This window comes from Sulfurimonas sp. hsl 1-7, assembly GCF_030577135.1.
In the GTDB taxonomy this organism is placed as follows: Bacteria; Campylobacterota; Campylobacteria; order Campylobacterales; family Sulfurimonadaceae; genus Sulfurimonas; species Sulfurimonas microaerophilus.
Genome location: NZ_JAUIRR010000002.1, coordinates 454,940 through 512,220, shown reverse-complemented (window position 1 = coordinate 512,220; position 57,281 = coordinate 454,940). Strand labels below are relative to the sequence as shown.

The 57,281-nt window shown below is 37.7% G+C and carries 63 protein-coding genes and 1 tRNA gene (2 of these 64 running past the window's edge); 47 read left to right on the top strand and 17 right to left on the bottom strand.

What is annotated here, in order from left to right:
- The 4 genes in view from QWY88_RS06350 to trxC are tightly spaced (at most 11 nt apart) and all read left to right on the top strand, a layout consistent with a single transcriptional unit that may run on beyond the window.
- Positions 1-890: the end of a ribonucleoside-diphosphate reductase subunit alpha gene (locus QWY88_RS06350; protein ID WP_304545231.1), read on the top strand. 1,477 nt of this gene lie to the left of the window's left edge; 890 of the gene's 2,367 nt are visible here — the last part of the coding sequence; its start codon lies off the left edge, out of view; it ends in the stop codon at positions 888-890.
- 1 nt (position 891) lies between these two features.
- Positions 892-1,257, top strand: a complete 366-nt coding sequence (locus QWY88_RS06345; RefSeq protein WP_304545229.1) for a hypothetical protein — start codon at positions 892-894, stop codon at positions 1,255-1,257.
- Between the two features lie 9 nt (positions 1,258-1,266).
- Complete coding sequence (gene fliW / locus QWY88_RS06340) at positions 1,267-1,650, top strand: flagellar assembly protein FliW (RefSeq protein ID WP_304545227.1); 384 nt, start codon at positions 1,267-1,269, stop codon at positions 1,648-1,650.
- 11 nt (positions 1,651-1,661) lie between these two features.
- Positions 1,662-2,087, top strand: a complete 426-nt coding sequence (gene trxC / locus QWY88_RS06335; protein ID WP_304545225.1) for a thioredoxin TrxC — start codon at positions 1,662-1,664, stop codon at positions 2,085-2,087.
- On the opposite strand, the gene ppnP is transcribed toward trxC, so the two are convergent.
- From ppnP to ruvC, 3 genes are read right to left on the bottom strand one after another with little or no spacing between them, the layout of a single operon-like run.
- Positions 2,088-2,402, bottom strand: coding sequence for a pyrimidine/purine nucleoside phosphorylase (gene ppnP, locus QWY88_RS06330; protein WP_304545223.1), 315 nt, complete (start codon positions 2,400-2,402; stop codon positions 2,088-2,090).
- Positions 2,403-2,433: 31 nt separating this feature from the next.
- Positions 2,434-3,726 carry an APC family permease gene (locus tag QWY88_RS06325; protein ID WP_304545221.1) on the bottom strand — a complete coding sequence of 431 codons (1,293 nt, stop codon included), beginning with the start codon at positions 3,724-3,726 and terminating at the stop codon, positions 2,434-2,436.
- Complete coding sequence (gene ruvC, locus QWY88_RS06320; protein WP_304545316.1) at positions 3,726-4,208, bottom strand: crossover junction endodeoxyribonuclease RuvC; 483 nt, start codon at positions 4,206-4,208, stop codon at positions 3,726-3,728. Before ruvC ends, QWY88_RS06325 begins: the two co-directional genes overlap by 1 nt.
- Positions 4,209-4,336: 128 nt before the next feature.
- Between ruvC and dnaA the strand changes: the two genes are divergently transcribed.
- From dnaA to QWY88_RS06305, 3 genes are all read left to right on the top strand, one after another.
- Positions 4,337-5,647, top strand: a complete 1,311-nt coding sequence (gene dnaA, locus QWY88_RS06315; RefSeq protein WP_304545314.1) for a chromosomal replication initiator protein DnaA — start codon at positions 4,337-4,339, stop codon at positions 5,645-5,647.
- A 168-nt stretch (positions 5,648-5,815) separates the two neighbouring features.
- Entirely contained in the window at positions 5,816-6,883 is a 1,068-nt protein-coding gene (gene dnaN, locus QWY88_RS06310) for a DNA polymerase III subunit beta (protein WP_304545219.1), read from the top strand.
- 9 nt (positions 6,884-6,892) lie between these two features.
- On the top strand, positions 6,893-7,753 hold the full coding sequence (locus QWY88_RS06305) for a DUF3943 domain-containing protein (RefSeq protein ID WP_304545217.1): 861 nt from the start codon (positions 6,893-6,895) through the stop codon (positions 7,751-7,753).
- On the opposite strand, the gene QWY88_RS06300 is transcribed toward QWY88_RS06305, so the two are convergent.
- Positions 7,750-8,709 (bottom strand): lipid A deacylase LpxR family protein, encoded by a 960-nt coding sequence (locus tag QWY88_RS06300; protein WP_304545215.1) that lies wholly within the window; start codon positions 8,707-8,709, stop codon positions 7,750-7,752. The two genes, QWY88_RS06305 and QWY88_RS06300, sit on opposite strands and share 4 nt — an antisense overlap.
- Positions 8,710-8,819: 110 nt before the next feature.
- Between QWY88_RS06300 and gyrB the strand changes: the two genes are divergently transcribed.
- Genes gyrB through QWY88_RS06280 form a run of 4 tightly spaced genes read left to right on the top strand, consistent with a single transcriptional unit; the run spans position 8,820 to position 13,402 of the window.
- On the top strand, positions 8,820-11,138 hold the full coding sequence (gene gyrB / locus QWY88_RS06295) for a DNA topoisomerase (ATP-hydrolyzing) subunit B (RefSeq protein ID WP_304545213.1): 2,319 nt from the start codon (positions 8,820-8,822) through the stop codon (positions 11,136-11,138).
- Entirely contained in the window at positions 11,138-12,532 is a 1,395-nt protein-coding gene (locus QWY88_RS06290; protein WP_304545211.1) for an EAL domain-containing protein, read from the top strand. The genes gyrB and QWY88_RS06290 overlap by 1 nt, the downstream gene beginning before the upstream one ends.
- Positions 12,533-12,541: 9 nt before the next feature.
- A complete protein-coding gene (gene queF, locus QWY88_RS06285) occupies positions 12,542-12,928 on the top strand; it encodes a preQ(1) synthase (RefSeq protein WP_304545209.1) in 387 nt (128 codons plus the stop codon).
- Positions 12,929-12,931: 3 nt separating this feature from the next.
- Positions 12,932-13,402 carry a hypothetical protein gene (locus tag QWY88_RS06280; protein WP_304545208.1) on the top strand — a complete coding sequence of 157 codons (471 nt, stop codon included), beginning with the start codon at positions 12,932-12,934 and terminating at the stop codon, positions 13,400-13,402.
- On the opposite strand, the gene QWY88_RS06275 is transcribed toward QWY88_RS06280, so the two are convergent.
- The gene (locus QWY88_RS06275) at positions 13,394-14,539 is read right to left on the bottom strand and encodes a CCA tRNA nucleotidyltransferase (protein WP_304545206.1); all 1,146 of its coding nucleotides are present in this window, start codon (positions 14,537-14,539) and stop codon (positions 13,394-13,396) included. The genes QWY88_RS06280 and QWY88_RS06275 overlap by 9 nt on opposite strands.
- Before the next feature lie 184 nt (positions 14,540-14,723).
- Between QWY88_RS06275 and typA the strand changes: the two genes are divergently transcribed.
- From typA to QWY88_RS06215, 12 genes are all read left to right on the top strand, one after another.
- A complete protein-coding gene (gene typA / locus QWY88_RS06270; protein ID WP_304545204.1) occupies positions 14,724-16,532 on the top strand; it encodes a translational GTPase TypA in 1,809 nt (602 codons plus the stop codon).
- Between the two features lie 88 nt (positions 16,533-16,620).
- The gene (locus QWY88_RS06265; RefSeq protein WP_304545202.1) at positions 16,621-16,872 is read left to right on the top strand and encodes a hypothetical protein; all 252 of its coding nucleotides are present in this window, start codon (positions 16,621-16,623) and stop codon (positions 16,870-16,872) included.
- Positions 16,873-17,033: 161 nt separating this feature from the next.
- Positions 17,034-18,056: a ribonucleotide-diphosphate reductase subunit beta gene (locus QWY88_RS06260; protein WP_304545200.1), complete on the top strand. Its 1,023-nt coding sequence runs from the start codon at positions 17,034-17,036 to the stop codon at positions 18,054-18,056.
- 3 nt (positions 18,057-18,059) lie between these two features.
- The gene (locus tag QWY88_RS06255; RefSeq protein ID WP_304545198.1) at positions 18,060-18,788 is read left to right on the top strand and encodes a nitrilase-related carbon-nitrogen hydrolase; all 729 of its coding nucleotides are present in this window, start codon (positions 18,060-18,062) and stop codon (positions 18,786-18,788) included.
- Positions 18,781-19,425, top strand: coding sequence for a protein-L-isoaspartate(D-aspartate) O-methyltransferase (locus tag QWY88_RS06250; protein ID WP_304545196.1), 645 nt, complete (start codon positions 18,781-18,783; stop codon positions 19,423-19,425). Before QWY88_RS06255 ends, QWY88_RS06250 begins: the two co-directional genes overlap by 8 nt.
- Positions 19,426-19,467: 42 nt before the next feature.
- Positions 19,468-21,075 carry an HDOD domain-containing protein gene (locus tag QWY88_RS06245; RefSeq protein ID WP_304545194.1) on the top strand — a complete coding sequence of 536 codons (1,608 nt, stop codon included), beginning with the start codon at positions 19,468-19,470 and terminating at the stop codon, positions 21,073-21,075.
- A gap of 50 nt (positions 21,076-21,125) precedes the next feature.
- On the top strand, positions 21,126-21,959 hold the full coding sequence (locus QWY88_RS06240; protein WP_304545192.1) for an FAD-dependent thymidylate synthase: 834 nt from the start codon (positions 21,126-21,128) through the stop codon (positions 21,957-21,959).
- Between the two features lie 8 nt (positions 21,960-21,967).
- Positions 21,968-22,186, top strand: a complete 219-nt coding sequence (locus QWY88_RS06235; protein WP_304545190.1) for a hypothetical protein — start codon at positions 21,968-21,970, stop codon at positions 22,184-22,186.
- A gap of 2 nt (positions 22,187-22,188) precedes the next feature.
- Positions 22,189-22,719 (top strand): PhnA domain-containing protein, encoded by a 531-nt coding sequence (locus QWY88_RS06230; RefSeq protein ID WP_304545188.1) that lies wholly within the window; start codon positions 22,189-22,191, stop codon positions 22,717-22,719.
- An 82-nt stretch (positions 22,720-22,801) separates the two neighbouring features.
- Entirely contained in the window at positions 22,802-23,869 is a 1,068-nt protein-coding gene (locus tag QWY88_RS06225) for a deoxyguanosinetriphosphate triphosphohydrolase family protein (protein ID WP_304545186.1), read from the top strand.
- A gap of 90 nt (positions 23,870-23,959) precedes the next feature.
- Complete coding sequence (locus QWY88_RS06220) at positions 23,960-24,250, top strand: hypothetical protein (protein ID WP_304545184.1); 291 nt, start codon at positions 23,960-23,962, stop codon at positions 24,248-24,250.
- 1 nt (position 24,251) lies between these two features.
- Positions 24,252-24,464, top strand: a complete 213-nt coding sequence (locus QWY88_RS06215; protein ID WP_304545181.1) for a hypothetical protein — start codon at positions 24,252-24,254, stop codon at positions 24,462-24,464.
- Here the strand turns inward: QWY88_RS06215 and QWY88_RS06210 are convergent.
- Complete coding sequence (locus QWY88_RS06210) at positions 24,454-25,242, bottom strand: transporter (RefSeq protein WP_304545179.1); 789 nt, start codon at positions 25,240-25,242, stop codon at positions 24,454-24,456. The two genes, QWY88_RS06215 and QWY88_RS06210, sit on opposite strands and share 11 nt — an antisense overlap.
- Positions 25,243-25,247: 5 nt before the next feature.
- Positions 25,248-26,336: a linear amide C-N hydrolase gene (locus QWY88_RS06205; RefSeq protein ID WP_304545177.1), complete on the bottom strand. Its 1,089-nt coding sequence runs from the start codon at positions 26,334-26,336 to the stop codon at positions 25,248-25,250.
- A gap of 120 nt (positions 26,337-26,456) precedes the next feature.
- Between QWY88_RS06205 and QWY88_RS06200 the strand changes: the two genes are divergently transcribed.
- Positions 26,457-27,065, top strand: a complete 609-nt coding sequence (locus QWY88_RS06200; protein ID WP_304545176.1) for a DJ-1/PfpI family protein — start codon at positions 26,457-26,459, stop codon at positions 27,063-27,065.
- Between the two features lie 54 nt (positions 27,066-27,119).
- Here QWY88_RS06200 and rpsU read toward each other — a convergent pair whose 3' ends face one another.
- Both rpsU and QWY88_RS06190 read right to left on the bottom strand, forming a co-directional pair.
- Entirely contained in the window at positions 27,120-27,332 is a 213-nt protein-coding gene (rpsU, locus tag QWY88_RS06195; protein ID WP_152183121.1) for a 30S ribosomal protein S21, read from the bottom strand.
- Between the two features lie 68 nt (positions 27,333-27,400).
- Positions 27,401-27,799, bottom strand: coding sequence for a Crp/Fnr family transcriptional regulator (locus tag QWY88_RS06190; protein WP_304545170.1), 399 nt, complete (start codon positions 27,797-27,799; stop codon positions 27,401-27,403).
- Positions 27,800-27,902: 103 nt separating this feature from the next.
- On the opposite strand from QWY88_RS06190, the gene QWY88_RS06185 reads away from it, so the two are divergent.
- The gene (locus tag QWY88_RS06185; protein WP_304545169.1) at positions 27,903-28,952 is read left to right on the top strand and encodes an SO_0444 family Cu/Zn efflux transporter; all 1,050 of its coding nucleotides are present in this window, start codon (positions 27,903-27,905) and stop codon (positions 28,950-28,952) included.
- On the opposite strand, the gene QWY88_RS06180 is transcribed toward QWY88_RS06185, so the two are convergent.
- Positions 28,945-29,826 (bottom strand): hypothetical protein, encoded by an 882-nt coding sequence (locus QWY88_RS06180; RefSeq protein WP_304545167.1) that lies wholly within the window; start codon positions 29,824-29,826, stop codon positions 28,945-28,947. The genes QWY88_RS06185 and QWY88_RS06180 overlap by 8 nt on opposite strands.
- Positions 29,827-29,985: 159 nt before the next feature.
- On the opposite strand from QWY88_RS06180, the gene dnaG reads away from it, so the two are divergent.
- From dnaG to QWY88_RS06165, 3 genes are all read left to right on the top strand, one after another.
- Positions 29,986-31,650, top strand: coding sequence for a DNA primase (gene dnaG, locus QWY88_RS06175; protein ID WP_304545165.1), 1,665 nt, complete (start codon positions 29,986-29,988; stop codon positions 31,648-31,650).
- Between the two features lie 109 nt (positions 31,651-31,759).
- Entirely contained in the window at positions 31,760-32,737 is a 978-nt protein-coding gene (locus QWY88_RS06170) for an argininosuccinate synthase domain-containing protein (RefSeq protein WP_304545163.1), read from the top strand.
- Between the two features lie 43 nt (positions 32,738-32,780).
- Positions 32,781-33,179, top strand: coding sequence for a hypothetical protein (locus tag QWY88_RS06165; protein ID WP_304545162.1), 399 nt, complete (start codon positions 32,781-32,783; stop codon positions 33,177-33,179).
- A 1-nt stretch (position 33,180) separates the two neighbouring features.
- Here QWY88_RS06165 and QWY88_RS06160 read toward each other — a convergent pair whose 3' ends face one another.
- Entirely contained in the window at positions 33,181-33,408 is a 228-nt protein-coding gene (locus QWY88_RS06160) for a hypothetical protein (RefSeq protein ID WP_304545160.1), read from the bottom strand.
- 92 nt (positions 33,409-33,500) lie between these two features.
- Between QWY88_RS06160 and fliK the strand changes: the two genes are divergently transcribed.
- From fliK to QWY88_RS06115, 9 genes are all read left to right on the top strand, one after another.
- A complete protein-coding gene (fliK, locus tag QWY88_RS06155; RefSeq protein ID WP_304545158.1) occupies positions 33,501-34,961 on the top strand; it encodes a flagellar hook-length control protein FliK in 1,461 nt (486 codons plus the stop codon).
- 11 nt (positions 34,962-34,972) lie between these two features.
- Positions 34,973-35,674, top strand: a complete 702-nt coding sequence (locus tag QWY88_RS06150; protein ID WP_304545156.1) for a flagellar hook capping FlgD N-terminal domain-containing protein — start codon at positions 34,973-34,975, stop codon at positions 35,672-35,674.
- 13 nt (positions 35,675-35,687) lie between these two features.
- Positions 35,688-36,950: a flagellar hook protein FlgE gene (locus tag QWY88_RS06145; protein ID WP_304545154.1), complete on the top strand. Its 1,263-nt coding sequence runs from the start codon at positions 35,688-35,690 to the stop codon at positions 36,948-36,950.
- An 85-nt stretch (positions 36,951-37,035) separates the two neighbouring features.
- Positions 37,036-39,153 (top strand): flagellar hook protein FlgE, encoded by a 2,118-nt coding sequence (flgE, locus tag QWY88_RS06140; protein WP_304545151.1) that lies wholly within the window; start codon positions 37,036-37,038, stop codon positions 39,151-39,153.
- 54 nt (positions 39,154-39,207) lie between these two features.
- The gene (gene purT / locus QWY88_RS06135; protein ID WP_304545149.1) at positions 39,208-40,371 is read left to right on the top strand and encodes a formate-dependent phosphoribosylglycinamide formyltransferase; all 1,164 of its coding nucleotides are present in this window, start codon (positions 39,208-39,210) and stop codon (positions 40,369-40,371) included.
- On the top strand, positions 40,371-41,294 hold the full coding sequence (locus tag QWY88_RS06130) for a D-2-hydroxyacid dehydrogenase (protein ID WP_304545147.1): 924 nt from the start codon (positions 40,371-40,373) through the stop codon (positions 41,292-41,294). The genes purT and QWY88_RS06130 overlap by 1 nt, the downstream gene beginning before the upstream one ends.
- Before the next feature lie 8 nt (positions 41,295-41,302).
- Entirely contained in the window at positions 41,303-41,707 is a 405-nt protein-coding gene (locus QWY88_RS06125; protein WP_304545145.1) for a YqaA family protein, read from the top strand.
- A gap of 111 nt (positions 41,708-41,818) precedes the next feature.
- Positions 41,819-43,327, top strand: a complete 1,509-nt coding sequence (locus QWY88_RS06120) for an FAD-dependent oxidoreductase (RefSeq protein ID WP_304545143.1) — start codon at positions 41,819-41,821, stop codon at positions 43,325-43,327.
- The gene (locus tag QWY88_RS06115) at positions 43,327-44,043 is read left to right on the top strand and encodes a succinate dehydrogenase/fumarate reductase iron-sulfur subunit (RefSeq protein ID WP_304545141.1); all 717 of its coding nucleotides are present in this window, start codon (positions 43,327-43,329) and stop codon (positions 44,041-44,043) included. The genes QWY88_RS06120 and QWY88_RS06115 overlap by 1 nt, the downstream gene beginning before the upstream one ends.
- 11 nt (positions 44,044-44,054) lie before the next feature.
- On the opposite strand, the gene QWY88_RS06110 is transcribed toward QWY88_RS06115, so the two are convergent.
- Entirely contained in the window at positions 44,055-44,483 is a 429-nt protein-coding gene (locus QWY88_RS06110; protein WP_304545139.1) for a DUF805 domain-containing protein, read from the bottom strand.
- A 182-nt stretch (positions 44,484-44,665) separates the two neighbouring features.
- Between QWY88_RS06110 and QWY88_RS06105 the strand changes: the two genes are divergently transcribed.
- On the top strand, positions 44,666-45,163 hold the full coding sequence (locus tag QWY88_RS06105) for a YajQ family cyclic di-GMP-binding protein (protein WP_304545137.1): 498 nt from the start codon (positions 44,666-44,668) through the stop codon (positions 45,161-45,163).
- A 9-nt stretch (positions 45,164-45,172) separates the two neighbouring features.
- Complete coding sequence (locus QWY88_RS06100; protein WP_304545135.1) at positions 45,173-45,808, top strand: DNA-binding protein; 636 nt, start codon at positions 45,173-45,175, stop codon at positions 45,806-45,808.
- 27 nt (positions 45,809-45,835) lie between these two features.
- Here QWY88_RS06100 and QWY88_RS06095 read toward each other — a convergent pair whose 3' ends face one another.
- Positions 45,836-47,770 (bottom strand): DUF1538 domain-containing protein, encoded by a 1,935-nt coding sequence (locus tag QWY88_RS06095; protein ID WP_304545133.1) that lies wholly within the window; start codon positions 47,768-47,770, stop codon positions 45,836-45,838.
- A gap of 148 nt (positions 47,771-47,918) precedes the next feature.
- Between QWY88_RS06095 and QWY88_RS06090 the strand changes: the two genes are divergently transcribed.
- The 3 genes from QWY88_RS06090 to QWY88_RS06080 all read left to right on the top strand — a co-directional run bounded on the left by QWY88_RS06090 (position 47,919) and on the right by QWY88_RS06080 (position 49,780).
- Complete coding sequence (locus QWY88_RS06090; RefSeq protein ID WP_304545131.1) at positions 47,919-48,230, top strand: hypothetical protein; 312 nt, start codon at positions 47,919-47,921, stop codon at positions 48,228-48,230.
- Positions 48,231-48,301: 71 nt separating this feature from the next.
- A tRNA-Ser gene (locus tag QWY88_RS06085) sits at positions 48,302-48,389 on the top strand.
- A gap of 191 nt (positions 48,390-48,580) precedes the next feature.
- A complete protein-coding gene (locus QWY88_RS06080) occupies positions 48,581-49,780 on the top strand; it encodes a hypothetical protein (RefSeq protein ID WP_304545129.1) in 1,200 nt (399 codons plus the stop codon).
- On the opposite strand, the gene QWY88_RS06075 is transcribed toward QWY88_RS06080, so the two are convergent.
- Complete coding sequence (locus QWY88_RS06075) at positions 49,781-50,038, bottom strand: hypothetical protein (protein ID WP_304545127.1); 258 nt, start codon at positions 50,036-50,038, stop codon at positions 49,781-49,783.
- A gap of 184 nt (positions 50,039-50,222) precedes the next feature.
- Between QWY88_RS06075 and QWY88_RS06070 the strand changes: the two genes are divergently transcribed.
- On the top strand, positions 50,223-52,136 hold the full coding sequence (locus tag QWY88_RS06070; protein WP_304545125.1) for an alkaline phosphatase PhoX: 1,914 nt from the start codon (positions 50,223-50,225) through the stop codon (positions 52,134-52,136).
- Positions 52,137-52,205: 69 nt separating this feature from the next.
- Positions 52,206-53,975 (top strand): hypothetical protein, encoded by a 1,770-nt coding sequence (locus QWY88_RS06065; RefSeq protein WP_304545123.1) that lies wholly within the window; start codon positions 52,206-52,208, stop codon positions 53,973-53,975.
- A gap of 4 nt (positions 53,976-53,979) precedes the next feature.
- Here QWY88_RS06065 and QWY88_RS06060 read toward each other — a convergent pair whose 3' ends face one another.
- The gene (locus QWY88_RS06060; protein WP_304545121.1) at positions 53,980-54,618 is read right to left on the bottom strand and encodes a Crp/Fnr family transcriptional regulator; all 639 of its coding nucleotides are present in this window, start codon (positions 54,616-54,618) and stop codon (positions 53,980-53,982) included.
- A gap of 91 nt (positions 54,619-54,709) precedes the next feature.
- On the opposite strand from QWY88_RS06060, the gene QWY88_RS06055 reads away from it, so the two are divergent.
- Both QWY88_RS06055 and QWY88_RS06050 read left to right on the top strand, forming a co-directional pair.
- Complete coding sequence (locus tag QWY88_RS06055; RefSeq protein ID WP_304545119.1) at positions 54,710-55,150, top strand: bacteriohemerythrin; 441 nt, start codon at positions 54,710-54,712, stop codon at positions 55,148-55,150.
- A complete protein-coding gene (locus QWY88_RS06050; RefSeq protein WP_304545117.1) occupies positions 55,135-55,758 on the top strand; it encodes an FmdE family protein in 624 nt (207 codons plus the stop codon). The genes QWY88_RS06055 and QWY88_RS06050 overlap by 16 nt, the downstream gene beginning before the upstream one ends.
- Here QWY88_RS06050 and QWY88_RS06045 read toward each other — a convergent pair.
- Complete coding sequence (locus QWY88_RS06045; protein ID WP_304545115.1) at positions 55,745-56,458, bottom strand: SIR2 family NAD-dependent protein deacylase; 714 nt, start codon at positions 56,456-56,458, stop codon at positions 55,745-55,747. The two genes, QWY88_RS06050 and QWY88_RS06045, sit on opposite strands and share 14 nt — an antisense overlap.
- Before the next feature lie 65 nt (positions 56,459-56,523).
- Here QWY88_RS06045 and QWY88_RS06040 point away from each other — a divergent pair, with 65 nt between their 5' ends.
- Positions 56,524-56,970 carry a hypothetical protein gene (locus QWY88_RS06040; RefSeq protein WP_304545113.1) on the top strand — a complete coding sequence of 149 codons (447 nt, stop codon included), beginning with the start codon at positions 56,524-56,526 and terminating at the stop codon, positions 56,968-56,970.
- Position 56,971: 1 nt separating this feature from the next.
- On the opposite strand, the gene QWY88_RS06035 is transcribed toward QWY88_RS06040, so the two are convergent.
- Positions 56,972-57,281, bottom strand: partial view of a B12-binding domain-containing radical SAM protein gene (locus QWY88_RS06035; protein WP_304545111.1) — the end only. 1,187 nt of this gene lie beyond the right edge of the window; the window shows 310 of its 1,497 coding nt (coding positions 1,188-1,497); its start codon lies beyond the right edge, outside the window — the gene reads right to left on this strand; it ends in the stop codon at positions 56,972-56,974.

Sequence of the window (57,281 nt, the reverse complement as noted above, 5' to 3'; positions counted from 1 at the left end):
CAACAGCTGTTTGTAACTTGGCATCGATCAACCTTTCACGTATCCATACAAAAGAGGATATTGATCGTATAGTACCGATTGCTATCCGTGCGCTTGATAACGTTATTGATCTTAACTTCTATCCTGTTGAAAAAGTAAAACGTACTAACATGAGAAGCCGTTCAATCGGTCTTGGTGTTATGGGTGAAGCACAAATGTTAGCAGAAGCCGGAATTGAGTGGGGAAGCCAACAACACTTTGACAAGGTTGATGAAGTTATGGAAGCTGTTTGTTATAACGCTATCTCTGCTTCATCTGATCTTGCAGTTGAAAAAGGTTCATATCCTGAGTTTGAAGGAAGTAAATGGAGCCAAGGTATTTTCCCTCAAGATCATGCAAACGCTGAAGTACTTAACCTAGTTGACCGCGGTGGCTTATTTGCATCTGCATATGAGTGGGATGAGCTTCGTACTAAAGTAAAAGCACAAGGGATGAGAAACGGTTACCTTATGGCTGTAGCACCAACAAGTTCGATCTCTATTCTTACAGGTACTACTCAAGCTATTGAGCCTGTATTTAAACGTAAATGGTTTGAAGAGAACTTAAGTGGACTTATCCCTGTTGTTGTACCAAAACTCTCACCTGAGACTTGGGCATACTATACACCGGCATACGATCTGAATCAAACAGTTTTAATTAAAGCTGCAGCGATCAGACAAAAATGGATCGATCAAGGGCAATCGCTGAATATCTTTATCACTCTAGATAAAGCAAGCGGTAAATACCTAAACGAAATCTATATGTTAGCATGGAAGTTAGGTCTAAAATCAACTTACTACCTAAGAAGTCAATCGCCTGAGGTGAAAAACGATGTTGAAGACCGTTCTATGGAATGTGTAGGGTGTCAATAAAATGAAACCGCTAACACAAACAGGACTCACAGAATTTCTTTCAAGATTTGATAACTTTAAAGGTGCAGAGTTACGTTCAGTAGACGTAATAAACCCTTTTGAGATCAAAGTAGTTCTAGCTACACAAGATAAAGCTAGAGCGTTTGACTGGATCACTATTGAGCTACTGTTTAGTGAAGTGGAAGCTGCAAATCTTGTAGAAGATAATCAGTTAAACTTTATAGATATGGAAGATGGCATAAGCATCATATACGAAGAAAATAAATTTGCTTTTGGTATTGGAGAGTGCTATAATATTTCAACTATAAAGAGTTCATCTCTCTATTTAATTTCCAATACTCTCAAATATCAAGAGGGACAATTTTAAAGGATACAAATGAGTTATCAAGTCACAGGTACTTTATACGGTTTCGACAATATACGTAACGTAGAGATAAAAGAGATAGACGAGTTGTTTTCAACAATGGTAGATGTTAATGATGAAAATCTCTCTTTTACACTTGTGAAACCAAACCTCCTTAGAGAGTATGCCTTTGATGTTCCTACAGATGTAAAAGCGCTGTTAGATATAAATGAAAACTCTACTGTTAGTGTTTATAACATCTTGATTATTCAAAAACCGCTTGAAAAATCAACGATCAACTTTTTGGCACCTCTTATTATTAATCACGATAACAACTACTTAGCACAAGCTATATTAGATCCTAAAAAATATCCAGACTATGGAATAGCTGAAAGTATAGAATCATTTAAAAGCTAAAGGAGAATATTATGAAAGTAGTATGTCCTCACTGTTTAAGTGTGAACAATGTTCCAAAGAAAGATTCTTATAAAAAAGCAAATTGCGGGAGATGTAAAAACTCTCTCTTAGATACAAAACCTGTCGATCTAAGCACTACAAACTTTGATGAGCTGATCGTAAACAGTGAACTTCCGATAATAGTAGACTTCTGGGCTCCATGGTGCGGACCGTGTAAAATGATGGCTCCAAACTTCAGCGCAGCTGCTGAGCATTTTCCTCTTAAAGCGGTATTTGCAAAAGTAAATACAGAAAATGAACAAAATCTGGGAGCTAGATTTGGAATCAGAAGTATTCCGACACTCATAGTATTTAAAAACGGTGTAGAAAAAGAGAGGGTATCAGGTGCACTCCCAAAAGAGAGTTTAATGCAACTGATAAGTAAATATACGGATTAATTACTCTGCGATATAAGAGCAGCAGTAGTCTGTTACAGTTTTGATCTTAAGATCAAATGCTGAATTTGCTGGAACATTGAAAGTTTCCGGTGTGTTTAATGTTTTCCAATCTTCACCTGGAAGTTTAACTTCTAATTCACCGCTCATCATTTCCATAATCTCTGCTTCTGCAGTATTGAAAGTATATTCACCTGGAAGCATAATACCAAGAGTTTTTCTAGTACCGTCAGCAAACTCAACAGTTCTGCTTGATACTTTTCCTCCATCATATATATTTGCCTCTTTTACGATTGTTACATTTTCAAATTTTGACATAGTAATCCTTTTTTGAAATGATATCAAAATTTTAATATTTTCGATGAAAAATATGACCCCTTACAAACTTTCCGTAAAAATATTCAAACACTATTGAGGTCAGAATAAAGATCACAAAAATTACAAATGAACGCACATCAGACTCATACGTGTGAAACAGCAGTACACAAAGCGCTAAGAAGGTAAAGATGATAGAGCCCAGTAAAATGTACCTATTAGCACCTATCTTATCCCTTACCCTGTAAGCACTCAGATTTACTATGAAAAATATCAATAAAAAGCTTGCACTTCCTATGATTGCTATTTCACCCAAATCGATCGTATTTGCCAAAAACAAACTCAAACCCAGTATCGCTATAACACCCATAAAAGGGATCTCGTTTTTCTCTTTTGTAAAGAAGTTCGGTAGTTCGCCATCCATCGCAACAATGTAACTCAAACGAGCATTACCGTAGATTGTTGCATTGATGGCAGAGAAAGTTGCTAAGAGTGCAGCGATAGCAACTAGGGTAAAACCGACATGCCCAAGAGCCGGTTTTGCAGCAATGGCAAGCGCATAGTCTTTAGCTTCCAATAACTTGGCTTCAGGGACAGTCCCTACACTGATTATGGCTATTAAAACATATAACACTATCACTAACAATACCGAACTGTAAAAAGCCCGCGGCAAATTTTTCTTTGGATCTTTGATCTCCTTTGCAGCGTTAGCGATCAACTCAAACCCTTCATACGCCACAAATATAATCATCCCTGATACAGCGATCTCCATAAGGTTTGCACTTGAAGTGATCTCTGGCGTAATATCTAGTCGTGAAGTTTCAATGTAAGGGATTCCGCTTATGATGATAAGCACTAACAACGCTATCTTGATTCCGACAATCATAGTCTCAGACTTGCTAACAAAAGATCCGCTCACAAGATTGATAAGGGCTGGAAGGATAATCGCAGTGCTTATAAGGATATGTCGCAGATATTCACTATGGTGTGAAAAAAAAGTTTCCCCGTACGATCCAAAAGCAACGGCATAGAGTGAGATAGTGATCAGGTAAGAGAACCATAACATCAAGTTAGTTGAGCCAGAGAGCAGGTTATGACCAAAGGAGTTATCTATAAAACTTACAGTCCCCCCTTCGCTTTGAAAATAAACTGAAAGTTTTGCATAGGAATACGCTGTAAGCAGTGCAACTATCCCCGCAAATAAAAAGGCCAACATTGTTGCACTGTGCGCTAAAGAAACCGCTTCGCCTAAAACGGCAAAAATACCGCCGCCGACCATCCCGCCGATTCCGATTGATATAGCACCGAGTACACCAATACTCCTCATCATCTCTCCTTATTAAATCGCACCCTCTGTGAATGTGTTATAGCTACTGCCATTGCATCTGAGATATCGAGCGGTTTGATCTCTTTTTTTATCCCTAAAAGACGTTTCACCATAAAAGATACTTGTTCCTTAGAAGCCTTCCCTTTACCGGTAAGCGCTTTTTTCACCTGCAATGCAGTATACTCGTGAAACTGTCCAAACTCTTGAAGCAGCTTTAACATGATAGCGCCGCGGAACTGTGCAAGTTTGATCGTAGTTGAGGGATTATGTGCGTAAAAGATATCCTCCATCGCAACTTCATCGATCGTATATTTTGCAAAGAGCTGTTCAACCCCTTCAACCATCTGCGGGATCTGAAACTGCAGATCTTCAGCTTTCATCTTAATAAGTCCCGCTTCAACTAAAGATATTTTATGATTTTCAAGTGAAATTATCGCATATCCCATGTTTCTTGTCCCGGGATCTATGCCAAGTATATTTATTTTGTTCATAAAATGAATTATACCCTAATAATCACATAGAACTTTTTTACTTATTCACATCAATTTAACCCTATTTTATGGATCAAAAAGATACTATTCACATCTATATAGAAAAAAGCGAGTTAAATGTGAATATTGGTCAAGAGGTCTTAGAAGAGCTCAAAAATGAGATAACTGAACTAGAATATAACAGATATATTAGACATCTGGATTATGATCTGAAGAAATCTTCAAGTGATCTGGCGGTGTATTATGCACAAAATGCACTTGTAGTAAATTGGATCAAAAATAAATATACTGATAAGTTGGCCCATCTCTTTGAAATTAAAACCGGAAATAAAGTTACGGTAAGCATTACGCTCAAGTCTGCTAAAACGACAACAAAGACAAAAACAACGGCAAAAGAGGTAACTAAAACAAGTTCACTACTTAACCCCTCTTACTCGTTTGACAACTTTATGGTCGGCGGATCTAATCAGTTTGCCTATGCAGCTATTAAAAGTGTAAGTGAAAATCCTGGAAGGGTGTACAATCCGGTATTTATTTACGGTGGCGTTGGACTTGGAAAAACACACCTTATGCAAGCAGCCGGAAATGTTTTTCAAAATACGGGGAAAGTTGTTATCTACGCTACGGTTGAACAGTTTTTAAATGACTTCATCAGACATGTGAAAAACAAAACTATGGACAGATTTCAAGAGAAGTACCGTAAGTGTGATGTTCTTTTGATTGATGATATTCAGTTTCTCTCAAACAAAGAGGGAATCCAAGAGGAGTTCTTCCACACATTTGAAGCACTTAAAGGAACAGGGAAACAGATCATCCTTACAGCTGATAAACACCCTAAAAAGATAGGTGGTCTAGAAGCACGTCTACAAAGTAGATTTGAGTGGGGGCTAGTTGCAGATATTCAACCGCCTGAACTAGAGACGAAAATAGCGATCATCAAGAAAAAATGTGAAATCAATAAAGTAAAACTCTCAGATGAGATCATTAACTATATTGCAACCGTGATCGAGAGTAATGTGCGTGAGATCGAGGGTATCCTCTCAAAACTCCATGCCTATTCACAACTGATGCATGTTGATATCGACATTGAGTTTACTAAAAACGTCCTCAAAGATCAGGTTAAAGAGAATCGTCAAAACCTTACTATGGATACGATTACAAACGTTGTTGCTAAAGATCTTAACATCAAACCGAGTGAGATCCGCAGCAAGGGGCGTAGTAAAAACATCGTATACGCTAGACGTATCAGTATCTATATCTGTCGTGAACTTACGCAAAGTACGATGCCTCAACTTGCTCAATACTTCGGTATGAAGGATCACACAGCTATTTCACATACGATCAAAAAGATCAACGACTTAATAGAAAAAGATGAAGATTTTAAAGTAAAAATAGATGAACTTACAAATAAACTTTCATCTTCTTCGTAGTTTTGAGAAAAAAAAGATATAATTGTAAAAGTGAATAGATGTGAATGAATAAAAAAATCTCATCACATCTTAAAAGTACTAGTATTTAGCAGTTTGAAGTGTGTTTTCACATATTCACTGCCACCTACTACTAGCTACTAAAAATTATAAAATATATAGGGAATTCATATGAAAATTACTATATCAAAATCTATACTTGAAAATATACTTATTCATGCTGGACCGTTCTTAGAGAAAAAAGATACTTCACAGATAACTTCTCATGTATTTTTAAATGCTAGTAATAATCAGCTTACTCTAAAAGCAACAGACTATGAGATAGGTTTTTTAGTAACTGTAAATGATATAAATATTGAACAAGAGGGAAGCGTAACTTCTAACGGTAAAAAGTTTTTAGATATCGTTAGAATTTTAAAAGAGGGCAATATCGATCTTGAAGTAAGAAACGGTATGCTTCATATTGAACAAGGAAGTTCTAAATTCAAACTACCTACTTTTTCACATGAAGATTTTCCAGAGTTTCCGTCATATGAAAATAAATCACGTATCTCTATTGAATCACATACGTTAATTGAATCACTAAAAAAGATCACACCTGCCATTGATACAAACAATCCTAAGTTTGAACTAAACGGTGCTCTTATAGATATTCAAAACGATGCTATTAACTTTGCATCTACGGATACTAGAAGATTAGCAGTTGTAAATATAGCAAACAGCAGTGATCACCAACTCTCGATCATTATCCCTAAAAAAGCGATTGTAGAGATCCAAAAACTGTTCTTTGATAACATAGAACTTTATTACGATCAAACAAATCTTATCATCCACTCTAATCAATACACATTCTTTACAAAACTGATCAACGGAAAGTTTCCTGAGTACTCAAGAATTATCCCGAAAGAGACTAAATACAATCTTCTATTGCCAAAAGCAAATATGATTGACTCGATCAAACAGATCACAACTATCTCTACAGATGTGAAAATAACATTCGCTAGCGATACTATCACTTTCGAATCTTTAAGTGATGACAACATTGAAGCTAAAACAGAGATCTCGATCTCTACAGGTTTCACTGAACCATTCTCAGTAGCGATCAACTCAAGATATCTACTTGATTTTTTAAATTCTATCAACTCTTCAGAATTTACAATGAAATTAAACGAAGGTAATCTACCGTTTATTTTAAGTGATGAAAATTTTATAACAGTAGTAATGCCGATCGTTATATAAACAGTTTCAATGACAAAAATTTTTCTGCTTACGCTTTTACTCCATATAGCTCTATATGGAAGTAAGCAGATAGACCTTAACAATACAAATTTACACGAAGAGATCAATCTCTACAAAAATAGATCTTTACTCAACATAAACTATCAACCTCTCTATTTACAAACCGATTACGATCCGAAAAATATTAATGTGAATAATCTGCTGACACAACCTCAAAGAGATTTAGTTGAAGGTACTTTATATACTCAAATACTAATGATCGGTACGGTCGGTTTTCTTTATGTTATGCCTGAATCAGTCTCTAAATGGGATAAAAATGCACTTGAAGAAAAGTCTCTTGGAGATCGATGGAAAGATCATGTAAAATCGGGTCCTGTATGGGACAAAGACGATTTTGCAATTAATTACATAGGACATCCCGTTTCTGGTGCCTGGTACTATACAATGGCTAGAGGTTACGGCATCTCACCTAAGGGATCTTTTTTATACTCCGTATTTTTATCAACGGTAGTATGGGAATACGGTTATGAAGCGTTTGCAGAGATCCCTTCATGGCAAGATCTAGTTTCCACTCCTCTTATCGGATCGCTTATGGGGGAAGGTTTTTACTATATGGAAAAAATAATAGATAAAAATGATGGAAAAGTACTTAACTCTGAAACTTTGGGAGATATAAGTTATTTTCTTTTAAACCCTATAGGAAACATCTCTAACGGTTTAAGTGATTTTTTTGATCTTCATACAACTTTGAGATTTGAAACATATCAACAAAGATACTCCATAGAGCAGCAATATATCTACATCTATCAAGAGAAACCGACACTTACAAGGGATCAAGATTTTTCTTTGATACTGACTATAGAGTTTTAAAAGTTATAAGAGAGAACTAATGAACCGTAATTAGGAATTCTATTTTGACCTTTAAATTCATATGAGATATGTTTTCTTAAATAATCTACGCTAAATTGACCGTAGTTTACAGATACTCCATAGCCCACTTCAGCAACAAATATATTTTTATCAACACTGTGTGAATCTAAAAAGGTGTTTCCGTCTAGAAAGATATCCCTTGCAATTAAATTTGCTTTGAATGAAAAATTTAAACAATAGCTCCAAGAGTTTTTATATTCTCTGTTTGGATCAAGAGGTATTTTGTTGTAGTTGATATTATCAAGTAAGGTAGAACCGTAATCTTTAGGGATCTCATCTCCCCATCTAAATAAACCCGCTACATAAGCTTTCGTAGAAGCGTTACCCAGCTCAAATCCGTATTCAGGTATAAAAACAGTTTTGTTTGAGAGTTCCATATACTCCTTATGCCCGTAATTAACTTGAACAATAAGTTCATTTTTAAGTTGATTTTCCCAACCTGAAGGGGTGTCGGAACCTATATTTGCATGAATCACCTCTTGGACTCTGTCCATATTTGTAGAAGGCCCTATCATCCCCAACTGAAAAACTAGAGAATGCAGATTTTTATTAGAAGATTGGTAAAGACCTGATTTTAAATACATATAACCTGCATAGGGTCTGTCGTATACGACTAAACCTTCATTCTTTAGATCGTTGGGTGTATATATTTTTTGGGCATATGAAAATGAGATATAGTTATCTTGATGTTTGTAATCGGTAAAAGGGATATGCAGAAATGTATTATTGCAATCTTTTCTGTAAAAAAGGAGTGCAATTTCAGAACCGTAAGTATAATCATTGTCACTTCTAATATCTGCATCGTTTTCAGTTGTAAAAGTAAAATTTTTGATCTCTAATGTTTCACAAGAGAGGGAAGAGATCAAAAAAATCAATAACATTATCTTATTTAACATCCTAAGAGTATAAGTTTATTTTACTTATAAATAGCTATAAATCTAACTTTTATATTTTTTTAGATAAAATATCTACAATTATGCTAAATTAGCTATTTTGGAGTGTATAAATGGAACAAAATTACGGTGCTAGTAATATTAAAGTCCTCAAAGGTTTAGAAGCTGTTCGTAAACGTCCCGGTATGTATATCGGTGATACGGGACATCGTGGTCTTCACCATCTCGTTTACGAAGTTATAGACAACTCGATAGATGAGGCAATGGCCGGACATTGTGATACTATCACAGTAACCCTGACAAAAGATGGAAAATGTCGCGTACAAGATAACGGTCGCGGTATTCCTACAGATATGCACCCGACAGAGGGTATGAGTGCGGCAACTGTTGTTCTTACGGTTCTTCATGCCGGTGGTAAGTTTGACAAAGATACATATAAAGTTTCCGGTGGTCTTCACGGGGTTGGTGTATCTGTTGTAAATGCATTATCATCAGATCTTCATATGACTATTCATCGTAACGGTGAAATACATGAACAAACATTTAAAAAAGGTATACCTCAAGAAGCATTAGCAGTTACAGGTACTACAAAGAAAACGGGAACTTCAATTGAATTTAGTGCCGATCCGTCTATTTTTACTGAAACAGTAACTTTTGAATATGAATATTTAGCAAAAAGATTTAAAGAATTAGCATACTTAAATCCATTTATCACTATCAAGTTTAACGACGAAAGAACTGGACAAAAAGAGGTGTACCATTTTGAAGGCGGTATCTCTCAATATGTTCAGGATATGAACAAAAAACAAACTGTTGCAAACGTTTATTTTTATACTGGAAAAGCTGAAGATATCGAGTACGATATTGCATTCATGTACAATGACGCTTATGATGAAAAATTTGCATCGTTTGTAAATAATATCCGCACGCCAAACGGCGGTACGCACGAAGCAGGTTTTAGAGCGGGTTTAACACGTGTTATCTCAAACTACAATGCGAAAAACGGTGCAGCGAAAGAGAAAGATGTTAAGATCTCCGGAGATGATGTAAAAGAGGGTCTGATCGCTATCGTTTCTGTTCGTGTACCTGAGCCACAATTTGAAGGTCAAACAAAAGGGAAACTAGGAAATACTTACGTGCGTCCGCTTGTACAAAAAGCAACGGGTGATGCACTAAGCAAATATTTCGAAGAGAATCCGATCGAAGCTAAAGCTATTGTACAAAAAGCTTTAATGGCTGCTCGCGGTCGTGAAGCTGCAAAAAAAGCAAGAGAGCTTACTCGTCGTAAAGATGTTATGAGTGTCGGAACGCTTCCTGGTAAACTGGCTGACTGTCAAAGCAAAGATGCTTCTATCTGTGAGCTATACCTGGTGGAAGGGGACTCTGCGGGCGGTTCTGCAAAAATGGGACGTGACAGAGTATTTCAAGCGATTTTACCGCTTAAAGGTAAGATCTTAAATGTTGAAAAAGCACGTTTAGATAAGATCTTAAAATCTGACGAGATCACTAACATGATCACGGCTATGGGTTGTGGGATCGGTGAAGAGTATAACGAAGAGAAACTTCGTTACCACAAAATCATCATCATGACCGATGCCGATGTCGATGGTAGTCACATCCAAACACTTCTGCTAACGTTCTTCTTCCGTTATTTTAGAAATATCGTTGAAAACGGCTATCTGTACCTTGCTCAGCCACCTCTTTACCGTTATAAAAAAGGGAAAAAAGAGATCTATTTTAAAGATGACAGCGTAATGAACGAGTATCTTATCGATAACGGTATTGAAGCACTGGATATTGAGGGAATAGGTCATAATGACCTTGTAGCATTCTTTAAAATGGTTGATCACTATGCGGGATCACTAGAAGCGTTAGAGCGTCGTTATGCTTTAGTAAAACTGATTCGTCACTTTATTGAAAATCCGGATATCATTGCAAAACCGGCGAAAGAGATGTTTGAAGATATTAAGACTTTCTTAGAGTCTATCAATAACAACATCCTAACTCACACAATCAATGAAGAGACAAACGAGATCCACCTGTTTGTACAAACTGATGGCGGTATGGAAGAGCTCTTAGTAAACGACGAGCTTTTTGCAGCACCACACTTTAGTGAAGCTGATTATGTATTTAGAAAGATCAGCGACTGGGATATCTCTTTTGACAAGGATATCTTAGAGGTTCTAGAAGACATCAAAGATTATGCGAAGAAGGGTGCGTATATTCAACGTTATAAAGGTCTTGGTGAGATGAACCCTGATCAGTTATGGGAAACTACAATGACACCTGAAAACCGTGTACTTCTTCAAGTAACTATTGATGATGCTGAAGCTGCTTCAGATGCGTTTACTCTATTTATGGGTGACGAAGTTGAACCTCGTAGAAACTACATAGAAACACATGCAAAAGATGTTAAACATCTAGACGTTTAATGCTATTACCACGAACAAAAGAGAGGGAATACCGTTTTAAGTTAGCGCTGAGAATGGGATTACCTATCTTTGCGCTTATTGTTGCTTTTATTTCACACACACTTGTTACTAACTATCGTACTTTAGAATCTACATTTTATATAGAAGCTGTTTTACTCTTAGCCTTTAGTGTATATTTTATTTTTTATCTCATATATAACGGTTTTAACGTAAAAATTACAGATGATGTAACGGGTACATTTACACGTGAATATCTCTATAAATACCTAAAATCTCAAATAAATTCGAAAAAAGATTACACCTTAATATTGATCAGTATTGATAATCTTAATGATATTAACAGTGTATACGGGATCAAAAATGGGGATAAAGTTCTTAACGAAGTAGCAGAGTGGATTGTTAGCTACTTGAGAGATGAAAAGATAGAAGGGTACCCTATAGGGCATCTTAAAGGTGGTGATTTTATCATTGGCCTTGATGGATATAAAGAAAACTATACGACAGTATTGGATCTGATGTGTTTAAAAGCGAGTGAGTTTAAGGTGGGTGACATCGAGGTGAAGATCTCGGGAGCTATCAGCGATACTACTTACTCAAAAAAACTCGATTATTTAATTGATAATCTTTTTGAAATACAAGAGAGTATCAGAGGTTCTAAAGGTCGTTCAAAAGATGAAAACATCGATCCAAATGAGTTGGAGTTATCGGTAATTGAGGCAATTACAAACTGTGAACTCATTATAAGTGCTCAAGATGTAATCGGTAAAGATGAGCGTTTTAAAGAGTGTTTTGTAAAACTAAAAGGGTTAAATCAAAAACTCATTTTTCCAAAAACATATATAAAGATTATCAACAAGCTGGGACTTGGTGTTGAGTTTGATCTTATGGTTTTTGAACATCTGGTTTCCGTGTATGATCAAGAGGAAAAAATAGCAATCAATATTTTTCCGACATCGCTGAGAAACGAGAATTTTTTACGTAAAGTCAAAGATCTTATGCGGGATAGAAAAAATTTAAAGGTTATATTTGTTTTATATGAGATGGAGTATTATTCACATACAAACAGATATAACGCAATCATTCAATCGTTAAAAGAGTATAATATCTCCATAGGGATCGACAGAATTGGTTCTATCCACACTAGTTTTTTATATTTGCGGGAACTTGATATTGACTACATACGGTTTGACACCTACTATTCACGTCAAGATAAGTTGGAAAAAAGTAGAAACATCATAGAGGGTTTTAATGCAATGGCTCATGATCGAGGGATTAAAACTTGGATAAAAAATATTGAAGTCAAAGATGGATATAATTTAGCTAAAGAATTAAATATAGATTTTATTCAAGGTAGATATCTATCTGAAGTTGAAAAATTTTATGAAAAAGATTAGGAGAGTTTTATGAAGTACGGTGAAAAAGAGATACGTGAGTTTGATGTAGAAAAAGATATGGAGATCTGGCCAAACGAAAATAAAAAAGAGTATCTTATAAAAGTTACTTTACCTGAGTTTATGGCACTTTGTCCAAGAAGCGGATATCCGGATTTCGCAACAATTTACATTGAATATACACCTGATGAGTATGTGGTTGAGTTAAAAGCGTTAAAACTCTACATAAACTCGTTTATGGGACGATATATCTCACACGAAAATTCTGCAAATGAGATCTATGATGTTATCTATAACAAGATCAAGCCAAAATACCTCAAACTGACTGCAGACTTTAAGCCTAGAGGGAATGTCCATACGGTCATTGAGATAGACAGCTCTAAAATAACAAAGGAGTGAGTTATGTTCGGTAAGATTCTTGGAAATAAATCTGACAACAAAGAGGAACAAACGGAAGTTGATTCAAATATTGTTGAAAGGGTTTCCAAAATGAATCTTAGCGATATGAGACTTTATGTTAACAATAAAATTACAGGATTTGAAATTAGTGTTGAGGGACTGCATGAAGTCCTCAAACGACTGATAGAACCTATCAACGATAAAGGTGAGTATTATCTCAAACAAGATGATATGGATTCTAAAAAGAAGAAAGCTTTTGAGTTGATTTTACTCATTTCAAAATCTAAAAAGATCTCTTTGGAGAGTCTTGAACTTATTGAGAAGTTTATAGAGGTTTATAAAGAGATAATTGATGAATATGACGGAAAATATAAAGAGATATACCATTCACGCTTTAGAAAAGCGATAGAAGTAGCAATTATCAATATTCAAACCATCTCACAAGTGAATAAGAAACTCGATGTTTTAAAATAAAAACCGACCAATTTGTTGTTGGTATTTTTCTTCCAAAATTTTTGCAAACTCTACAGAAGGCTGCAAACCTTGCGCTATTAAATCTTTCCCTTTTATTCTCGGTTCTATATTGTCTATGAGATCTTTAAAGTTTTTCATCTCTATGGTTTGGAGATAATCACTTAATAATTCTCTATCCAGCCTCATAGCCAAAGTATAACTCGGTGATTGTAAAAAGTTGTGAACATTAAATATCTTATGCAGTATCTCTTTGTCGTTTGTAAGACGATCTAAAAAAGAGCTGCGATCATCAGAGCTAAACTTTGATGTCAGCAGCGTTAGCATTGTTATAAAAGCCTCTTTTTTTCTAACTTGATGCTCGAGTATTTTATATCTGTCCAATAAAGAGAGAGTGTTATGAAAATCATCCTCTGAAAGATTGTGAAACTCTTGAAAAATTTGAAATAACCCCATCTCTTTCATTAAAAGAAAACCGCTGGAGGGTTTTGTAGATTTTAAAAGCAGTTTTTCTATCTCTGCAACGATCCGCTCTTTTGAGAGATAGAGAAGCTGATCGTTTCGGATCATTTTTTGACACAGAAGCAGTAGTTCCTGATCTATGGCCAGATCAAAACGTGAAGCAAACTGTATAGCTCGAAGTACACGCAGCGGATCCTCTCCAAATTTATCTAGATCGACGGCTCTTAGTTGTTTGTTTTGCAGATCTTCTATCCCTCCAAATGGATCAAGCAGTTTGTTTGTTATAACATCGTAACCGATCGCATTGATCGTAAAATCACGTCTGCTTGTTGCTGTTTTAAAATCTAGATGGGAGTCTGTAGTTATTTTAAAGCCCTTATGACCTTTAGCTATCTTGCTGTCAATTCTAGGGAGAGAGAAATCTAGATCAAGTTCGTCTATGTTGAGTTTTATAACGCTAAACGATTTCCCGACCTCATTTATATTTCCAAAAGGTGAGAGGATCATCTCTAAATGGTCAATATTATCTACGTCATAAAGTTCGATATCTATATCTTTGGAATCGATTTGCAGTAAAGAATCCCGTATAAAACCACCGATGATGACAGGTTTAATACCGTAACTGCTCAGTTTTTCAAAGATTTGATCTAAAATTGTAGGATATTGAACTTTTTTCATAGGTCACTTTCGATCTGTTTTTCTGCTTTGATTTTTAAAAGAAAGAGTAAAAATCTTTTTACTTCTGTGGTTCGTTAAGAAATTATGAGTTCATTTTCTGAACAATTGTAACATATTTTTACGAGTATATAACCTAAATTTAGGTATAATCGCGGAAAATTTTTCCAAAACGAGGAAACCCCTAATGCAAAAGATTAGAAATATTGCAGTTATTGCACACGTTGACCACGGTAAAACTACTTTGGTTGATGGTTTACTAGAGCAATCTGGTACATTCGGTACTCATGAACAACATGATGAAAGAGCGATGGATAGCAACGCTTTAGAAAAAGAGCGTGGTATTACGATTCTTTCTAAAAATACAGCTATCAGATATAAAGACCATAAAATTAACATTATCGATACTCCGGGCCACGCCGACTTTGGTGGTGAGGTTGAGCGTGTACTTAAAATGGTTGATGGTGTTTTAGTACTTGTTGATGCATACGAAGGTGTTATGCCGCAAACAAAATTCGTTGTTAAGAAAATGTTAGCACTTGGTAAAAAACCAATTGTTGTAATTAACAAAATTGACAAACCTTCAGCTGAGCCTGAGCGTGTTGTTGATGAGATGTTTGACCTTTTCTCAGATATGGATGCAACTGATGATCAATTAGATTTCCCAATTATCTATGCTGCAGCTCGTGATGGAATTGCTAAACTTGATATGGAAGAGCCAGATGGTAACTTCGAGTGTGTTTTTGAAACTATCGTAAAAGAAATCCCTGAGCCAGAAGGTAGTGCAGAAAACCCTTTCCAAGCACAAGTATTTACACTTGACTATGATAACTATGTTGGTAAGATCGGTATCAGCCGTATCTTCAACGGTACAGTTAACAAAGGTGATCAAGTAGCTCTTGCAAAAGCTGACGGTGAGATCGTAAAAGGAAGAATTACTAAACTTATCGGTTTCCACGGACTTAACCGTATGGAGATTGAACAAGCTGAAGCTGGTGATATCGTAGCATTCGCTGGTATGGAAACAGTTGACGTTGGTGATACTGTTTGTGACCCTGTTAATCCGGTAGCACTTGATCCTATGCACATCGAAGAGCCGACACTTACTGTTGTATTTGCAGTAAATGATTCTCCGCTTGCAGGTCAAGAAGGTAAACACGTTACTTCAAACAAGATCAAAGACAGACTAGAAGCTGAGATGCGTACAAACGTTGCTATGAAGCTTGAAGTTGTTGGTGAGGGTAAATTTAAAGTAAGTGGACGTGGTGAGCTACAGATTACTGTTCTTGCTGAAAACATGAGACGTGAAGGTTATGAGTTTAGTATCTCTCGTCCGGAAGTTATCGTTAAAGAGATCGAAGGTGTTAAATGTGAGCCGTTTGAGCACCTAGTAATCGACGTTCCTGAAGATCTTTCTGGTACTGTAATTGAAAGACTTGGTAAACGTAAAGCTGAGATGAAATCTATGGTTCCAATGGGACAAGGTTTCCAAAGAATCGAGTTTGAAATTCCTGCTCGTGCACTAATCGGTTTCCGTGGACAATTCTTAACAGATACAAAAGGTGAGGGTGTAATGAACCACTCTTTCTTAGAGTTCCGTCCATATTCTGGAAGCGTTGAGTCTCGTTCATACGGTGCACTTATCTCTATGGAAAACGGTGAAGCGTTAGCGTATTCATTATTCAATCTACAAGATAGAGGTGTTCTATTTATCGGGCCACAAACAAAAGTATATGAAGGTATGATTGTTGGAGAGCATGCAAGAAACAACGACTTAGTTGTTAATGCGATCAAAGGTAAAGCACAATCAAACGTTCGTTCATCTGGTGCTGATGAAGCTATTAAACTTGTTCCACCACGTGATATGTCACTAGAGCGTGCATTAGAGTGGATCGAAGATGATGAACTACTTGAAGTAACTCCGGAGAATCTCCGTATCCGTAAAAGATTCTTAACAGAAGCGGAACGTCGTAGAGAGTCTAGAAAGACTAAATAAATCTCCCTAGTATCTCCTCCTATTTTATTAGAGGAGATACTAAATCTATGATATACTTTATCCCATAAAATGTTTTAAGGGGGAATGTATGGATACTCTATTCTATCTAGGTACGCTTTTAATATTAGCTCTACTCGCATTTATTCTCAATCAACATAATCATTCTAAATTAGCACTTTTAGTCGTTTTCATTGGTGTTTATATTGTATATTCTCACGAAACAGGCCATACTGCAACAGAATTTAGAGATGAAGTAATGAAATCCGTTGAGGAAGATGCCGATGATATTGCAAAAAACTACAGGTTTGATGAGGAAAAAATAAATAAATCAATCAAATAAACTTTTTCTAAATATAATTCCTCTTTGATCTCGAAATATTAAAAGTGATATTTCGAGATAATCTTCTCTTATAAATCCACAAATTTTTTCCTTTTTTAAAAGCTGTATTTTAAACTTACAAAGCTATAATTTTAAACTTTATAAAGTTGGAGTAAGTAATTATGGACAGAAAAAAGATATATAATCCAGAATCAAAAGAGAATGTCAACGATAGAAAAATCTTTGGCGGTAATCCAACAGGAATTTTTGAGCTAAATAACATTAAATATCAATGGGCATATAACCTTTGGGAGATGATGTTAAACAACACATGGTTCCCTAAAGAAGTGGATATGACTAAAGATGTGAATGATTATAAAAATCTTACATCCTCAGAAAAAACTGCATACGACAGAGCGCTTTCACAGCTTATTTTTATGGATTCATTACAAACAAATAACCTTATTGATAATATCAATCCATATGTAACATCACCTGAGATCAACCTCATTTTAGTACGTCAATCTTTTGAAGAGGCTCTGCACTCACAAAGTTATGCCGTTATGGTTGATTCTATCTCTACAAACTCTGTTGAGATCTATGAACTATGGCGTAGAGATATGATGTTAAAACATAAAAATGATGCAATTGCGAGTGTATACCAAGAGCTTGCAAAAAATCCTAGCGAGACAAACTTTGTAAAAGCGTGTTTTGCAAACCAGATCTTAGAGGGTATCTATTTCTATAGCGGATTTACATATATCTATACGTTAGCACGTTCAGGAAAGATGTTAGGTTCAGCGCAGATGATCCGTTTTATTCAACGTGACGAAGTGACACACCTGGTACTTTTCCAAAACCTTATCAACACTCTTAGAAAAGAGCGTCCCGATCTTTTTACAGAGCAGTTAAAAGCGGAAGTTATCAATATGTTTAAACAAGCCGTAGAGCTCGAAGTACAATGGGGTCAGTATATTACTCAAGGACAGATTCTTGGTCTTACGGATGCTATTGTTGAGCAATATATCAAATATCTTGCTGATGACAGATTAACATCGGTTGGATTTGAAAAAATTTATAATGTTGAAAACCCGATCAAATGGGTAAATGACTTTGCAAAATTTAACGATCAAAAAACAAACTTCTTTGAAGGTAATGTGACAAACTATTCAAAAGGTAGTTTGACATTTGACGACGACTTTTAAAAAGTGAAAATAGAAAAACTTGTTACCCTTTCATTAAAAACTACTTCAGATTACGAAAAGAATCTTGAAGAGTTTTTAACTACTATTGATGGAGTTGAAGAAAACTCTATCATCATAGCTCCTGAAGTTTGTTTAAGTGGTTTTGATTATGAAAACCTGGATAAACTGACAGAGCTCTCATCACACTTTAGCACACAGATCCAAAAACACTCACAAAACAAGGTTGTTATACTAACAATGTTAGAGCGTATAGATGGAAAAGTTTACAATACGGCTAAAGTTTTTGCAGATGGAGAACTGATCCATCAAAGAGCCAAAGCAAGACTTTTCAAACTGGGTGATGAGCACAAGTATATGCAAGAGGGTGATGACAGTGATCTTGAAATCTTTGAGATCGCGGGTGTGAAGATCGCAGTACTTATTTGTTTTGAGCTTCGTTTTAAAGAGCTGTGGCAAAAAACTGAGGGTGCCGACATTATAGCGATCCCCGCTTGGTGGGGAAAATCTCGCGGCGAGCATTTTAGAGCACTGACACAAACATTGGCAATCATCAATCAGTGTTATGTTTGTGCGAGTGACTCAGCTAATGATGATTGCAGTGTTTTAAGCGGGATCATTACACCCCAGGGTGTAGAGAAGAGAAACGGGAATAACCCTTGCTTAGAGCAGGAGTATAAGAAAAAAGAGATCTCGGTAATGAGAAGATATTTGGATGTAGGGATAAATGGATAGGATAAAAGCGACAAAAACGGCAAAGTTAGCTCAAGATTGTGAAGCAAAAATGGGTGGTTTAGATGAGTATGTGAAAAAAGCGATAGCATTAACGGATCGAGAGGCTTTTGTTCCTATGGGCTTTAGACATAATGCTTATAAGTTAGATGCTTTGCCGATAGGCTCAAACCAATATATAAGTTCTCCGCTAACAGTTGCAAAAATGACTGAGTACCTGATCCCAAGAGGGGCAGACAGAGTATTGGAAGTTGGTTGCGGCAGCGGATATCAAGCAGCTGTACTTTCCCACCTTTTCCGCGGTGTTTTTACGATCGAGAGAATTGAGAGTTTGATCCTTGAAGCGAAAAAAAGGTTTCGTGATCTAGGGCTAAATAACATCCATACACGTACCGATGACGGGCAAAACGGCTGGATCCAGTATGCTCCGTACGATCGTATCCTCTTCTCGGCAACTGCAAAAGAGATCCCTGCAAAACTCTTTGAACAGCTTGCTGATGACGGGATCTTGGTAGCTCCTATAGAACAAGCAGATGGTAAGCAGGTGATTACACGTTTTATGAAGCGAGGTGATCGCATTATAGAAGAGGAACTCGAAGATTGTGACTTTGTCCCTATTTTGGATGGTGTTGTAAAATAGCCAAAACTAAAAGTTTGTAGTTGTATTGTAAAAGGAACTGTGTTGCCCGAAAAGCATAACTTTAGTCAAGAGATTTATGATGTATTTTTAGATCAGCTTAGCGATGAGGCTGTAGATATCCAAAACTGCATCGATCTACTAGATGAAGAGAAAGAGTATGTAGATTCTATTAACAGGCTATTTAGAATTTTTCACAGTCTCAAAGCGAACAGCGGTTATTTTCATCTTCATGAACTTGAAAAGCTAGCGGCTAAAGTAGAGAGTGTATTAAATGGATTGCGAGATGTCGCACCACCGCTTTCTAAAAGTGTTCACAACTGGTTTAAAGACATTTTTGTACAGTATCTTAAATGGGAAGATGAGTTACAAAGCGGTGTAGAAACGCTCAGTACAATCGATCAAGAGCTTTTAGACGAGGTACAGATCTGTGAGGCGATCGATGTAGATCCGCTCCTACTTTTAAAAAGCTACAGACTTTACTATTTTCACGATAAAAAGCAGACTCCTGAGAAACTTATCTCTTTTTTACAACACTACACAAAAGAGGTTGTAGTGAGTAGTGACATGGAGGAGTTTCATGAACTTATTAAAAACAAACCCGGAGAACTTTGTGTTATAGACACGAAAAGTCAATCTGCCGAGATTGTCAGATTCCTCTATAAGTATGCCCCTAGAACTGCTTTGATAGTATTGTTAAACAAAATGGATACAACTACCCGTAAAAAGTTGATGATTAAAGGTATTCATCATATTTTGAGTTATCCTATCCGCCCTAATGAATTAAAGCGTGAATTGATTACGGTAACAGAGTCTCATTTTGGTGAAAGAAAGTTTGTTATAGCTAACAAAGAGATTGAAAACTTTGTTCTTGAGCTTCAGGCCTTTCCAAACTCTATTCGTCGTATACGAGATATTTGCAATAGCGATGAAGCCTCGATCAAAGATCTTGTACAGGCTGTGAAGCAAGACCCCGTGATCGCAGCTATGGTGATGCAGGAGGTTAAAAATCCTCTCTACAATCTGCCAGAGATTAAAACCATAGATAAAGCGGTCTCTCTGCTTGGAAAAAAATATCTCAATGCTATTGTTTTAAAACAGGTGCATAAAAACTTTGACTTTAGTGATTTGGAGATATACAACTTTTCATTTAAACAGTTTTCGGATGTAGCGACAAAACGTTACCTTTTGATGTTGAAATGGTATTCTAAAGTTTCAATAGCAGCTTTAGAAACACTCTCAACAGCTGCAATTCTTGGTAATTTAGGGCAATTATTGATTGCTAAAGAGGTGAAGAGAAGCGGGAAAGAAAAAGGTTTTAAAACACTCTTGGAAAACTACTCGATAGAGTATGCCGAACAAAAAGTGGTGCACACTACAACTGCACGCGTAAGCAGTAATATTTTAAGTTTTTGGAATCTGGACAGAGATATTGTTGATTCGGTACGATTTAGCGATAATCCAAAATATGCTCCTGTTGAAGTGTACGACCTTGCTTTAGCAAATTATGTTGTATTTCATCTTGTCGGGCTTGACGGGAAGATAAGTCCTACAATCTCAAAAAAGATACGACAACTTCTTCTTGATCAGGGGCTTAATGTAGAAACACTCCAAAATGCCCTTAACTCCGTGATCGAACTGTCACAAGGATAAATAAGCTTTTTTATAGTAAAATAAACTATTCATGTTATAGGATGCGAGAGATGGAAGAGATTTACGGCATAAGATACACAAGACCTGAGGTAGTACTTCTACAAGATACAGGTATAGGTGTTGCAGAAACAGCTGCACGTACATGTTATGATAGCTTTGAAAACAGTGAAAATGATGTTATTAAATCTATCCGTAACATTTTGCCCGATGAGTCTATGACAAATGAATTAAACAGTATAGACGAATCGCAACTCTTAGACGATCTTGCATGGACCTACTTTCACCACTCTATCTTAGAACATGCAAACCTTTCATACTTAGTTAGAGGAACGAGTCGTGGTGTTTTACAAGAGCATGCACGTCACAGACTTCAAGCGATCAGTGTGAGAAGTACACGCTACACGATGAGTAGTATTATCAATGCATTTGTAGCCTCTCTTCAAGGTGGCGGCAAAGAGTTTTTTATACAAAAAATACTCTCTTTCGATATGTTTGTAACGGCAGATGAGGATTATAACGCTTTAGAGATCTCGGGAATGTATGAGAAGCTTCTGTACCAATCAAAAAAAGTGGAAGATTTTTATGCTATTTCGGTTGCTAAAAGCTCTTTAGGGTTTTTAGAGGAGTTTGCAGGTGATTCACAAAAAGTTTATGAAGCACTTGAAGCTGGAAAGAAAAAGCGTAACGTGGGTGATGCATTTAAGCATATCATCTCAGACAATGTAAAAGTTGATATGGTGGTAACATTTAATCTTAGAAGTTTGAAAAATTATTTTGCTCTAAGAGACAGTGGTGCTGCGTATTTTCAGATCAGATGGTTGGCTGAGGCGATGAAAGCTGCTACTCCAAAGAAATATCTTGATCTTATCGTGAAAAACAAATAGGAAAATATATGTATAAGTTACTCATTTTATCATTATTGGTTTTTAGTGGATGTTCCCACTTTAGAATAACAGGCACTATGTGTGATAATATCAATACTCAAGGTGGCGAGATGCCGCAGGAGTGTAGAGCGTACGACGAAAAGAAAGCTGACAAGGCCTTCAATAAAGTTACAGAAGATAAAAAAGTATCAAACAAAGATCTAGAGTTTGATAAAGACGAGGAGTAAAAATGGCAAGAAGTGAAGTATGTGAATTATGTGGAAGTTCTGAAGGTGTAGAGTTAATCGAATTACCTGTAAGTGACGGGAGTGAAGAGCAAAGTATCTATGTTTGTTCTACATGTAAATCTCAAATTGAGAGCGGTGAGCTTGATGAGACACATTTTAACTGTCTAAACGACTCTATGTGGAGTGAAACACCGGCAGTAAAAGTGATGAGCTACATCCTACTAAACAAACTTGGTCGTCAAGATATGGTAGATATGATGTATCTTGAAGAGGATGAACTAAAATTAGCTGAACAAGCGATTAGTGCTGAAGAGAACAAACTTGTTTATAAAGATTGTAACGGTGTTGAACTTCATGCAGGTGACAGCATTGTTATTATGAAAGATTTAGAGGTTAAAGGTGCTGGATTTACTGCAAAACGCGGTACTACGGTTACTAGAATTGCACTTGCTCCAAACGATCCGACACATATTGAAGGTCGTGTAAACGGAACAAAAATCTTCTTAAAAACAGAGTTTATTAAAAAAGCGTAGTTTTTACTCTTGCCGTTAGGCAAAGCTTTAGTGAAAGGAATTTTTGCAGAAGCTTGCTTTTGTAAAAAGGAGACATATAGCAATGAAGCTTACAGACAGATTTTATAAGATCGACAAAGATTTTAGAAATCCTTATGCCAGAGACAGAGATAGAATTATCCACTCTGGCAGTTTTAGAAAACTCGAATACAAAACGCAGGTCTTTTTAAATCACGAAGGTGATTTTTTTAGAACGCGCCTCACACACTCGATCGAGGTCTCACAAATTGCCCGATCAATCACCTCAGAACTAGGTCTCAATGAATCTTTAGCAGAAGCGATAGCTCTGGCTCACGATCTCGGTCATACCCCTTTTGGCCACATCGGCGGGGATACTTTGGATGAGTGTTTAAAAGCAGACGGTTTTACAAATGGATTTGAGCATAACTTTCAAAGTTTTCGAGTCGTGACCAAGCTTGAAAAGCGTTATAAAGCTTTTGACGGGCTTAATCTTACCTTTGCCACTTTAGAGGGGATTTTAAAGCACTCTTATCCTTACAGAAAGTCGTTTATCCCTTCAGTGGTAGATAAACATTTCGATCTCGAACGTCATCCGACGTATGAAGCGATGATCGTGGATCGTGCCGATGAGATAGCCTACATCAGTCACGATATTGATGACGGAGTTCATTCTGGTATTATCTCTTTTGAGGATCTTAAAGAGAGTGAATTAGTGCAGGATATACTTGCAAAGGTTGAAGCAGAAGGTGTGGGAAGTGAAAATGACGAGATGTTCCGTTATAGATTCAGCTCACACATGATCAACCATCTTGTTTATTCACTTCTTGCGTATTCAGAGCAACGAGTAGAAAAGAGAGAAGAGTTCCCTATAGGTTATGAAAAAGAGCTTGAAACGAAGATCAAAAAACTGAAGAAACTCCTGTTTCAAAAGATGTATCAACATAAAGATATCGTTCGTAAGATGTATGCAGGTTCTCAAGCAATCAAAGGGCTTTATAAAGGGCTTATGGAAGAGCCGAAAATGTTGCCGAAGTTTTATTACGAGCAATTAGAAACAAGAAAAAAACACCGTGTTATAGCTGATTATATTGCAGGATTGAGTGATCGTTATGCACTCGATATGTATAATGAAATTAGCGGAAGATTTTAACAATAAAGTGATCGTATGGAAGAATTATCATTAAAAACTAAAAAGCAAATTGTGCTCTCTCGAGTAATATATGATTATATAATTAATGGCTTGGCAGATGCACTGGGGAGTTTATCAGAGCAGGAGATGCAGCTTTTAGTGATGAGAATTAATATTCAGGCGATTGCACATGCCATCGACATTGCCAACGAGGAAGAGATCAGAGATTTTAATTACTGTTTCGATCAGTTGGGAGTAAAGTTTGAGACCCCAGTACCATTATCTCAGGTAGAATTTTCACCTACATTTATCGATAGCCATATAGATAACATACGTTCTGAACTCGGTGAGGAGTTTGAGGATATGGTGACATACTTACAAAAGATGGGAACGACGATTTAGAATGTTTATAGAGTATGAAATAGCCAAGAAAAACGGAGCTCAAGGCTTAGATAATTACTACGAATATAAGGGTGTTGATTATCTTATTTTATCTACAAATGCAAAACTTCAAATAAATGATGAATGGGTAGATGCAGTTTTGTATACAAATTCAAGTAATATCTATTTTATGAGAGTGAAAACTGAGTTTTTTACAAAGTTTACTAAAAAATAAATACTATACTTCCTCGCAAACCAAACCCTTTAGCAGAGTTATCCGTTGTTTCATACCAGTATTTTGGCACTAAAGAGAAGCTTAGCGTTTGTCCATTTATTTGTGTCACTTTAGAGATAAAAGCTGAACCAACACCTGTATCCTCTTCATTTTTAAGATCAAAAGTGTGCTCGAGCTGTACTCCGAGAGTCCATCCTCCAGGGATGTTTTTTGAAACTACAGGATTAACAAAAGCCGAAGAGATATCTGTACGGTTTTTATCCCCTGCAAAAGATTTGATGTAGTTTGCAAGGAGGACCAAGTTGTATGATCCCTCTTGCTGTATCAAAACAGCAGATGGTCCAACACCCCATTTTTCTCCACCTAAAAGTTCATCTGTAGCTGTTGGTAAAAGAAATACTGGTCCCATACCCCAGATAAGCCCACCATTACTTTTGTTAGGTGAGAGAAAGAATGTTTGTACAGTATCGCCAAGACCACTTTGAGATCCTGAAACCACATCTTTTTGATCCATTACAGAAAATATAGTCCTTGAGATCAGATTCCAGTCTTTACTCAATTCAAAAGGGAGTACAGGCTGAATGTTCAGTGTGGTTCGCACCCCTTTTTCGTTTGCACCGATATTTCGATCGTAATTAAATTGAAAAGGTACACTGATGAGTGAAGCGACAGGGTTGGCAAGCTTTTTGGCAAGATCATCAGAGCTATGTTCGGCAAAAGCAGCCATAGGCAAGCTCACGCTTAGAATCAAAGAGCTGATATATTTTTTTAACCCCACAGTAACTACCTTTTTGGTGTCAGATCTTCGATCGTTTCATGTTTTGGCAGATCGATTTGTATAATCTTTTTCTCTTTTGGATCAATTTGATTGAGATCTATCATCTTGATTCTGCGACTATAATAGTTATGTATGTAATACTTCAGATTTTTCAGATCTGCAACAACGGTTGCTTGCGTGATCTCATCTACCTTTTTGCCTTTGTTCATCGCAGCTACAGAGCCTTTTGGGATATCGAACTGATTGAGAATGTGAAACGCTTCAAACATAGCTTCATTTGCATTTTTCATTGGCGGAGCCGATTGTGAGTAGAAAGCCGCACGCACAAATCGTGACGGTGGTGTAAAGTCTCCAGGCATTCCTCCCAAACCTGAGCCCTCACCAAGTTGACTGAAAGTGATATCTTCAATCTTTACAGGCGGGACATTTACAGGGTTTAGGTAGATATAGTTTCTCAGATTTGTCATATGCCAGTCAAAGGTTGGAGAGTTTGCCATTACACCTAAAGGGTTGTTATGTATTTTGAGTGTATCATCAACCGGCTCGATTACTATAGAATCTCCTTTATTGTCAGTTACAATCCAGTGAAAAGGTGGAACGATCCCTCCCCAATCTTTGTTCTTTGCACCTGAAACTTTAAGATCTTTGATACCCTCTTTCACTTCATCAAGTGTTGCAAACTGAGTGAGGATAAAGTTTATAAAACTTGTAGGAGAAACAACATTTCCATCATCAGCATGTGTTACTTTTGGATATTTTGCATAGTCCGGAAAATAAAATCCCCCTGCATGTAAACCAGCTTCATTGATTCCATCAAGAGCTTCTGCGCTTCCATGTGTGTTAACCCCTGCTACGGCATATTTGGTAGTCCAGCTTTTCGGTTTTGCTCCATCTATTTTTCCACCATTCATAGTAATACCTTTAGGGATTACAATAAGACGAATATCTAATGGAACTCCAAACTCACCAGTACGTCCATAGACAACACTTTTATCTTGGGCTTTGAGGCATATCCCTGTACATGCATCCACATTCGGGCTAAAACTAAGTGCTGCCACGGTAGCAAGTGAAAGTAGGAACTGTTTTATTTTCATCTGTTATCCTATATTTGAAAAATATTTGGGAATATTGTAACAACTTTTCTTTACATCTAAATAAATATAAATAAATTTTTTCTGTGATATTATTCATTTGATAAAATTGAAGGCTGTATGATGAATAACAAATTTAAAATCGGTGTTTTACTATTTCCAGAATTTGAACTACTTGATGTTTTTGGACCTCTTGAGATGTATGGGATACGTCCCGAAGTGTTTGAGATCTGTATGGTTTCCCAAAATATAGGGAATGTTGTAAGTAAACAAGGTCCAAAAGTAGTTGCAGAGTATGATTTTAATAGCAGTGATTACGATATTATAATGATCCCGGGCGGTATGGGGACACGTAAAGAGGTAGAGAATCCAAAGATACTTGAATGGATCCAGATACAGTCAAAAGATGCAAAGTATATCACATCTATTTGCACAGGAAGTGCCTTACTCGCAAAATCAGGTTTACTTAACGGAGTACATGCAACAACAAATAAAAGAGCTTTTAATTGGGTGATATCTCAAGGTTCGCAAGTGCTCTGGAAAAAAGAAGCTCGTTGGGTTGAAGACGGCAGATACTTTACATCTTCAGGCATTTCAGCAGGTATGGATATGACACTTGGACTTATAAGTAAAATATTGGGTACACAAGAAGCTTTAGCGATTGCAAATGAAGTTGAGTATGAATGGCACAGTGATCCAAGTTGGGATCCGTTTGCTAAACTATATGGTTGAATTTTTAGAGGTTTTTGAAGTAAAGAGTGAGAGCAAGCCCCAAAGGGCTAAACTCTACAGGCGTGATTCGTAACGTCTCATCATATAAAGACGTTTAAGCATTTTCTTACGAGATGCAATTTTGAATTTTTTACGCTTTTCAGTTTCTGTTTCGTGGAAACGGCGAGCACGAGCTTCTGTAACGATTAAGTTACGGTCAGTCTGCTTCTTGAAACGTCTGTAAGCTGCATCAAAATTATCATCTTGGCGTAGTACGATACCTGGCATATCACATCACCCACTTTCTGTATAAAATTTGAACTGGAATTATAACTAAAAAAAGCCTAAAAGACAAACTAGCTTTTACAATCCAGCGTATAGATCGAAAAAATATAGTTCATATAGGGCTCACTTCTTTTTGTCAAATCTTGCAAAGAGTACATATCTAAAATATATCCCGTGATCTCTGTTGTACTTGTTGCAGTTGCGATAGCAGGGGTTTGAGAGAGTGTCGAAGCGGTGTTTACAATACACTGTTGTCCCGGTTGAAGTGTGTAGAGCAGTTCCTCTCCTTCATCTGTTTGTTTCGTTAGTTTTATCTCCCCGGAGGTTAAAAACAAAACACTGTCACAGATATCACCCTGGTTAAACAGAAGTGTATCTGCCGGTGCTTCAACGGGATGGAGCCTCATTTTGAGAAAATCTTTGGCAGGTTGCTCCAGTTTGCTATAAAAATCGAACACCGATATATCCATAAATAGATCCTTTATTGGTTATTTGCATAATTTAATTAATATGTTTTCAAAGTAGATTGCTATAAAATGGGATTTTAGCATAAAATTTTAAAGGTTTTTCGCGATGGAGTTTCTCACACTGTTTTTTAATACACTATTTGATCTGAGTAATGAGATGGCTCCATACATTCTGTTTGGGCTTATATTTGCAGGGATTTTACACGAAATGGTACCCGATACCATAGTAAAAAATCATCTGGGGAATAACTCATTTTTTTCAGTGATTAAAGCGGCATTGTTTGGGATCCCGCTGCCAGTATGTTCATGCGGTGTTATCCCTTTGGCTGCAGGACTTAAAAAAAGCGGAGCAAGTAACGGCTCAGTACTTTCATTTTTGATCTCGACACCGATCACGGGAGTTGATTCTATTCTTGCGACTTACGGAATGTTTGGCTGGGCATTTACAATCTATAGAGTTATAACATCCGTTATTATCTCTATAATTGCCGGAGTTATAGCAAATTTCTATACAAAAAAAGAGATCGCAAAACAAGAAACTCTGGAGAGTGAGAGTTGTTGCAGCAGCGGGAGTTGCTGTTCCTCTTCATCTTGCAGCAGCGAGGGTAAAAAGTTTTCTTTTAAAGGTGTGTTTCGATATGCCTTTGTCACACTTTTAGGAGATATTTCATCACCATTATTGATAGGACTTTTATTAGGTGCTTTGATCACGGTAGCTATTCCTGAAAATCTGAGTGAGATACTACTTACATATTCTTGGCTCTCATACATCATAGTGATCTTAATCGCAGTCCCTATGTATGTTTGTGCAACTGCATCGCTTCCAATCGCAGCGGGGCTTATGTTAGCAGGTGTATCACCGGGTGCGGCATTTGTATTTTTAAGTGCAGGTCCAGCGACAAATACTGTGACAATCGGCGTAGTAAAAGAGATGCTGGGAAAAACAACGCTGGCTATCTATCTTGGAACCATAGTAGTAGGATCTGTAGTATTTGGAATCGGTTTAGATTATATTTTAGAGGGTGTAGATATTAAAGAGATGATCCATCTTGATGAAGAAGCGGGAATTATAGAGATAGGTTCTAGTATTGTGTTATGGGCTTTTGTATTGTATTTTACTTTTAAGCCCATAATCACGAGAAAAATAGCTAGTTAACTTTTATATCAAAGTTCAGTGTTTTTAATGTATTTTCTTTTGTAAATCTTTTTGTGAGTTTGTTAAGACTGATCGGCTGTTCCGGTTCCATAGAGAACTCTATAGATTGCGGGTCTTTAACAAATTCTGCGATCGCAGTTAACATTTTTACTTCAAGTTCCTGTTCCCTTTTTTCAGCTCTTTGGATATCTCTGTCTAGGTTCTTTAAGATTTTCTCTTTGAACTGCTCTATATCTTTTCCTGATTTTTTAGCATTATAAGAAACTAAAGTATTTACAAGAGAATCATCTTTGTATGTCACTGATGATTTTCCAAGTTTTGCATAGTTAAATCCCATCGCTGCATTTGTTACGGAGTTTACATTATGAAACTGCGTTGTTAACGACAGTGCACCCATATCTTCAATATCAAAAGATAAATTTTCAAGACTCAAGACTTTAGCCTCTTTATCGAAGTTGTAGTTGAGTGCAAAGTTTGTAATAAACTCATCCTTTTTCAGTGAATCAAGTGCTCTGTATAAACTTCTGTCTACCATTTTAAGAGCTTTGGCATCGTTGTGCATACCGTTGATCTCAACATCCAGGTACTCAGGCACTTCATGTTTTGTATCTATGTCGTTGATCACTATCTCGTCAATTTTAAAACTCTCTTTATCGGATATTTTCATCTCAATATCTTCTATACGCGTTGAAAGACCTATCAGATCAACAGATACATCGTAAGAGATTTTCTCTTTAGGTATCCCAAGGTTACTGATCGCTTTATCGATCTTTTCCTCTGCTGCATTTGCCGCTATTGTTTTAAATGCAATAACTCCCCCGACAACTGCACCAACAACTCCCAGTCTAATCACTTGTATAGGTATTTGACTCATTTTTATCCCTTTTTATTTAGTTCGTACAAATTGTAGCAATAGAAAAATTAATAAATGTTGATATTTAATTAAAATATAACAACTTTTGCTTCTTGTGCAAATAAAACAAAAGGGTGTAATCATATGAGATTTTAAAACAGTTTTGACTATAATCCTTTTATGATTTCCCAAGATTCCATAGAAGCCTTAAAGGCACGACTTGATGTTGTTGATGTTGTCGGTAGCTATGTCGAGTTGAAAAAAGCAGGAGCTAACTTTAAAGCACCGTGTCCTTTTCACGATGAGAAAACAGCTTCGTTTGTAGTGAGTCCGGCAAAACAGATCTATCATTGCTTTGGATGTGGAGCCGGCGGAGACAGCATAAAGTTTGTAATGGAGTACGAAAAACTCACCTATCCAGAGGCGATTGAAAAACTCGCGGGAAGCTATAACTTTACACTGACATATACCGATAACAAACAAAACAAACCGCGCTCGCAGCTGATGGAAAAGCTCAACGAGTGGTATCAAAACCTTCTCTCTCACAATCAAACTGCTATGAGTTATCTCCGTGAGCGTGGAATTTATGAGAGCAGTATCGAGAAGTTTGGACTTGGGTATGCTCCTAAATCTCACGAGACTATCAATTATCTGCAATCGCAACAGTTTAATATTCGTGAAGCGATAGAGTTTGGTGTAGTTGGGCATGATGCAGAACGCCGCCAGACATTTGCACGTTTTATCGAGCGTATCACCTTTCCGATCTACTCTGCAAACGGAAGTATTGTCGGTTTCGGTGGACGTACGATCACCGGACACAGTGCAAAGTATGTAAACTCACCGGAGACTAAGTACTTTAACAAGTCTCGCCTTTTATACGCTTATAACATTGCAAAACAAGCGATCTATAAAAAAGCGGAGATCATCATCACTGAAGGGTATCTGGATGTAATAATGCTCCATCAAGCGGGGTTTGACAATGCGGTTGCAACACTTGGAACAGCGCTTACGACTGAACACCTGCCTATGCTCCGTAAAGGAACGCCGCGTATTATCATGGCATACGACGGGGATAAAGCGGGTCGTGCAGCAGCCCTTAAAGCAAGTAAACTTTTAAGTGCCTCAGGCTTTAACGGCGGTGTTGTTGTATTTGAGGGCGGGCTTGATCCGGCAGATATGGTAAAAGAGGGGCGTGTCAATGAACTTTCAAATATTTTTCACTCTCCAAAACCGTTTATAGAGTTTGTCTTGGATGAGCTTCTTTCATTATATGATCTAAGAGATCCAAAGGCAAAAGAGAGCTGTATGGCCGAAGGTATCTCTTACCTAAAAACATTGTCACCGATTTTACAAGAGGAGTATAAAACTTACCTCGCTTCGCGCCTTGGCGGACTTGGCGTATCACCTTCGCTTGTAAAGATAACAAACCAAACAAACAGTTCCCAAAAAGAGTTAGTACAAAAAAACACTCACAGAGATGTGTGGGAGCTTTCCCTCGTTAAAACTATTTTAGAGAGACCGGAATTTATAGAGAGTGTACTGGATGTAATCGAGCCTTCAATGTTACAGTTTCATTCACGTGAATTCTCTTTGGCGTTAGAGAATAAAACAGATGCGCCTGAGTTGATGGCTATTTTAGTAGATGAGAAGATCAGAGCCCTGCAAACTGCAGAAGAACTCAACTCTGAACTGCTCACCTTTTTGACAAGGTTCTACGACAGGGAGCTTAAAAAGATCAACACCGCATCAAATATCTCTTTTGAGCAAAAAGCGTTTTACATCCGAAAATATCGCGGCAAAATAGCACAACTCAAACGCGGTGTGCTTGTCAGGTTTGAAGCTTAATTAGTTTTTTTTATAATACTATAACTTTCTTGTGATAAAATTTCGAAAATTTTTTAGGTAAACAGTATCTTTTTTATAAGATACCCATGTGCCTTCACAAGGAAAGAAAATGAAAGCAATAGCCCTATTTAGTGGTGGATTAGACTCTACTTTGGCGATGAAACTGATCATCGATCAAGGTATTGAGGTGTTGGCGATTAATATCGCAACTGGTTTTGGAAGCACAAAAGACAGACGCGAACATATGGAAAATATGTGTCGTCAAGTTGGTGCAGAGTTTAAGATTGTAGATATTCAAGACGAGTACCTGCAAGATGTACTTTTTGATCCTAAATACGGCTATGGAAAACATTTTAATCCTTGTATTGACTGTCACGCAAAGATGTTTGAAGTGGCAAAAAGAATTATGAAAGATGAGGGTGCATCGTTTTTAATTAGCGGTGAGGTTTTAGGACAACGCCCTATGTCTCAAAACAAAGATGCACTGCAAACTGTTTTAAACGAGTCTAACTGTGAAGGACTGCTGCTTCGTCCGATGTCGGCAAAACGTTTAGCTCCTACAATTCCTGAGATCGAAGGTTGGGTAGATCGCGAAAAGCTCGAAGATATCATGGGTAGAAGCCGTGATCGCCAGATGGAATTGGCAAAAGAGATAGGTCTGACTGACTTTGAATCTCCGGGCGGCGGATGTCTTTTAACTGATGAGAACTTCGGGAAAAAAATGTGGGATTTTATCAAATACGATACATTTGAGAAGCAAGATATCCCTGTAATGAAACACGGACGCCACTTTAGACTTGAAAACGGTGCAAAACTGGTTATCGGTCGTGATAAAGATGAAAATGAATTTTTACAAAATATCGAAAATGAAAAGTTTTTTCACATCAGAACAGTTGGATTACCGGGGCCTCACGCACTCCTTAGCAAAAACGCAACACTTGAAGATAGAGAGCTTGCTACTCGTGGAATCTTGACTTATTGTAAAACAAAAGCGGGTGAGAACTATACACTCTCTTTTGATGGGGAAGAGGTAACAGCAACGCCTTTAGAATCTCGTGAAGTGATGAAACCTTTTTCTATAATGTAAAATATTGTGATATACTAGTCTTAAAAAAGTAAGGGTAGTATAAATGGCAGGTGTACATTTCTCATTTGATAATTTCAAGCAGTTAGTTGAGTTAAATATTGGGATAGCAGATAGGTTAGATGAAAATCGTGCTGAACGTTTCACGATTCTATATTGCGATTTTTCATCGATTGAATCAGAGGTGGTAAACAGTTCTCTGGCAACTGTACTACGTACATCTGATTCAGTGGTTAACAAAGATGGAGATTACTATTTTGTACTCCCTTATACAGATCAGTATGGGGCTGTAAGTGTAAGAGAGATCTTTGAAGAGTTTTTCGACACATCGGTAGCGTCAACTACTGTTAGTTATCCTGCTGACGGAGAGAATGTTGAAGAGCTTCTTGAGAGTTTGAAAGAGAACGGAAAAAACCGTTTGAAAAAAGATCTACAACTCCCTTAGACTACTTCTTTTTTGTTTGATTATTCTCAAACTTATAATCTTTTGATCTTTTATAAAAAGAGATAGCTTCAGCTATCTCTTGCTGTCTGTAAAGTTTTTTATCGCATACCATCCTACATTTTATCTTCGGATTGTTCATCGCTTTTTTATTTTCTGGCGATAAAGCAGAATCATAGATCCGCTCTCCTAACAATAACACCGGTACAAAAAATAGTAAAACTTTTATCATTACAACCACATCGACATATAAATTTACAACTTAAGTATTCTGGAACACTAAATGCTATATTTTATCTAAATTCCCATAAATGGAGAGAGATAATGATAGCTTTAGCACTTAAGAGTGATACAAAAACAGAATCACCACTTACTTTAGCCTCTAAAGAAACAACAGCTTCTACTCTCTCTTTTGCTTCATTTTTGGAGGGCTTAGGGGAGAAAGGTGAGCTGAAGTTACCGCAAAACGGTGCTTTAGTATTATCTCTTAAAGAAAATGCAACAGATGAAAAAGCCAAAGATACAAAAACCCCTTCATCTATACTCTCTTTATTGCAAGGGGATGAACTTGAAACTATAAAAGAGGATTTAAAATCTTTAGAGTTAAATCCGCAAATCACTAAAGATAAAACAGTTTCCGAACTTAAAGTACTCATCCAAGAAGCAAAACAGTACCTGAAAAATAAGATTACAAGTTTAGAAGGGTTCAAAAAAAGTGAGATCGCTTCTCTTCCAAAAACACTTAAAGGGCTCACTCAAGTAGCACAGAAGTATGGAATAGATGTTTCAAAAATAACACTTGAAGAGGTAAAACAGAGCGTTCAGAATGGTGTTAAGGCTATCGAAACAAAAGTAGATCCGAAACTAAAAGAGGAGCCAAAAGTTTCGACAAAATCTACTGTAACTAGAGATATTAAAACTACACAAAAAAGTGTAAAAAATGAGACTGATAGTAGTGTTGAGATTACACAGGCCAAAGAGCAACAAAAAGAACAGGTAAAAACTGAACAGACAACTGCAAAACAAACACCTCTTTTTAAAGCACAAACAAAAGTTATGGAGCTGAGCACGCAGCAGATTGTTGCAGCTAAAGTAACCACTGAGATCGACAAGCCGCAAAAACAGAAAACAGAGAATACTTTAGAGCTTTTACTCCGTGGTCAAAAAGCGTTGCAAAAAGATAGTGCTCTTACTGCTGACTTTTCGGTGGCAACGGCGAAAGTGATAGCACCTACCGCAAAAACAGATGCTCAACAAAGTTTAGAGAGTCTCCTTAGCGGCGAGTCAATAAGTGAAGGAACTTCAAGCAAAACAGAACATATGCAACTCAATAAAGCAGATAGTTTTGAAGTTAAGATCAATGAAGCAAAACAGATGATTAAGTACCTTTCACAAGATGTAAAACAGGCTATCGAGGACTATAAAGCACCGTTTACGAGAGTTAAAGTACAACTCAATCCCCAAAAACTGGGTGAAGTTGATCTTACAGTTGTTCAGCGTGGGAAAAACCTCCATATCAATTTGAGTTCTAACAATGCGGCAATCAATACACTTGCCATGAATGCAAATGATCTCAAAGTACAGCTAAACAATACTGGAATACAAAATGCTTCATTAAACTTTAGCAATACGTCGCAGGGTGATCAAAGTGGTGCAGGTTCTAATGCTCACCAGCAACAACACAACCGTCAAAATGCACAAGAAGAGTACGGTTATTTTCAACTTGAGGAAACAAACGAAGAGATAGTAAGCTCTTTAGAGATAGTTGTTCCTCATTATGCATAAAAGGATAAGTTATGGCAATTAACGCTTATGGAGAAAACGTAGCAACTTACGGAACTGTTGGAGATACTACAGCAGCTGTAGCAGATAAAACAGCACTAGGTAAAGATGACTTTATGAAACTGCTTCTAATCCAGCTGCAGTATCAAGATCCGACTGAACCTATGGATACTGAGAAGATTTTAACGCAAACTTCTCAACTGGCAGCTCTTGAAGCATCAGACAATACAAAAACAGCTCTTGAAAACCTGACAAACTCTTTAGGGAGTGCACAGCAGTTTTCTACAATCGCAGCGATTGGAAAAAGAGCAGATCTAGGAAGTGATGCTATCGCCTATGACGAGGGTTCAACATCAACATTTGAGCTTTACTTTCCGGAAGATGCATATACGGGTACTATAGAGATCACTGATGGAAACGGTGATGTTGTTGCAACGATGAATATCCAAGATCAAAAAGATGCAGACGGTAACCCTATTGATACACATACAGAAGGTGTATGGCAGTTTACTTGGGATGGTAATGACGATAACGGTAATGCCGTAACTAGCGGTATCTATCATGTGAATGCTTCTTATCAAAACGAAGCGAATCAGACAAATACAACAAGAGTTGGTGCTTATCCTATTGAATCTGTTCGTTTTGACAGCGGAACTACATACGTAAAACTTGGTTCAAGCTATGTACCTCTTGATAATGTAGTGGAAGTATACTAGGAGGAACAGCCCTATGATGACACAAGCATTTTATACAGGTATCTCCGGCCTTAAAAACTACTCTGCGGGGATAGATGTAGTTTCTAACAATATCGCAAATATTTCAACTGTAGGGTATCGTGCATACAATGCAGAGTATGCTTCACTTTTTGAAGAATCACTGCAAAGTGCATCTGCAGGTCTTTCTTCATCATCACTTGGAAACGGTGTAAGGATGCAGGCAACTGCTATGTCAACGGAACAGGGTAGTTTAGCACTCTCAGATCGTAGTACCGATCTCGCAATTTTAGGTGAAGGTTGGTTCGGTGTTCGTGGTGACGGTGACGTTGTATATACGAGAGACGGAAGTTTTAATATAGATGCAAATGCCGATCTCGTTACAAATGACGGTCTTCATGTACTTGGAACGATGGGTAATAATATCAGTGCAGATAATGTTTTAACAAGTGTACTTACAGAGGTAAAGCTCGGTGATGAAAATACAGTAGAAAAACTTCGTTTTCCAAAAACGCTTACTTATCCGCCGGAGCCGACAACAGAGGCAAAGTTTTTTGCAAACGTAGGTGCCGGGTATGAAACAATAACTGTGAGTGCAAATGTTGTTGATGCGCAAAACAATAGAAATCTGCTTCGTTTAGAGATGACAAAAAAAGAGGTACAAACTCCTCCAGGGACTCAGTACGATATAACGGCAACAGTTAGAAGTGCCGACGGTACAATAGAGTATGCTTCAAAAACAGGAGATCTGTTCTTCGATGATACGGGAGCATTTGCATCAAGTACAATTACTACTATAGATAATAACGGTACACCGGTTGCGATCAATCTAGGGAACGGATATGACGGTCTTTTCTCTGTAGATGTTCCTGAAGTGGCACCCGGTTCAAGTTTGGCAGATGGAACGATAGGTGGAGATCTGCAAGGGTACTCAATCTCTCAAGAGGGTGATGTTTTTGCTTCTTTTACTAACGGGAAACAAAGCAGTGTCGGTAAACTGGCCGTTTTTCATTTCCAAAATGAGCAGGGACTAAATAGAATCAGCGGAACGAGATTTGAAGAGAGTGCTAATAGCGGTAAAGCATTTTTTTATAAAGATGCAAACGGGGAGAACTTTATAGGTACAAATATTCAAAACTACCGTTTGGAAAATTCTAACTACGATATTGGTGTCGGTTTAACTGAACTTATTATTCTACAACGTGCATATGATGCAAACTCAAAATCTGTAACAACGGCTGATCAAATGATGCAAAAAGCCCTTAGTATGGATGCTTAACCTCTACTATAAAAACTTGGCACACTTTATGCTTTAACTCCTTTACTAACTCTATCTTATTAAGATAGACTACAAAGGATTTGATATGTTGAAATCACTTTTCTCTGGTGTATCAGGACTACAATCCCATCAAGTTGCGATGGATGTTGAGTCAAATAATATCGCCAACGTTAATACAGTCGGTTTTAAGTACTCTCGTGCAAACTTTTCTGACCTTTTAGCACAAACGAAAGCTATCGCAACTGCTCCGCAAGGGCAGCTCGGTGGTAAAAACCCTGTGCAAGTAGGTCTTGGTTCGAGTGTAAACTCTATGACAAGAATTTTTGCGCAAGGTTCTGTACAAAACTCCGATAAAAATACCGATGTTGCTATTCAAGGTGACGGTTTTTTTATTATCTCTCCGGATGGCGGGAATACTTATAAGTATACTCGTGCAGGGGATTTTAAATTTGATGCGGGTGGAAACTTTGTTGATAACAACGGTTTTATCACTCAAGGTTGGTTACGTGATCCGATAACTGGAAAAGTGGATTCAACTGCGCCGATCGAAAATATCAACATTCCGCCTGGACTTACAACTCCTGCAAATCCTACACAAGAAGTTGTACTTAAAGCAAATCTTAATTCTGGTCCGCTAATAGAGAGTTTCTCTCCTGCGTATTCAGTAGCAGCTGGAGCGCCTGTTGCTCCATTTACAACAGCACTGCCTGCAGTTGATGACAACGGTTTTCCTATTGAATCAGGTGATGTAGGTGTAATGTTCAATGAAGTTGGTGAAGCATTCTCACTTCAAAGCGGACAAGGTGTATGGGCTTCTTTTAGGGAATCAACGGTAACCGGTGGTGCAGTAGTAGGCGGTTTAGCAGCTGACAGTGCCGAGAGTATTACGTTTGATCTTGATGATGGAAGTACTAAAACTGTAAACTTCACATTTGTAGCGGGAAATACTGCTACACAAAATGCTGCTATTGAAGCGGCTGCGATCAACTCGATCTCATCTGTAACAGGGATTACTGCATCGGTAAATGCATTGGATCAAGTTGTTCTGGTAAATGACAATGCTTCTGCTTCAGCTTCACACAATGTAAGTGTAAACGCGGTAAGTAGTGCAAATACTGGTTTTGCTGCAGGTGATGCAGATCAGAGTGCATGGAGATATACATACAATCCTGCAGGTGCAACGACTGCTGCGGGTGCAGACAAAGAGTTCAATACAATTGCATCACTTCGTGAAGCATTAGAGAATCAGGCAAATGCAGAACCTGGTGCTGCAGGGATTGAGATAAAAGTAAATGATCAAGGGAAATTAGAGCTTACAAACAGTAATGCTGCTAGTTACAATGTTAACTTGAAAATGACAGGATTATCTGGAGGCGGTGTAACGGAAAATTCACGCTTTACAAGAAATATGGAAGCTATGAATACGGTACTTCAAGCAGGTACTGCAGGAAAGTCTTTCTCTCAAGCGTTTAATGCGGCTACACACTCTAGTTCTATCGATGTATTTGACTCTCTTGGTTCAAAACATACACTAAGAATGGAGTTTAGAAAAGTGAGCCTTGATCCTGCAACTGGTAGTGAATGGGCAGTAACTATTACGGTTCCGGAACCGGCTACAATTGATACTGTAGCACCTACATTTGAGAAAAAAGGTTCTATCAGATTTAACAATGACGGATCACTGGCAACATATTCACCGCCAAATATCTCGTTTACGGCAAACAACGGTTCAGCACCCGACCAGCAGATTAACCTCTCTTTCGGTACTGCAAACAAGTTTGACGGAATGACAAGTTTTGACAGCAGATCATCAACATCGGGGATCTCTCAAGACGGTTATACGGGTGGTGACTTAGTTGGTATCAGAATCGATCAATCAGGGACTCTAATCGGTTCATTTTCTAACGGTCGTTCATTTGGTCTTGCACAAATTGCAATGGCGAAGTTTACGAATAATGAGGGTCTTTCAACTGAGGGTGGAAACGTATTTATCCAAACAGCCAACTCAGGAGATCCGATCATCGGTACTGCGGCAACTGCAGGGCGTGGATTTATCCAGTCTGCAGCGTTAGAGGCATCAAACGTTGACCTTTCACGTGCGCTTACGCAGCTAATTATCGTACAGCGTGGTTTCCAGGCAAACGGTAAAACGATCACAACTTCGGATCAACTCTTACAAACACTTATAGGATTAAAACAGTAATTTAATCCTATTTTGCTATAATCTCTTTATTAAAAAATGAAGAGGTTATGACAGATGCAATTCTCCGCTCCACTTAAATCAAATTCAAAAAAAATCATGTTGCTAGGTTCTGGTGAACTTGGTAAAGAAGTAGTTATTGAAGCTCAGCGTTTAGGGCTTGAGACTATCGCTGTAGATAAGTATGAAAATGCTCCTGCACATCAAGTTGCTCATCGCTCTTATGTTGTAGATATGCAAGATAAAGATGCTCTTTTAGAGGTTATCTACCGTGAAAAACCACACTATATCTTACCTGAGATTGAAGCTATCTCAATCGATGCTTTATTTGCTGCTGAAGATAAAGGGTACAACGTTATCCCAAATGCAAATGCAGTTTCAAAAACAATGAACAGAAAAAACATCAGAACATTTGCTGCTGAGGTACTGGGACTTAAAACTGGTCCATATAAGTTTGTAACAACTGAAGAGGGTTTAATGGGAGCTGCCAAAGAGCTAGGTTTTCCATGTGTGATCAAACCTGTTATGAGTTCAAGCGGTCACGGGCAGTCTGTTGCACGTTCAGTAGAAGATATTCCTAACTCTTGGGAGATGGCAAAAGAGGCTCGTGGAGATGCAAGTGAATTGATCGTTGAAGCGTTTGTTGATTTTGACTATGAGATCACGATGCTTACGGCTCGTAACGGTAAAGAGACTGTATTTTGTGAGCCTATCGGGCATGAGCAAAGAGACGGGGATTATGTATTTTCTTGGCAGCCGATGCAGATGAGTGAAGTTGCAAAACAAAAAGCACAGCAGATTGCAAAAGAGATCACAGATGGTCTTGGCGGGCAAGGGCTTTTTGGAGTTGAGCTGTTTGTAAAAGGTGATGAGGTGTATTTCTCAGAAGTATCTCCTCGTCCGCACGATACTGGTATGGTTACACTTATTACTCAATCTCAAAGTGAATTTGCACTACATTTACGTGCAGTTCTAGGTCTTCCTTTAGGATTTACTTTCTACGGTGACGGTGCGAGTGCAGCGTATAAAACAAACTTAGAAACTCACGCACCTGTTATTGATGTAGATGAGTCTTTATTTTCTGACAACTCTTACGTGAGAGTATTTGGTAAACCTGAAGCTCATAAAGGGCGCCGTTTAGCAGTTGCTCTAGTATTTGATAAAGTTGAAAAAGCATTAGAAAAATCTCGTGAACTGATCGAGAAAATAAAAGACAATTAATGAAAATAGTACTTCTTGATACGATCACTTTTGGAGATACGGACTTAAGCGGATTTGATCAGTTTGGTGATGTGGCAGTTTATGAGAAAACAGTTCCGGAGCAGACACAAAGCAGAGTGATGGATGCTGATGTGATTGTGACTAATAAAGTTGTGATCACAAAAGAGATAATGCAAGAGTGTAAAAACCTCAAACTTATCTGTGTAGCGGCAACGGGGATGAATAACGTTGATCTAGAAGCTGCTTCGGAGCTTGGTATTGCAGTGAAAAATGTTGCAGGATACTCAACCGATTCTGTGATCCAGCACACTTTTTCAATGCTGTTTTATCTAATGGGACATTCACGTTATTATGATGAGAGTGTGAAAGATAAAACATACAGCAATAGCGGTGTTTTTACGGATGTTAGCCGTCCTTTCTTTGAAGTTAAAGGGAAGAAGTGGGGTATCATCGGACTTGGTGAGATCGGACGCGGTGTTGCAAAAGTTGCAGATTGTTTCGGTGCTGATGTGTGTTATTACTCAACAAGCGGGAAAAACAACAACTCTGAGTACAAAAATGTTGATCTAGATACACTTCTTAGCTCTTGCGATATTGTTACGATCCATGCACCGTTAAATGAGCAGACAAACAATCTTTTAGACTATGAGCAGTTAAGCAGATGTAAAGAGGGTACGATCGTTTTAAATTTAGGTCGTGGCGGGATCATTAACGAGGATGCTGTTGCTAAACTTGTAGATGAAAAAGAGCTCTATTTTGGTTTAGATGTATTTACAAAAGAACCATTATCGAGTGAATCACCGCTTTTAAGTGTGAAAAACAAAGAGCGTCTGTATATGACTCCTCATATTGCTTGGACATCTGTTGAAGCAAGAGACGAGCTCATTGCGGGTGTTATTAAAAATATAAAAGAGAGTTTATAGGCTTTTTGATGGCTGAACTCTCTTTAGCCTTAGCTGCATTTTTTGCAGCGACAATCTTACCTTTTTCTTCCGAAGCTGCTTTTGTAGTGGCGCTTTCTAACGGTATGCCAATTGCAAATGCTTTATTATCTGCTTCGATAGGCAACATTCTTGCAATTATCGTAAACTTTTATCTTGGGGTTTTCCTTTATGAAAAAACAAAAGCAAAACTTTTTAGATCGAAAATAGGAAAAAAATCTTATAGTTTTGGGCATAAGTACGGGTACTGGGCATTATTACTCTCCTGGTTACCGATTGTGGGTGATCCGCTTACTTTAGTCGCAGGGCTAGTTAGGTTAAAGTTTGTTTGGTTTGTTATAATTGCAGGAAGTTTGAGGGTTTTGCGTTATTATTTTTTGACGTTTTTAGGTTGATCGAAGGTGGCTTCATATGTTTGTTTACGAGGACAAATCCTCCCTACGGTCTGAGCCTCTAAAATGTATATATAAAATAACGTAGCTATAATCACACAGGAGTGAAGAAATATGAAAACCGATGTTTTAATTATAGGTGCAGGTGGAGCAGGTCTTATGGCGGCGATCGCTGCAAAAGAGGAGGGTGTTGATGTTTTAGTACTTACTAAAGAGTACCCGACAAGATCTCAAACCTGTATGGCACAAGGGGGGATGAATGCCGCTCTTGGTAATGTAGCTGAGGACAGTGTAGAGTCTCACATACAAAATACACTCAAATCTGCTCACGGTGAAGCCGATGAAGAGAGCATCCGCTTTATGTGTTCAGAAGCTATTAATGCTGTTGAATATCTTGATAGTATCGGTGTATGTTTTTCACGTACAGGTGACGGCAAGATAGCTCAAAGAAGACTTGGTGGTGCATCTGCTCCCCGTGCTTGCTATGCACAAGACTATACGGGTTTAAAGATTCTTCACACTTTATATGATAGAGCAAACGCTTTAGGGATCAAGTTTGTGAATGACACCTTTTTATTAGAGGTGTTAAAAGATGAAGATGGCAAGGCCTGCGGTGCAAAAGTTTTAGATATCCGTAGCGGTGAGTTAAAAACATATATTGCTAAAACTGTTATTTTAGCAACGGGCGGTTATTCACGCATCTATGATAAATACTCAACAAACTCAACAGCTTCAAGTGGTGACGGAATTGCAGCGGCACTCCGCGCAGGTGCAAAGCTCAAAGATATGGAGTTTGTACAGTTTCACCCGACAGGTCTGAAAAATTCATCTATCTTAATTAGTGAATCGGCTCGGGGTGAGGGCGGTTACCTGCTAAACTCTAAAGGGGAGCGTTTTACCGATGAACTGGCTCCTCGTGATGAAGTAAGTCGTGCCATTGATGAGCAGATCAAAAAAGGTGAGGATATTTTCTTGGATATCCGCCATCTTGGAGAACAGTTCATAGATGAGGGTTTACCGCAAGAGAGAAAGCTGGCAAAACTGTATGAAAATGTTGATCCGGTACACGATCTTATTCCCATTAAACCTGTAGCGCACTATACGATGGGCGGTATTGCAGTTGATCATAGATCACAAACTAATGTTGAGCGACTATATGCGTGTGGAGAGTGTGCAAACCATAATGTACACGGTGCAAACCGTTTAGGCGGTAACTCACTTTTAGAGATCGTAGTGTTTGGGCGTGAAGCGGGACGCAATGCTGCAAAAACGGCAAAAGAGGTGGAGAGTTTATCTGTGCCTGCACACACCGAATGTTTCTTAGACAGAGAGTTTACAAATACGGTTGATTTTTATAAGTATAAAGAGAAGATCGGAAACCTGCTTTATAATAAAGTGGGGATAGTGAGAAAAAAATCTGAATTAAAAAGTGCATTAGAAGAGTTAGAGATGGTTAAATCTCTACTGCCGCAAATGGGTTGGAGCGATAGTTCTGAAATCTACAATACTAACAAACAAGAGTTCTTAGAGTTTAGAAACATTGTTGAAGTGAGTGAAGTTGTTATTCAAAGTGCTCTTGGAAGAGATGAGAGTTGCGGTGCACATTATATGGAGGCTGAGTGATGAAAATAACGATTAAAAGAGGGGACTCTTACGAGATTTATGAGCTCGAAGATGGCTCATATACACTTTTAGAAGCGTTGAATAAGATTAAACGTGAGATCGATAATACACTCAGTTTTTCAAGCGGATGCCGCAGCAGTGTTTGCGGAAGCTGTGCAATGCGAGTAAATGAAAAAGAGGTATTGGCGTGTTCATACAAGGTTCAAGACGGAGATAGTGTAGAACCGCTTAACAATATGCCTGTAGTTCGCGATCTTGTTGTAGATATGGACAAATCATATGAGATGAACGTAAAAGCAAAAGCATGGATCAAAAGTTTTAATGACGAAGCTGTACTTGATCATGAAGCGGAGAAGATCAACGAGGTGCAAAGTGATTGTATCTTATGTGGATCGTGTTACTCCTCTTGTCCAGTGTATGCAGTTAACGGTGAGTTTTTAGGACCGTTTTCACTTACACGTGTTTGGAAGTATGTAAGTGATAAACGTGAAAATGATGCTGCAGAAAAAATAGAGACTATTCAGACAAACGGGATCTGGGATTGTACACTTTGCAATAACTGTACAGTTGTGTGCCCGCAAAATATTTCATCTAAAGCCGATATCGAAAAACTGAGAGTTCGATCAAGTATGTTTGGTTATAGCGATCCTAATTTCGGTTCGTTTGGCGGTGGCTTTGACGGAGGATTTGGATTTGACGGAAGCCCTAGTTTCTAGGGCTTGAGCAGTTACTCTACAGTAACAGTTACCGGAGCAGGTGTCTCTATAATCGGATCTGCACCAAAACGGTTTTGACCCATAGTCCCTTGTAAAACTGTGAGTATAAGGAACCAGATCCAACCGATAACAGGTATGATTTGTATTAGTTGCCACCAGCCGCTTTTATCTATGTCATGCATTCTTCTTGCCGCTAAAGCCAGAAAAGGTATAAACGAAGCTAAAGAGAAAATAGTTCCGAATAATCCTGCCGAGTAGATTACATAGTCTATTTCAGAACCAATAAGACCATCTAACAAACCGACTAAAAAAGATACTATAAAATAAAACAGTACAAAAAACCAAAACTCTTGCCTTCTTGCTCTGCCGTCAAAGTTAGCATAGTGTATTTTATAGATATCTATAAAATACTTACTGAAGTACTTTTTTGCTTGATCCATATTCCATCCTTTTTTAACAAAATATACTTATTTATATCATATCGTACATATTTGTTCTTACATTTTTGTAACTATTTATAAATAAAACTTATATAGTTACGTTACGTAACAAAAATTAAGCAACTCCATAGCCTTGGCTAACAAACAATGTATGTTATAATTAACATAAAAAAAGGTTAGTGATGGCAAAAGAACATTCATTTGATATAACGGCAAAAGTAGATGTTCAACTTTTTAAAAATGCAATAAATTTAGTAGATCGTGAAGTTTCAAACAGATATGACTTCAAAGGGACTACATACGAGGTTAACTACAAAGAGAAAGAAAAAGCGTTAGTGTTAGTAGCTTCATCTGACAACAAACTTGATGCGCTCAAAGATATAGTGATTGAAAAACTTTTAAAACAGGGGCTCTCTTCAAAAGTATTAGATGAGTTACGCGTTGAAGATGCAAGCGGCGGGACTAGAAAAGCGACTTATAAAGTGGTTGATTACATTGAGTCTAAAGAGGCAAAGAAAATAACAGCTGACATTAAAAAGATGAAATTAAAAGTGAATGCTCAGATCGAGGGTGACAGCATCCGCGTTAAAGCAAAAAATATTGATGACCTGCAAAAAGTTATGGCGATGATCCGTGAAGGTGAGTGGGAAGCTCCGTTAAAATTTGAAAATATGAGATAAGGGATCGTAATGAAAAAGATGAGTGTAGAGGATGCAGCAACGTTTTTTGGAGTTTCTAAAGAGGCTATTCACAATAGAATAAGACGCGGCTCAATTCAAAGTGTTGTAGAAAACGGGGTAAAGCTTGTTGTAGTCGATGAGCAGACAAAAGCACCGCAAAAAAGAGCTACAGCCGCAAAGCCGGTTAGTAATGACAGATACTATAAATACCTTGAAGAGCAAAACGCAAAACTGCAACAACGTGTAGACACTTTAGAGGGTGAAACAAGAAGTCTGCGTGATCAAAAAGAACAGATGCTTATAGAAGAGAAAGAGAAGCTAGAACGCATCTATAAAGAGAAAGACGAGCAACTCAAAAACATTTTGCATACACTCTCTTCAAAGTTCATGTTAAGTGCCGCACCATCTGAAGAACCTGAAGCGATTGAACAAAGTGACACTTTTGAAGCGGAGATCGAAGAGGAGACTCCAAGTGAATTGGTTTCACTTAAAAAGTATCTCAAATCACTTAAAATATCTGAGAAAAAAATGAAAAAAATTACTCTGAAATTTAAAGATATTGAAGATGAAAGAATTGTAAGAGTTGGGAAAAAAATCTATATTGATCCCCTAAAATATGATTACAGCGATCTTATCAAGAAGTAAATAGTACTTCTTGATTTAAAAACTACACTAGAGATCGTCTTGTTTTAAAGAGATCCCTTTCATATGTGAGATAGGATACGAAAAAGCTATCCCTGCACCTGAACCTACCAGATCAAGCTCTTCCATAATCGATTTTATAATAGCATCCACTTTTTTCGTCGGTGTGATAAACATCAAGTTAGAATCTGTCTCTTCACTATGAAGACGGTTGTAAAAATTCTCCATCTTCTCCAGTCCCATACCATGCGCACTCATAATTGTTACACCTCTGGCACCTGCATCTCGTGCAGCCTGCAGAGCTTGTTCCGTTTTGTTTTTCGGAACTATAACGTGTACCGCTGAAAAAGGGATATTGTAAGATTGACGTTTATCAGTGCCATGAATACTTACAGTTGAGAGTCCCATGTTATTAGCATCTTCTAAAGCGTGGCGAAGTTCATTGATGTGGATGCGTTCCTTTTCACGCTCACCGCGAATACCCATTTGCTCCGTTACAAAACCGTAAAGCATAACTGTGATCATAGGAAAGAGTGATGCAAATGCGATCAGTCCAAACCCGTCGATCAACGGGTCACGCCCCTCTATGTTTGTCGCAAGTCCAAGACCGAGTGCCGCAACAAGCGGTACCGTTACTGTTGAAGTTGTAACCCCGCCGCTATCGTATGCTACAGGGATGATGTACTTCGGTGAAAGGAAAGTAAGTACTATAACAAACAGGTATCCTGCCATAATGTAGTACACAATTTCGCCGCCTACAACGATTCTGTATGCCCCTAAAGAGATACCGATCGCAACACCGATCGCAACAAATACACGTAAAGCATAGTCATTAATCTTTCCATCACTAATCTCTTTCGCTTTTCTTGCAATAGCCGTAAGCGATGGCTCTGCCATAGTTGTAGAGAATCCGATCAGCGCTCCGAATGAGTAGATAATAACGTTGTTGTCATATCTTGTAAGTTCAAGTGCCATAGTTTCACCTACCGAGAAAAGACCCATCTCAAGACCGACGATGAAAGCGTCAAGACCGATGATAACAAGCCCGAAACCGATGATCACCTCTTTGAGGTTATCAATAGGTTTTTTGAGGATCGCGTATTGGAAAAACAGAATAACTGCTAAGATTGGTAGAACATCTATCATTACCCCTATTAGACCTTTAAGGACATCCAGGATTTTAAAGTTATATTGTGCAGCAACGGTTGCAGCAGCGTCGGTGATCGGTGCAATTGTAGGGATCTGTGCTACGGAATCTACAAACTGATACACTACGATACCGTAAAACTGTACAAAGATCATAGGGGTAAGTGATGCAAATGCGATCAGTCCAAACCCGTCTAAAACAGGGTTTCTCCCTTTAATGTTTGAAGCAAGACCAATCCCGAGTGCCGCAACAAGCGGAACTGTTACCGTTGAAGTTGTAACACCGCCTAGATCGTATGCAAGTCCCACGATCTCAGCAGGTGAAAAAGCAGTTGCCGCAACTACTAGAATGTAACCTGAGATGATGTAGTAGTGGATCGGATGCCCTTTTATAATCCTCCAAACACCAAGTACGATCGCAAAACCGACTGAAAATGCCACTACCATTCTAAGTGTCGTAGCATCTATTCGCCCATTACTGATCGAAGCCGCTTTTTGAGCGATAACAATAAGAGCAGGTTCTGCAACCGTTGTACCAAAACCGATCATAAAAGCAAAGATCATGATCCAAAATGTGGAACCTTTGTTGGCAAATTCACTCGCCAAACCTTCACCGACAGGGAATATTCCCACTTCAAGTCCAAGCAAAAATATAGCAAGACCGACACCTACAATTGCAAGTCCGATCGTTGTACCTAACCAGTTTTCAGGTACACTTTGGATGATTGCAAGTTGAAAAAACATAATCACGAGAATGATAGGTAAAAGGTCTCTAAAAGACTCTTTTAAGAGTTGTAAAAAGGTTGAAAAACTTAACAAACTATGTCCTATTTAATTTTTTCGTATGATATCTAAAAGAGACAAAAAAAAGATTTAAAACCTATTTTGAGAAAAAGTGTTATAATGAATGTAGAAAATTTATTCTAAAGGATTTATCATGAAAAGTTTTAAAGTTATTGCAATTGCAATGTTATTTGGTTCAATGAGTTTATTTGCTGCTAACTACGGTAGTATGAGTACAGATGAGTTATTAGACCTTAGAGGGACACCTAAAACTCAACAAGAACGTAACCAACTTCATAATGAACTTCAAAATCGTTACCAGACGATGTCTCAAGAGCAAAAACAACGTTTCAATACTGTACCTGGAAAAGGTATGGGTAAAAGCCAAAACCAAGGTCAAGGAATGGGTCAAGGGATGAAAAAAGGTATGGGTAAATGCCAAGGAATGAAAAAAGGTATGGGTCAAGGTCAAGGGATGGGCAAAGGTAGAATGTAAAAGTTCTACCCCTCTCTTTTTTTAAGTCACTTTTGGGCTACATAACTGTACAATGCGCTTTCTACTACAGTGGACAGCTGGCCGAGTGGTCGAAGGCGCTCGCCTGGAACGCGAGTATAGGGCAACCTATCGAGGGTTCGAATCCCTCGTTGTCCACCATCATATAACTTTCATAGATTTAATAAATCAAATTATCTTCTTATACCTGTATGTTATAATAAAAAAAGAGGTACAGCTTGATGAGAATTTATACTTTACTTTTAACCTTTTTAGTCACATTCCTTTTCCAAGGCTGTGCAAAGTCACCTCAGACCAGAGAACATAATATTCCTCCTTATACTCAAGTAGGAGTGGTAATACACGATTACAATATTTCAATTCAAAACAATATCAATGTAGGACTTGGAGCAGGACTCGGTGATACAACTTCTAAATGTTTTAAAGAGGCACCTCGTTCATTAGCTGCACCAGCTCCTGCAGGTATTTTCTTTTTTCTTTCTCCCATCATTTGCCCGACACTAGGTTTGACATATGGTACAACACGCGGTGCAATCGAAGGGTATCAGTTTTCAAAAACAACTGAACGACACGGTACAATTCAGTCGAAAATTCAATATGGAAACATAACAAAGAATCTGGAAGACGCACTGATTTCCTACATGCAGGAAAATGCTGTCAATACCAAGATTTTGGATAGTAATGTTACAAAAAAAATCAATTATGCGACACTGTTTACAAAAGGGATCGATAAAATTATTGAAGTTGATGATGTTGAACTCTATTTCAGACAGCTAGCTATTGCAGATGTACCGGTTATAATGACCTTACAGGTAGATAGCAGGCTTATTAATACCAAGAACAGTGAACAACTTGCCAAAATATCTTTTACGTTTTCATCAAACATCCATCCATATGAAGAATGGGTTATTAACAATTTTAAAGTGCTAGAAGAGGAATATAAAGTCTTGATAGAACAAGTAACTTCAGCGCTCGTTGATGAATATTTATTGCTTTACTATCCGAAATTATCTGATGAAATTACATCAATTGAAAGGGGACGGAATGTTCCTTATTATATGTTACAACCTAAAGAGCCTGAATTAGACTTTACCGGTTGGGGTGCAATGGGAGGTGCTTTAACATTGCCTAATGGAGGTTACTCTTTCCAGGTAGTTGTGGAGGTTGAAGAGGAAAAACCTCTTTTCAAATGGGAAGCATTCCCATGGGAACATGATCTTGTTTCAAAAGAGAATTTCAGTGATGTTGTATACGATTTTAAAATCTATCAACATAATGGTATATGTATCTACGCAAGAAATGGTCTGAAAGAGAATTGGCATCAGGTGGAAAAGAAGCTTGAAGAAGATATTACTTACTTCTGGAGTGTACGTGCCAGATTTAACTATAATGGTCAATGCAGGGTTACAGAGTGGAGTGCATATACTGCGTACAATCCTCTGCAAGTTAGAGAAGATATGAATAACAGTATAATTTATTACATGCCGCAGTTTTACAACTATTTTCCATTTGAGATTGAGAAACTAGATTGATTATATTTCCAAATCCAGTACAAAATTTATCACTTTTTCTTCTGCCATTTCACATGGTTTGAGGAGTGGTTTGTCAATGTTGTAGTAGTTAAGACTTATAAAATCGTTGTCTCCAAGTTCTTTGGCGTAGAGTTTTATAAGCTTGCCGCCAAGTTGTGTTTGTTTTGAAAGGAGATAACGTTTGTTATTGTAAAAGACATCATAACTCCCGTCAGCAAGCTCTAAAAGTTTCGTATGAAACAATTCTCTTTTATCCATTATTACTCTTTATTAGTTTAATTTATACGTAGAGAAATTATATATAAATTATAAGGTTTCAAGTTACCAAAATGTACTCAATTTGCTTCTTTTTCGCAATCAAATCGAAATATCTATGAAATATTTGGGAGTTACTATTCCGCCAAGAATCTGAAAAGATCGATAATTTTAGGAGTATAACAATATGAAAAAGCGTACAATAATTAGTGCTATTACAGCAGCCTTTTTAGCAGTTTCTTTTGCTGCGTGTAACAGCAGTGACGATGGTGTTGACGGAATAAACGGTACTGACGGTGTTGACGGTCAAAGTGCAAGTTTTGTAAAGTGGGAGTTTGAAGAACTTAGTGCACCGGTAACGGATCTTGAGAAAACTTCTATTCGCTCAACTACAAAGATTACAAACAATGCAGACGGTATCACAGATACTATAGGTTTTACGGAACTTATGGCTACGACAGATACAGACAACGGTGAAACATTCGGTTTATTAAAAGATCATAATGACGTTGCTATGACATTTACTGACGGAAGTCCGTATATCTGTAACGGTACAAATGCAGGACTTGGTTCTGGGCTTGATCACTCATCTATTTTAGAAAAAGACGGTCGTATCTTTATGGTATCTCAGTTCGAGTGTGAAGTGGGTGCTATGTATGGTATGGAGTTAGAGCAAAATGCTACTACTGGTGCACTTGCAGTGAAAAAAGATTCTCTTCAATATATCAGTCAAAAAGAAGGTTACGGTGGCTGGGTACACTGTGCAGGTGTAACTACACCTTGGAATTCACACTTAGGTTCTGAAGAGTATGAACCAAATGCTCGTGCAGTAGAGGCTGATCTTAACACTACAACAATGTTAACTGGCAATAAGTACTACGACGAAGTTACAAAATACTACTGGAAAGATGAAAACAACGCTAATACGGCTAACAATAACAACCCGTATTTCTATGGTTGGATTCCTGAAGTAACTGTAGCAGGTGCAACAGCGACACCGTCATTCTCTTATACAAAACACTTTAGTATGGGACGTGCAGCTTGGGAATTAGCATATGTAATGCCTGATGAAAAAACTGCTTACCTTTCAGATGACGGGACAAATGTTGGTTTTTATATGTATGTAGCAGACACTGCAAAAAATCTTAGTGCAGGTACACTTTACGCTGCTAAATGGATCCAAACTTCAAACGTTGGTGCAGGTGCGGCAGATCTTATGTGGATCAAACTAGGTCACGCAACAGATGCAGAGATCAAAACTATCGTTGCAACTGAGCCAAAATTTAGCGACATCTTCAATGTTGAAACTCCAAATGTTGACGACACTTGTCCAACTGCTGGATTCTCATTTGTAAATACTGCAATGGGTAAAGAGTGTCTTCAAGTAAAATCTGGGCAAGAAACAGCAGCAGCATATCTTGAAACTCGTCGTTATGCAGCAATGCAAGGTGCTACAACAGAGTTCCGTAAAGAGGAAGGGATTACTTTCAACCCTGATAACTCTACTGTTTATGTAGCAATGAGTGAAGTAAGAAAAGGGATGACAGACGGTCTTGGCGATATCCAACTTGCTGAAAACAAATGTGGTGCAGTATACGGTTTAGATGTTTACGGTTCAGCTGAAACAGCTTACGATTCGGTTCAAAACGTAATTAACAGTAACTATGTTGTAAAAAATATGCATTCGGTAGTTGAAGGTTCTCCTGCTGTATATCCTGTAGGTTCTGCGTATGAGAGTTATACATGTTCTGTAAACGGAATCGCAAACCCTGATAACGTAACATACTTAGAGGGTGAAAACATCTTAGCAATCGGTGAAGATACAAGTGCGCATCCAAATGACTTTGTATGGAGTTTCGATACAACTTCAGGTGATTTAACTCGTCTTGTTTCTACGCCGTACGGTTCTGAAACAACTTCACCATTCTGGTATAAAGATATTAACGGTTGGGGATACCTCTCTTTAGTAACACAACACCCATTCGGTGAGACAAGTACTAGTGATGTTGAAAACTCTTTAACTCCTACATCTACAGAATCTTCTATCGGTATCGTTGGACCGTTTGACTTCACAGTAGGTGATGCAAAAGGTTCTCGTTAAACTTTTTCAAAGAGGGCATAAGCCCTCTTTGCGTTAAGATATTTTGGAATATTTTTATGGAGAGAGATGTTGAAAAAGTTTTTATATATAGGTATAGCTGTTATTGTCGCCGGTCTGGTTGCGGGATGTGGTTCCCAAGAGGTTACGACAAATGAAGAACCAACCCAAAAGCAGGTAGAACCTTTAGATGAAAATAGAACTGTTGCCTACCGCATAGCAGCTCAGGAACTTACTAAAACAACAGCTCTAAGCATACTCAATAACAAAGCAGCCTATGTATCTTCACAGTGTTATACAAAAACAGTAGATGAAAACAACGTAGCACATAATCCATGTTTTTCTTGTCATATCAACTCAGCCGAGCCTAACTACGTAGATGATGCCGATTTGCAAGCGAGTTACAACTTTAGTGAGTATACGGCGACAAACCGTTGGACAAATCTTTTTAAAGACCGTACGCAACAAGTCGCTAACATAACAAACGATGAGATGCTTCACTATGTAAGACAAAGTAACTATTTTGATGAGAATAAGAGCATTGTTTTAAATGCAATCTTGGCAAGTGTTCCAAATGAGTGGGATTATAACAGTGACGGAGTTTGGAGCGGATACAGACCTGATTGTTATTTCAACTTTGATACTGAAGGGTTTGATCAAACACCAGAGGGTGACTATACGGGTTGGAGAGCCTTTGCGTACTACCCTTTTCTTGGAACGTTCTGGCCGACGAACGGTTCGATGGATGATGTGCTTATACGTCTTCCAAAAGTGATGCGTGAAGATAAGAACAAAAAGCTTGATCTTAAAGTGTATAAGATAAATTTAGCAGTTGTAGAGTCTCTGATCAAGAAAAAGTCGATAAAGATAGAGAGTGTAGATGAAAAAGTGTATGGAGTTGATCTTAACAACAACGGTATCTTAGATGTTGCAGATGAGGTGGTATATAACTGGGTAGCACCCAAGTATGACTTTACAACGAAAAAATATACTCACTTCTCTATGCACTATGTCGGCGCGGCAAAAGAGGCGTTGATAAATAATGATCTGCATATCGCTCCGGGGCTTTATCCTGAAGGGACGGAGTTTTTACACAGTGTTAGATATATGGATGTTCAAAACAACAATTCGCTTGTGATGGCACCGAGAATGAAAGAGCTGCGTTATAGTAAAAAAACAGCATGGAATACTTATCCGGAACTCAATAATGCAACAAAAGCAGAGATCAAAGAGAAAGAGGTTTTCCCGGATAGATTAAGAACTATTAGCGGTGATGCGGAACATGGACTCAGAAACGGTTTAGGGTGGAGATATCAAGGGTTTATTGAAGATAAGAAAGGGTACCTTCGCCCGCAGACTTATGAGGAGACACTTTTTTGTATAGGGTGTCACTCCGGGATTGGTGCAACTGTAGACAGCTCTTTTGTTTTTTCAAGAAAACTTGATGAGGCACAGGGTGTGAAAAACTGGTACCATTGGAGTCAAAAAGGGTTGGAGGGGATAAAAGAGCCGAAACTAGATGACGGCAGATATGAGTATGAGCTTTATCTACAGGCTAACGGGGCAGGGGATGAGTTTCGTGACAACCAAGAGCTCCAAGAGAAGTTCTTTGATCTAAACGGCTCACTTAAAAGCGATGAACTTGTAAAAGCACGTGATAATATAGCTTATCTGCTTCTTCCGTCTGTTGAGCGTGCTTTAGAGCTTGATAAAGCATATAAAACCATAGTGGAGGAGCAAAGCTTCATCTACGGCCGTGATGCACATGTAAAACCTGTTACTAATGTACATCAGAAACTAGAGCCAAAAACAGATACAAACGTAACGGTTATTGCGAAGTAGAGTTTTAGTTTAAAACCATTTCCAGTTTTTTTGGATCTGCAAGATTATTGTTCTCATCCAAGACGCCGAGATCTTTGAGTTTTCTCAGTGTTCTTGAGAGAGTTTCGGGAGTAATGTTTAACATAGTAGCTATTTCCACATTTTTTTTGGTGTGAAAAATATTTGGATTTTCTTCGATCAACGAGCACACTTTTGTTGTTGCATCATATACGAGATTTCTATTGATCGACTTTTCAAGGCTTTTAATTTTATGTGTAAGTGACTTTATAATGTGCCATGAGAGTTGAGGTATATTTTCTAAGAGAGTTAAAAACTTTTCTTTGGGTATGAGCGCAACAAGCGTATTATCCATCTGTGCACAAGCCGTAGCAGGAAAAGGGACATCTTCAATAGTTGCCATCTCGGCTAGCATAGTAGGTTCTTGAAAGTGATGGAGTACGATCTCATTTGCTTTCGCATTGGTTTTGTACAGTTTAAGATCACCCTCTAAAAGGATATAAAACGAGTTTGCTTGCTCGCCCTCATAAAAAAGTATCTCACCCTTTTGCAGTTTTTTGATCAGCGTCATAGATTCTATAGATTTTATCTCATCATCATTGAGGGAGTTAAATAGATAGAGCTCTTTTAATTTTTTCTCATACATAGTTTATTATAGCAGGATTAGTTGATCTATATCAATCATAATTCTTCTCTTTTTTATTACAATAAGTAAAATTTTAATAAGGCAAAATACGATGTTAATAGAGAAAGAGAATATGCCATTAGTTGCTATGGATTTTATGAATGAGACCCATACAGAAGATTTAGATATTATTAATGAGCTTTTTGAGCTTGTATTGGCATATGAGGACTCACCAACTTTAGAGAATAAAAAAAGGGTAGATAACCTTTATAGTAAATGGTTCGCACATACTATTGAACATTTTCGTGCTGAAGAGATAATGATGGAAGAAAAAAAATTCCCTCCGTATCCTATGCATAAAGGGGAGCATGAAAATGCCCTCAGAGTAATGGATGAGGTGTTTCGTCAATGGCAGGCAGAACAGGATATAAATATTTTGAAAAATTACATGAGCGAACATTTAGTGCCTTGGCTGATAAACCATATTAATACCATGGATACCGTTACTGCAAGATTTTTTCAATCAGGTGTAAGTCCATGTGCAATCCACTAAATAAATTAGAGTATCCTGACTTTTTCGACACAATTGAGACTGTGAAGTTAAGAGATCCTCTTGCAGATTTTCTTGGGGCATTGGAAGATGGTTATGTAGAGTTTAGCTATTTGGATGTTGTCAAAAGTGCAGGGCATAGTTGTCCCAGTGTAGCTGGAGCTTATTTGATGGCTTTATGCGGTTTAAAAGAACTTTACAAAGATACACTTCCTGTACGAGGGGAGATAAAAGTTTGTTTTAGAGGTGATTCTTTAGAAGGTGTTAACGGTGTGATCGCAAATGTTTTCACACAGATCACAGGTGCTACACAGAGCTTTGGCTTTAAAGGAATAGCAGGAAACTTTGCTAGGGATAAGTTACTCTATTTTAATGAGGCGATCAAAGGTGAGATCAAATTAACAAACATTACAAACGGTAGAAGCGTAGAGGTTAGATATACTCCTGAGAAAATAGCCATAGAACCAAGACAAAAAGAGTTAATGGAAAAGATCATAAAAAAAAGTGCTTCAATAGAGGAGCAAAAGGAGTTTAAAATACTTTGGCAAGCAAGAGTGCAAAAGATTTTTTCCGATATTGACGAAGTGATAGAGGTGATCACTCCTCTATAAGAAGGTCTTCTATCTCAAAAGCGATTTCGTCAATTACATGGGTCACTTTATCGTAAAATACTTTGTCAAAATATGCATCGTTGATAGCTTCACTCGGTGCCAGATTGTTAAGAATAGAGCGCTCTACAAAGTGGGCTATTGTATTTACTCCCAGAACCATTCCGCTTGTTCCTATAACAACTAACAAAGAGCAGTCTTGTATCTCTTTATCGAGTGTTTCATATTCGGGTGCCATCTCCCCAAACATAACGATATAGGGGCGCACCTGATCGCTCCCGCACGCTATACATTCACCATTATTTACTTCTGAGAGTTTGTTATACCCTATATCGTAGATGTGAGAGCACGATTCACATTCCACTTTTGTGAGTTCGCCGTGGAGATGGACAAGATCATCGGGTTCAATGCCGGCTCTTTCAAAAAGGTTATCTACGTTTTGTGTGATTATGGCTAGATCATCTTTGTATCTGTTTTTGAGATTGGCTAAAACTTTATGGGCGTGGTTTGGTTCTTTATCTGCTAATTCTGTGCGTCTTTTGTCATAAAATGCAATCGTCTCTTCCCTGTTGCTTATAAGACATCCGGCCGTGCATATATCTTCTACGGAGTATTGAGCCCAGAGCCCGTCACTCTCTCTAAAGGTAGATATGCCGCTTTCGGCACTAATTCCTGCTCCACTCAAAACAACAACTTTAGCCATAATATCTCCTTTTAATTTATGAACTATTATAATAGTAGTAAGTTTAAATGATGTTAAGGTTTGATGTGGATATAGTATTTATTATAAAGTCATTGATAGGCTTGGTTTTTTTATTGGGGATATTAGTTGCACTACTGCTTTACAGGCCAAATAAAAAGAAAAAAGAGCAGGAAATTTTGGCTCAAATGGCTAAAAAAGATAGTGATTACACATTTGAAGAGTTATATTCAATTGTTAAAAATAAACACACTACTACTGAAAAATTACAGTGGGCACTGGATGTCATTATTAAGTATCACGGAAATATACCACCTAAAAACGGGATCCATTTAAGTAATGATTTTTATAAATATTCAGAAGTTTTACTCCGCATATGTCAGCATCCAAATACGACAAAAGATTTGATTTTAGAGTTCGATAAAGCCTTGAGAGAATTAAATCCGGAGTATAAAAAAGAGATTAACGATTTTCTGACAAGAGGACTCAATGCAAGAGGTATAGCTTCCTCTTAACTTATTGCTGCCTTTTGTTAAATCCCGATGTTCCAAGCTTTGCATCGATCGTAAAATCTTTACTGTATGGTTTGAGATAGTTTGGAACTGCTCTGCCTTTGAGTTTCATCATATCGCTTAACATTGCATCTGCAACAATATCTGGAGTGATCTTTTTGCACTCGGTGAGATATTTAAAAAGTAATTCACCCTGTCTTTGTAACGAGATCTTATATGTTGCATCGGTTTGCTCATAAACCCACAAACTAAATGCATAAAAGTTTGTAAAGACACTCTCATCTTTCCATAACAGTTCAACGGAGTTTTTAAAG

Coding starts and splice junctions, on each gene's coding strand:
- QWY88_RS06305 (WP_304545217.1), top strand. CDS start 6,893: ATGACAAAAATTTTTCTGCTTACGCTTTTACTCCATATAGCTCTATAT.
- ppnP (WP_304545223.1), bottom strand. CDS start 2,402: ATGTCAAAATTTGAAAATGTAACAATCGTAAAAGAGGCAAATATATAT.
- rpsU (WP_152183121.1), bottom strand. CDS start 27,332: ATGCCAGGTATCGTACTACGCCAAGATGATAATTTTGATGCAGCTTAC.
- QWY88_RS06165 (WP_304545162.1), top strand. CDS start 32,781: ATGGCAGGTGTACATTTCTCATTTGATAATTTCAAGCAGTTAGTTGAG.
- QWY88_RS06105 (WP_304545137.1), top strand. CDS start 44,666: ATGGCAAAAGAACATTCATTTGATATAACGGCAAAAGTAGATGTTCAA.
- QWY88_RS06250 (WP_304545196.1), top strand. CDS start 18,781: ATGGATAGGATAAAAGCGACAAAAACGGCAAAGTTAGCTCAAGATTGT.
- QWY88_RS06170 (WP_304545163.1), top strand. CDS start 31,760: ATGAAAGCAATAGCCCTATTTAGTGGTGGATTAGACTCTACTTTGGCG.
- QWY88_RS06150 (WP_304545156.1), top strand. CDS start 34,973: ATGGCAATTAACGCTTATGGAGAAAACGTAGCAACTTACGGAACTGTT.
- QWY88_RS06070 (WP_304545125.1), top strand. CDS start 50,223: ATGAAAAAGCGTACAATAATTAGTGCTATTACAGCAGCCTTTTTAGCA.
- QWY88_RS06290 (WP_304545211.1), top strand. CDS start 11,138: ATGCTATTACCACGAACAAAAGAGAGGGAATACCGTTTTAAGTTAGCG.
- QWY88_RS06280 (WP_304545208.1), top strand. CDS start 12,932: ATGTTCGGTAAGATTCTTGGAAATAAATCTGACAACAAAGAGGAACAA.
- QWY88_RS06300 (WP_304545215.1), bottom strand. CDS start 8,709: ATGTTAAATAAGATAATGTTATTGATTTTTTTGATCTCTTCCCTCTCT.
- QWY88_RS06090 (WP_304545131.1), top strand. CDS start 47,919: ATGTTATTTGGTTCAATGAGTTTATTTGCTGCTAACTACGGTAGTATG.
- QWY88_RS06345 (WP_304545229.1), top strand. CDS start 892: ATGAAACCGCTAACACAAACAGGACTCACAGAATTTCTTTCAAGATTT.
- queF (WP_304545209.1), top strand. CDS start 12,542: ATGAAGTACGGTGAAAAAGAGATACGTGAGTTTGATGTAGAAAAAGAT.
- QWY88_RS06215 (WP_304545181.1), top strand. CDS start 24,252: ATGTTTATAGAGTATGAAATAGCCAAGAAAAACGGAGCTCAAGGCTTA.
- gyrB (WP_304545213.1), top strand. CDS start 8,820: ATGGAACAAAATTACGGTGCTAGTAATATTAAAGTCCTCAAAGGTTTA.
- QWY88_RS06205 (WP_304545177.1), bottom strand. CDS start 26,336: ATGAAAATAAAACAGTTCCTACTTTCACTTGCTACCGTGGCAGCACTT.
- QWY88_RS06235 (WP_304545190.1), top strand. CDS start 21,968: ATGTATAAGTTACTCATTTTATCATTATTGGTTTTTAGTGGATGTTCC.
- QWY88_RS06145 (WP_304545154.1), top strand. CDS start 35,688: ATGATGACACAAGCATTTTATACAGGTATCTCCGGCCTTAAAAACTAC.
- QWY88_RS06115 (WP_304545141.1), top strand. CDS start 43,327: ATGAAAATAACGATTAAAAGAGGGGACTCTTACGAGATTTATGAGCTC.
- QWY88_RS06075 (WP_304545127.1), bottom strand. CDS start 50,038: ATGGATAAAAGAGAATTGTTTCATACGAAACTTTTAGAGCTTGCTGAC.
- QWY88_RS06060 (WP_304545121.1), bottom strand. CDS start 54,618: ATGTATGAGAAAAAATTAAAAGAGCTCTATCTATTTAACTCCCTCAAT.
- purT (WP_304545149.1), top strand. CDS start 39,208: ATGCAATTCTCCGCTCCACTTAAATCAAATTCAAAAAAAATCATGTTG.
- QWY88_RS06325 (WP_304545221.1), bottom strand. CDS start 3,726: ATGAGGAGTATTGGTGTACTCGGTGCTATATCAATCGGAATCGGCGGG.
- QWY88_RS06200 (WP_304545176.1), top strand. CDS start 26,457: ATGAATAACAAATTTAAAATCGGTGTTTTACTATTTCCAGAATTTGAA.
- QWY88_RS06130 (WP_304545147.1), top strand. CDS start 40,371: ATGAAAATAGTACTTCTTGATACGATCACTTTTGGAGATACGGACTTA.
- QWY88_RS06185 (WP_304545169.1), top strand. CDS start 27,903: ATGGAGTTTCTCACACTGTTTTTTAATACACTATTTGATCTGAGTAAT.
- QWY88_RS06230 (WP_304545188.1), top strand. CDS start 22,189: ATGGCAAGAAGTGAAGTATGTGAATTATGTGGAAGTTCTGAAGGTGTA.
- QWY88_RS06055 (WP_304545119.1), top strand. CDS start 54,710: ATGTTAATAGAGAAAGAGAATATGCCATTAGTTGCTATGGATTTTATG.
- QWY88_RS06225 (WP_304545186.1), top strand. CDS start 22,802: ATGAAGCTTACAGACAGATTTTATAAGATCGACAAAGATTTTAGAAAT.
- typA (WP_304545204.1), top strand. CDS start 14,724: ATGCAAAAGATTAGAAATATTGCAGTTATTGCACACGTTGACCACGGT.
- QWY88_RS06240 (WP_304545192.1), top strand. CDS start 21,126: ATGGAAGAGATTTACGGCATAAGATACACAAGACCTGAGGTAGTACTT.
- flgE (WP_304545151.1), top strand. CDS start 37,036: ATGTTGAAATCACTTTTCTCTGGTGTATCAGGACTACAATCCCATCAA.
- QWY88_RS06160 (WP_304545160.1), bottom strand. CDS start 33,408: ATGATAAAAGTTTTACTATTTTTTGTACCGGTGTTATTGTTAGGAGAG.
- QWY88_RS06050 (WP_304545117.1), top strand. CDS start 55,135: ATGTGCAATCCACTAAATAAATTAGAGTATCCTGACTTTTTCGACACA.
- fliK (WP_304545158.1), top strand. CDS start 33,501: ATGATAGCTTTAGCACTTAAGAGTGATACAAAAACAGAATCACCACTT.
- dnaG (WP_304545165.1), top strand. CDS start 29,986: ATGATTTCCCAAGATTCCATAGAAGCCTTAAAGGCACGACTTGATGTT.
- QWY88_RS06045 (WP_304545115.1), bottom strand. CDS start 56,458: ATGGCTAAAGTTGTTGTTTTGAGTGGAGCAGGAATTAGTGCCGAAAGC.
- QWY88_RS06120 (WP_304545143.1), top strand. CDS start 41,819: ATGAAAACCGATGTTTTAATTATAGGTGCAGGTGGAGCAGGTCTTATG.
- QWY88_RS06275 (WP_304545206.1), bottom strand. CDS start 14,539: ATGAAAAAAGTTCAATATCCTACAATTTTAGATCAAATCTTTGAAAAA.
- QWY88_RS06110 (WP_304545139.1), bottom strand. CDS start 44,483: ATGGATCAAGCAAAAAAGTACTTCAGTAAGTATTTTATAGATATCTAT.
- QWY88_RS06260 (WP_304545200.1), top strand. CDS start 17,034: ATGGACAGAAAAAAGATATATAATCCAGAATCAAAAGAGAATGTCAAC.
- dnaN (WP_304545219.1), top strand. CDS start 5,816: ATGAAAATTACTATATCAAAATCTATACTTGAAAATATACTTATTCAT.
- QWY88_RS06180 (WP_304545167.1), bottom strand. CDS start 29,826: ATGAGTCAAATACCTATACAAGTGATTAGACTGGGAGTTGTTGGTGCA.
- QWY88_RS06265 (WP_304545202.1), top strand. CDS start 16,621: ATGGATACTCTATTCTATCTAGGTACGCTTTTAATATTAGCTCTACTC.
- QWY88_RS06125 (WP_304545145.1), top strand. CDS start 41,303: ATGGCTGAACTCTCTTTAGCCTTAGCTGCATTTTTTGCAGCGACAATC.
- trxC (WP_304545225.1), top strand. CDS start 1,662: ATGAAAGTAGTATGTCCTCACTGTTTAAGTGTGAACAATGTTCCAAAG.
- QWY88_RS06190 (WP_304545170.1), bottom strand. CDS start 27,799: ATGGATATATCGGTGTTCGATTTTTATAGCAAACTGGAGCAACCTGCC.
- fliW (WP_304545227.1), top strand. CDS start 1,267: ATGAGTTATCAAGTCACAGGTACTTTATACGGTTTCGACAATATACGT.
- QWY88_RS06100 (WP_304545135.1), top strand. CDS start 45,173: ATGAAAAAGATGAGTGTAGAGGATGCAGCAACGTTTTTTGGAGTTTCT.